This is a genomic window from Poseidonibacter antarcticus, assembly GCF_003667345.1.
Lineage (GTDB): Bacteria > Campylobacterota > Campylobacteria > Campylobacterales > Arcobacteraceae > Poseidonibacter > Poseidonibacter antarcticus.
Map to the genome: position 1 here is coordinate 230686 of NZ_RCWF01000001.1, position 57671 is coordinate 288356.

Genomic DNA, 57671 nt, shown 5'->3' on the forward strand with positions numbered 1-57671 from the left:
AAGAATCTTCAATTGTATTTGAAAATACTGAAGAAGGTATTGTAATAACAGATGCTAAACAAAATATCTTATTAGTAAATCAAGCCTTCCAAAAAATATCAGGATATACAAAAGAAGAATTATTAGGCAATAAACCATCATTATTAAAATCATTCAAACATGATAGATTCTTCTACAAAAAAATGTGGCATAATATAAAAGAAAAAGGTTATTGGAAAGGTAAAATTTATGATCAAGCCAAAGATGGAACCATAATTCCAACATGGTTAAATATTACAGCTGTAAAAGATAAAAATAATAAAATTGTAAAATATATTTCAATTCATACAAATTTACAAGATATTATAGATAATCAAGAAAAAGCAGATTATTTAGCATATCATGATAGTCTAACAAACTTACCTAATAGAATAAAACTTGAAGAACATTTAGCTCATGTTCTTTCAGTTGCAAAAAGAAATCACCTTGAAATGTCTATTTTATTCTTAGATCTTGATAGATTCAAAATTATCAATGACACCTTGGGACATCAAGTAGGAGATATACTCTTACAAAATGTAGCAAAAAGAATTAAAAAAGTATTAAGAGATGTTGATATGGTTGCTAGAATGGGTGGAGACGAATTTATTATTGTATTAGAAACAGCAAGAGATAAAAAATCAGCTGCTTATGTTTGTCAAAAAATACTTGATACAATAAGAGAACCTATTAAAATTGCTGAACATACTTTAAATATAAGTGCAAGTATTGGTATTGCAATGTTCCCTTCAAGTGGTAATAATATTACTACATTGATTAAAAATGCTGATACAGCTATGTATCATGCGAAGAAACTAGGTAAAAATAATTACCAATACTATAATAATGAATTATCAATAAATGTACATGATCAATTAAAAATTGAACAAGCTTTAAAACTTGCACTTCTTAATAATGAATTATATTTAAATTATCAACCTCAATACACTTTAAAAAATAGAAAAATAATATCATTTGAAGCTTTAGTTAGATGGAATAGTAAAAAAATCGGATCTATTTCTCCAAATGTATTTATTCCTGTTGCAGAAGATACAGGAATGATTATAGAAATTGGTGAGTATATTTTCGAACAAGCTTGTAGAGATTTCATTGAATTTAAAAAAGTAAATAAACAACTTCAATATATTGCAATTAATATATCTAGTATTCAATTTAGAGACAAAGATTTTATATCTAAAATAAAAAATATACTAAAGAAAACAAATATATTATCTTCTCAAATAGAAATAGAAATTACTGAAAGATATATTATGGAATTTAATAAACTAAATATAACTATATTAGAAGAATTAAAAACATTAGGATTTAGAATGTCAATTGATGATTTTGGGACAGGTTATTCATCTATGAATTATCTAAGTAAATTACCTATTGATACTATTAAAGTAGATAAATCTTTTGTTGATGATATTCCAATAGATAATAATAATATGCAAATTTCTAAAGCGATTATTGCCTTATCAAAAAGTTTAGGATATAAAACTGTTGCAGAAGGTATAGAAAAAAAAGAACAAGAAGACTATTTATTAAGCTTAGATTGTAATATTGGGCAAGGATATTTATTCTCAAAACCTCTTGATTTTGGAAATGCTATAAAATTTTTAAAACAAAAATAAAAAATATGTAATTTTACATATTTCTTTTAAGTTTATTTGTAGCAATTGCTTTATAAGGATTTTCGGGCCAATAATGTTTTTTATATTTCCCTCTTAACTCTTTTCTAACCTCAACATAAGAGTTTTTCCAAAAGCTTTCTAAATCATATGTTATTTGAATAGGTCTTTGTGCTGGACTTAAAAGATGTATTTGTAAAGCCAAAGTATTATTTAAAATTTTAGGTGTTTGTTTTAATCCAAATATTTCTTGAATTTTCACTTTTAAAATAGGTATTTTAATATCAGAATAATCAATTTTTATATTTGAACCACTTGGAACTTTTATACTATTTGGAAGTAGTTTTTCTATAGTTTGCAAGTCATTCCAAGGTATTAAAGATGTTAAATAAGAGTAAGTATCTACATTTTTTAGCTGTTTTACTGAAGTTATATTTTGTAAAAAAGGTTCAATATTTTTAATATCTTTTAATAAACCATTTTGTGTAAAATCAGGTAGTTTTATATCTACAGTATTCTTTTGTTCTTCATTTTTAATATGATAATTTATAAAACATACTTTTGATATTAAATCTTGCGCTTTTTTACTCCAAGATAATAGTTCTAATCCCTCTTTTTTAATCAAATCTATCAATAATAATGGATATTTCTCTTTTTTTATTTTTAAATTTGGATTTGAATATAGTTCAAGTTTGAAAAAATAAGTAGCAGTTTTTATATCTAAGCTATTTCTTTCTTTTTTATAAGTTACCAAATCAATTTGTCTTAAATATGAAGAGAAATACTTTTTTATATACTCTAAAGAAATAGAACAAGCGTGAATTATATGAGAGTTTAACTCTTTTGCATTTATTCTTGGAACTACTAAATATTCACTATTAAAAAGCATATCTTTATTATTTAGTAGTGCACCTTTTTCATTACTTAGTTTATATTTATTATCATTTTTCTCACGAAGTTTTGCCAATCTATTTGGATATGCATATAATAAAAGTACGCCTAACATTTCTTTTTCTAATTTTATATTATTTTTCGCAATTTTAGTAATGTCTATTGTTCTTTCAAGTTTATTATAAAGATATGTACTTTGGTCTAATACTTGTTTTGCTCTATATTTATTAATAAACTCATTATTAAAACTTTTTTCTTTTAAGATTAAATATCTTTCATATAAATCACAAGAAGAAAAGCTATTTTTAAAAATGTCATTTTCAAGTAACAAAGAAGCTAATAAACAAGCATCTTTTGCAAAACCCAAATCATTTGCTTTAAATATCATATTTGCAAATCGTGGATGAATTCCCAAGGATAAAGATTGCTTTCCATATCTTGTAATATTTCCTTTTGCATCTAACATATCAATATCTTTTAAAAGTTGTTTAGAAGAATCAATTATTTCATCACTTGGAATATCTAATAATTTTAATTCACTTAAATCTTCAACTCCCCAAAGTGTAACATCAAGTAAAAATGAAGATAAATCAGCTCTTAAAATCTCAGGTTTTGAAGACTCTTTTAATATTCTATTTTTATGCCATAACTTATAACACTTTCCACTACTTAATCTTCCAGCTCGCCCTGCTCTTTGTATTGCCGATTGCTTTGAGATAAATGTGTATTCTAAATGATTCATATCATTTGAAGGATTAAATCTTATTTGTTTTTCTAAGCCAGAATCAATTACAACTTTTATACCTTCAATAGTAAGTGAAGTTTGGGCAATATTCGTTGAAAGAATTACTTTTCTATTTATAGACTTATTTATAGCTTTGTCTTGTTCTTCTTTTGTTAGATTTGAATGTAAAGGTAATATTTCGATATTAGTATTTGATAATTTATAATTTAATTTTTCGCTTATATTCCTGATTTCTTTCATTCCAGCTAAAAAAACTAAAATATCACCCTCATCTTCCTTTATTGATTTTAAAATTAGACTTAATAATATATCATTTAATGCTTCTTGTGTTGGATGTTTAATATCTTCTTTTAAATAAATATCTTCAATATCAAACATTCTTCCTTTACTTTTTATAACTTCAACATCTCCAAGTAAAGATGCAATTTTTGAGGAGTTTAGTGTTGCAGACATTAAAAGAATTTTCAAATCATCTCTTAGTAACTCTTGAGATTGTAAAGATAAAGCAAGAGATAAATCAGTATGAATACTTCTTTCATGAAATTCATCAAATATAATCATTGCAACATTTTCTAAGGCTTGATCACTTTGTAATTTTCTTGTTAGTATTCCCTCTGTCACTACTAATATTTTTGTATCTTTTGAGAAACAAGAATCCATTTTTACTTGATAACCAACTGTTTGCCCAATTTTTTGACCTAGAAGTTTTGCCATTTGAAAAGCTACAGCTCTTGCTGCTACTCTTCTTGGTTCTAGCATTATGATTATTTTATCTTTTAACCATAATTCATCTAATAAAGAGATTGGAACCATTGTACTTTTACCAGCACCAGCTGGGGCTTCTAAAATTAATTTATTAGTATTTTTAAGTGTTTCTTGAATTTTAGGAATTACATCATTTATTGGTAATTTTTTCATATATCTTAAAAGTCAACTTTTTTAGAAAGTTTTTTAAGAACTTTTAATTTCTTATTGAATTTATTTATTTCCAAATCATTATCTGATTTTTTAATATTTGACTTAGTTTTTTTTATTTTTATGGATATAATTCTTTTTAATTTAGCTCTTTTCTCTTTATCTTCGCTACTTTTATCAATAGACTTTTCACAAAACTTTTCTATTTTCTCAAACAGTTTCCCAATTTTCATAACTCTTCTCCTAATTCTTGTATTTGCTTATCTTCAATCCATAATATTTTTGCTACTTCTATAAGTTTTTTTGAAATATTATGTGCATATGCAGAATCATTTATTAAAGATGTTGCCATTGTTGTACTTATTTTATTTTCTCTAATAAAAGTATCTATCCTATTATTACGTAAATCATCCAATTTCTTTATGTCTTCTTTTAAAACTTCCAAATTTGATAAAACTTCTACATCATCTTTATTATTTCTTAAATCATTAATTATATTAATAGTTTTTGCAATATTAATTCTTAAATTGTTATACTCATCTTTTATATATATATTTTCTGATTTTAAATATATTGAAATATTCTTATGTAAGTCCCTAATATCTTTAATTGCTTCTACAATATCTTTTGAAGCTAGTTTATAAGAATAAATTTTATTTTTATAATTTTCATCCATATTCTCTTGAGCTAAAATTGAAAAATGTATTATATCTCCGTATAAAGATTTTATTTTATTAGTGTAAAAATCATTAATATCAATATGTATCTGAGTATTTGAGTTTTTTACTACAGAAGAAATATCATGACTACCTAAATAATTGTGTCTATGAAGATATAATGCATGAGAAATCACTTCAACCGAATTATCATATAAATGTATTGTTTCATTTTTAATAGCCTCTAGAGCAGCATCTGGCATTGTAATTACAACATCATCTAGATATAAAGGTTTTAGTATAGATGTTTTTTCATCTTTAAAAAGTGTTTGTAAAAATGTTTCTAGTTTATAAGTAAAAGGAGCAACAACTAAAACCCCAATAACATTAAATACTGTATGAAATAGTGCTAATTTCATTGCATAATTATCTTCTGATATTGCAATTTTACTTGCTAAAAAATCAACCATATTAGCTAGTTGATATAAGAAAACAATTGCAATTATTGCGGTTATAATATTAAATATAAAATGTGCAACAGCTAGCCTTTTACCATTTGCATTTGAAGAAATTGCAGCAACAACGGCGGTTACAGTAGTACCAATATTTGCACCAATTGCAAGCTCCAATGCATTTATATATAAAATTTGATTTGTCATTAAAGCTGTTATAATAAGTGCCATTGTTGCAGCACTAGATTGAATAACAACAGTAGCAATAATTCCAATTAAAATATAAACTAATATTCCTAAGCTACCCTTCATTGCAAATTGTGATAAATCAATACCATCTTTTAAAGTATCAAAACCATCTTTCATATAAGAAATTCCTAAAAAAACAAAACCTAAACCTAAAAGTACATTACCCAAACCTTTATAAACTTTATTTTCTGAAAATTTAAAAATCACTCCAAATATAATCATAGGAAAAGCAAAAGCTGCTATTTTTATTTCCATTCCAAAACTTGATACAATCCAAGCAGTTGTAGTAGATCCAATATTTGAGCCAAAAATAACTCCAATTGCACCACTTAAAGAAATAAGTCCAGCACTTAAAAAAGATATTATTATTACCGAAATTAAAGAAGAACTTTGAATAATTGAAGTTGAAAGAAAACCTGTAAATATTGCTTTTGGAATATTATTCGTAGCTTTAGATAATATTTTTTCCAATATTCCACCACTAAAAAGTTTAAAACCATCTTCCATAAATATCATTCCAATTAGAAAAATAGCAATTCCTGTTATTATAACTTTAGCATCATTATTTATATAAAGTATGTAAGCTAATATACATAAGATCAAGGGGTATAAGATTTTTCTTAACATAAAAAAATACCTTTTCTGCAATAATAGCAAATATTTAGATATAATCGCAATAATATATAAAATAAAAAGGAATTGTTATCGAAACATTTACTTCTATGAACTTAAATTCTCTATTAATCGACGCATTAAAAGATTTAGAGTATGAAAAAGCAACGGAAATACAACAAAAGTCTATACCTATAGCACTTAAGAAAAAAGACATATTAGCAGCTGCACAAAGTGGTACAGGTAAAACTGCTGCATTTTTATTACCAATTTTAAATGAGATTCACGAGAATCAAGAAGGTTTAAAAGCAAAGACATTAAGAGCTTTAATTATTGTACCAACAAGAGAATTAGCAAATCAAATATCAAAAGTTATTGAAGATTTTTCAAAATATATTTTGATTGAAAAAGCTGTTGTTTATGGTGGAGTTTCATCTACAACACAAGCTAAAAAAATAGCACGTGGTTTGGATATCTTAGTAGCAACACCGGGAAGATTACAAGAGCATATTAGAAATAAAACTGTTGATTTATCTTCTGTTACAACTTTGGTTGTTGATGAAGTTGATACTATGCTTGATATGGGATTCTTAGCAGATATTGAAGCAATATTTTTAGAAGCTAATCAAAGCAGACAAATTTTAATGTATTCAGCAACTATGAATCAAAATGTTAAAAAACTTGCAAAAGAGTTTTTAAAAAATCCAGTTGTTATTGAAACTTCATCTCAGCGATCAAGTGTTAAAAAAATTGTTCAAAGAATAATAGAAGTTGATCCAGATCAAAAAGCTGCATTATTATCTTATATTATTGGTTCAGAAAACTACTCACAAGTTTTAGTTTTTGTAAATACTAAAAAAGAAGCAGATGGTTTAGTTGAACACTTAAATCTTGATGGTTTACCAGCTTCATGTATTCATGGTGATATTAGACAAACTGCACGTGCAAAAGCTTTAAGAAAGTTTAGATCAGGTGATAACAGAGTATTAGTAGCAACAGATATTGCAGCACGTGGTATTGATATTCAAATGCTTCCACTTGTTGTAAATTTTGAACTACCTGAAACTGTTAATGATTATACTCATAGAATTGGAAGAACAGGTCGAGCTGGACAATCTGGTTTAGCTATTACTCTTTTAAGTGTAAAAGATTATAAAGCTATGAAAGCTATTGAAAAAGAGTTAATCCTTGATTTAGGAAGAGAAGAAGTAGAAGGCTTTGAACCAAGTGAGAAAAAACCTAGAATCTTTGTTCATAAAAGAAGACCTCTTTCACAAAAAAAAGGTTTAAAAGATAAAAATGGTAAACCAAAACAAACTAGTAAAACTACTAGAAAACCTAATCAAAAAGTCTCTAAAAAAACTACAAAAAGAGATGCAAATAGAAACTTTAGAAAATAAGATATTTCAAGACAAATAAGATTTCTTATTTGTCTTTTTTAAATAACCTTCATACATTTTAATATTTCATAAGTTTTAGAAACATCATAAGTAGCACTATGATATTGCACATCATCAAAATCAATATTATAAAAAATACAAGTTTCATCTAATTTAGGATTTTTAATATTCCCATTTTTATTTATAGCTTTTACAATATTTTTGTTTTCTTTCATTGTACAAAAATGATTTTGAAATTTAACCATTCTATCTAGGTGTCTTAATTCAAAAGAGATATTATGAGCAACTAAAGTATCACTATCTTCACAAAACTGTACAAAATCTAAATCTTCTGTAAAATATGAAGAATAAGTTTTATCTTTTCTATGTGCTAAAATTAACTCAGGTGTTAATTTATGAACTTCATAAGAATAAGGGTTTACACTGTATCTTGAAAGATAATATCTATGAAATTTATCTACAAGTTCATATTTATCTTTTATTTTTTTTAGTTTAACAGCTGCTACTTCTATTACATCACCAATATTTTGTGAATTTGTTTCAAAATCTAAAATTATCATATTTTTATATTTTCTCTTTTTGTATAAATTAATTTTTGTATTTTTTTGTACTCTATTTTATTTTGTGAATTTATTTCTTCTATTAAATTTTCATATTTCTTAAAAATTTGCCATATTTTCTTTGCATGCTCATATCTTTGCATTTTTATTAACTCTAAGAAAGCAATCGCATTTACAAAGGCTTTTAATATAAAAGATTCTTCTCTTGTATTTTTATCATTTTTATATATACGCCATAAATCTTCACATTTATCATGTGCATTTATAAAATTGTTTTCTTCTAATAAAAGGAAAAGTTCTAATAATTCATCTTTTATATTCATATGTAACCTATATTATTTAGTTTTATAATTATATCTAAGTAAATTTAAAGTAGATTCCGACTTAATACTACTTTGATATTATAAGCTATATAGTTTGTTATAGTCTAGAAAAGCAACTCGTTATAAACAGAGAACAACTCTCGACAAATTATTAGAGGATTATTAAGTTAAAAACTTATTGTTTCAGTAATTTTAATTCTATTTTTTCTATGATTAGAAAATTTATAATATTCTCTATTTTTATAAATAAAATAATTTTTATAACCTACTAAAACTTTCTGTCTTCTATTTTTATGTTGTTTTCTATATCTATTATTCTCATAATTCCTTGAATAATTTGCATTAGAATAAGTATCATTGTATCTTGAATTATTAGCAACAGAAGCACCAAGTAATCCTCCTACAATTTTAGCAGCAGTTTTACCATTACCTTTACCAATTTGATTTCCAATAATAACTCCTATAGTTCCACCTACAATTGTATCAAGACCTATATCATTATTATTAGAATAATTATTTGAATAGCCATCATTGTAATCGCTTCTATAATGATTATTTTCATAAGAATCATTTTCTTGTCTATATTCATAAACTGGTTCAGAATGTGTTACATAAGCTTTTACATAAGTTGTATGTTGTTTAGCAATAGCAAAAGTAGAGCATAGTAAAATAGTTAATAATATTTTATTCATTTTCAACTCCTTTTAAATTATATAAAAGAAGTATATTTTTAAATAGTGTACTTATTGTGAAGATCTATTATTTTAGTTTACCAAATATTTTATATTTTTCCCAATATATATCTAAAGCTTTATACAACTTTTTGTCACTAAGTGTAGTTTTTTTCTTAATACCAAATCTTTTTATAAAAGCTTCAGGCATTATTGTCATATCTTTACTTGGCTTTTTCAAATATCTAAACATAGATTCTTTTACTCTATCTTCACTGCTATATTTCAATAAATATCTATAAAAATATTTATCAATTGAAACAGGAAGTTTTCTATGGCATTTTATACAATTATTCTCATATACAGTTTTTTTAGTTTTTGCAGCATTTAAAAAAGAGACCAAAAGAACTAATGTTAATATTAATTTCACCATTTCACCTCTATTTTAGTTCCTTTATCAATTTCTGATTTTACATCAATTTCTAAGTTATACTCTTTTGCTATCAAAGATACAATATTAAGTCCTATACCAAAGCCTCCTACACTATTGTCAAAGCGTGAGTATCTTTCAAATAAGTTTGATAAGTTTTCTTTGTTCATTCCTTTTCCTGTATCTTCTATACTAAAATTATTCTCATTTAAACAAATGGTTATACTCCCAGCTATCTTATTATATTTAATTGCATTTGAAATTAAATTATCTATTAATTTTGATATTTTCTTAGCATCACAATTTAAATATATATTATTTTCTAAGTTAAGAATAAAATTTATCTTTTTGATGGTTGCTAAACTTTTAAAATATTCTACCCTTTGCTTTAAAATATTTGTCAAATTTAATTCTTCATTTTGTGAAATTATTTTATTATCCAAAGTAAGAAATGTTAAATCTTCATAAATATTAGAAATTGTTTTAGCTCCAATATCAATACGATTAATCTTTCTAGCCAACTTCTCATCTAATGTATCTTTATCAATCATTTCTATATTTGTAATAATTGCAGAAATTGGTGTATTTAATTCATGAGTAGTATCTTTTATAAATCTATCTAATAAATGAAGTGCATCACGCATTGGTTTTAAAAATAATTTTGAGATAAAATAACCAATCATAAACATAAAACTAAAGGCAATTAAAGAATAAGTAATAATATCTTTTTTAACTTTTATAAACCATACATTATCATCTGGAACTTCAATAATTACATATTTTGATCCTAAATAATAAGATTCTGGCTCTTTAATAAAATGAATCATTTCATTTGAAATATAAGCAACTTTTTCAAAATTTACTGCTTTAGATTTTAAAGTAGAAAATATTAATTTTTTATCGCTATCAAAAATAGCAGAATTGAACTTTTCATCTCTAGGATAATATTTATATTTATCAAAATTTACATGTAAATCTTTTAATTTAAAAATTAAATCATTTGAATACTCTTGAAGTGCATCTCGTTTTTCTTGTAGCATTAAATCTTTTTGGAATTGATAATAAGTAAAAGAAATACCACCAATTATTACAAGAACTAGAAAAGAATATAAAAGACTAAATCCGAGAAGAGTTCTAGCCTCGCTCTTGGTTAAATCGATATCCAAGCTTTTTAAGACTAACAATTTTTTCTTTTCCTAATACTTTTCTAAGATTTTTAATATATGTTCTTAATGAATTGTCACTATACTCTTCATCATATTCCCAAACATAATCATAAATTCTATCATGAACTAAAAGTTCATTTGGATTTTGTAAAAAAAACTTTAAAAGTTTCAACTCTTTAAAATTGAGTTTAACAACTTCACCATTACAAAGTAGTTCATTTGATTTAGAATCAAAAGTAATATTTTTATCAATTACTATTAGTTTATTTTTTACAGAAAATTCTCTTTTGATTATTGTTTGGACTCTAATTAAAAGTTCTTTTAATGCAAAAGGTTTTCTAATATAATCATCACAACCGCTTTCAAACCCTTTTTCTAAAGAATCCATTGAGTTTAATGATGTAATATAAATAGCAGGAGTTGTGTTACCTTCATTTCTAATAGTTTTTAAAACTTCAAAACCATTTATTTTAGGAACATTTACATCTAAAAGCAATAAATCAAAACTATTTTCATAAATAGCAGAAAGAGCATCTTCTCCATCATAAACTGAAACTACTTCATAACCTTCATCTTCAAAATATTCAACAACAGTTTCATTTAAAGTAAGATCATCTTCTAGTAATAATAATTTTGTTTTCATTATTTATTTAACTTTTGTAAATTGTTTTCATAAGTAGTTTTCTCTTTCTCACTCATTGTTGATGTCCTAGAATTCAACTCTTGAACAAACTGTTTTTTATTTTCATCTTTTACATAGCCCATTATTGCAATTAATTCTTGTGTACTCATTTCTGAATAATCCACTTTTGCAAAAGCGAAACTAATCATAAGAAAAAATAATATAAAAATCTTTTTCATTACCCGCACTTTTTTTATTTTATTATTATTATAACATAATAACTGTGGAATAATTGTTTAATCCCAAGTGTAGCAAAAATAGCATTTTTTTAACAAAAAAATAGCGTTCTCATAGCATTACAATAATATAGAATTTTTTTTACTGTTTTTTACTGTTTTTTTCACTTCTTTAATGAAATAGTAAATAAAAAACCTTAGCTATTATGTATAATATATGTAACAAAGCTAGCAGAAAGTTGGAATTATTTATGACACAATTAGGAAAAGTATTCAATAAAATACCATATTTAGTAAGAGATATAGATAACCCTTATAAAGATATAACATATATTGAAAATATTATAAACATCTTATTCGAACAATATAATATAAACATAGAAAATTTAGTAAATATTTTTTCAAATAATAGAGACAATTTATTACATTTTCATATAGTAATAAAAACAAATATGTCTAAAGAAAATCTTTCCTTTAAATATAAAAAAGAAGATATAGAATTTACTTTTGAAGAATACAAAGAATCAAAAACAAAAACAAAATATATTAACTCTTTTATGTTTATTGAAACATTCAAACATTTGAATGAAAATAGTTTAGTTACTGTATTTGATGAAATGATTGGATGTAATGGTAAAAAACTATTTATTTCAGTTCCCAAGGAAAATTTAAAACTATTTCAACCAAGTTCAAAACACTATTATTATAGAAATATTTTAATTCTTAAAAAAGATGTAATCTGTGATATAGCAGATTCATTTAATATAAATACAAATGAATTATATGATAATTTGCACCCAAATATAATAAAACAAGTTTGTAAAGATTTACATCTTACCTATAAAAAATTATCTTTTGAGTTAGGTTACAAACCTGATACTATCAATAAAGCAGCATCAACAGGAAAAATAAGTGAACAATTAAATAAGGCAATTGAACTTTATTTAGAGAATTTAAGATTAAAAGAAGAACTCAAAGATTTTGATCTTATAAAACAAGCACTTCAGAATGTTGTAGTTTAAGGTTTTATAAATATAATTTTACTACAATCAAACAAAAAAAAAGAGTTTGAATGTTTAAAAACCTACTACTATTAACAACTGCTGCTGTACTTTTTACAGGATGTTTTGGTGATCCAAAAGAAGAAAAATGGAATTCTTTTATCTATCCAGATAAAAATAATAATAAAAGAAGTCTTAAAAGTCCAATGACTTTCAAAAGCCTACAAGAATGTCAACAAGAATCAGAAAAACAACTACAAAAATTAAATATCGTAGATGTTGGAACTTATAAATGTGGTCTTAATTGTAGCTTTCATGAAGGCATGAAACTTGAAGTTTGTGAAAAAATGTTAGCAGCTCCAATAAAATAGATTTTGTAAGTATAAAAAATAATTTAAATAGTTTTTTATTTATTTTATGTTATAAATCTATTCAATATAAAAATAGGAATATACATGAAAGAATTAAAGTACTTAAATATATTATATATATCAAATAATTTCACACAAGATATTGCTATAAACTACTTGAATATGAGTGCTAAAGAGTTTTATATTTCATATAATTTAGATGAAGCGTCAGATATTTTAAATGATAAAAAAATTGATATTATATTTTCAGAATATAATATCACTGAATATTTTAAAGACATTAGAAATAAAAATAAAAAAGTTCAAATTATTATTGCTACGGATTTAATAGAAGATTCACATTTAATTAATGGAATACATTTAGAACTTGTTAAGTATTTGCAAATACCTATAACAAGGGAAGATTTAATTTTCTCATTAAAAGATTGTGTGCATTTACATGATTCAAATAAATCAAATATATTAGATTTAAAAAATAATTATGTTTACGATTATTATAATCAGGTTTTATTAAAAGATGAAAAAATTGTTTTATTATCAAAAAAAGAAAATGACTTTTTTAAACTTATGATAAAAAAAATGAACAATACAGTTTCATATGAAGAAATTGATAAAAGCATTTGGGAAGGTTCAATGACTCAAGATGCATTAAGATCTGTCGTAAAAGAACTAAGAAAAAAAACATATAAAGAATTAATAAAAAATATCTCAGGTATTGGCTATAGATTTAATTTAATTTAAGTTATTTATAGTAAAACTTAACTTATTAAATTAAGAAAGACAACTATGAACAATCACATATCATTTAAATATATTTTTAAACTTCTACTAGACAATAAAAAACACTTAATTATTGGTCAAATAATTACATTTATTGCTATTTTAATAAGTATTCCAATACCTTTAATGTTACCTATTTTAGTGGATGAAGTATTACTAAAAAAACCTGCTTTTTTTGTAAATACCATAAATGACACTTTTGGTGTAGGAAATGCATTTTATTATATTGCTATTGTAACTCTTGTCGTAATTTTTTTACGATTAATGCATTTCATTTTTACAGTTGCTATTACAAAAATCTTCACTTATATTTCAAAATATGTTACTTATAAATTAAGGGTAAAAATATTAACTCACTTAAAATTAGTAAATATGAATGAATATGAAAGCCTAGGATCTGGTGCTATTTCATCAAATCTTGTAACAGATATAAATACGCTTGATACTTTTATCATTTCAATAGCAAGTAAATTTGTTGCTTCTGTGTTAACACTAATTGCAGTTGCAATTGTAATAATTGCAATTGACCCAATATTAGGAATGATGATTTTATTTATTCAACCTATTATAATGGTTCTTTCAAAAAAAATATCTAAAAAAACTGGTAATTTGAAGAAACAAGAAAACCAAGCAATTGAAGAATTTCAAGATAATGTAGGAGAAACATTAGATTTATTTGGGCAAATAAAAGCTAGTAACAAAGAAGAATATTTTTTTAATAAAGCAATTAAAAAAGCAAAAAATATTCAAATAACATCAAATGAATATAACTATAAAAGTGTTGCTTATGAAAGATTCTCCTTTACAATATTCTTAATTGCTTTTGAAATATTTAGATCATCTGGACTTATTTTAGTTGAGTATAATAGTTTATCAATTGGTATGATGTTTGCAATGTTTGGTTATATTTGGTTTATTATGACACCTGTTCAAGATATATTATCAATACAATACTCATACGCAAGTGCAAATGCCGCAATTAATAGAATAAATAAAATTCTAGATTTAGATATAGAGAAAAATGGAAAAGAAATACTTTGTGTAAAAGAAAAAAAGGTAAATATTTCAATAAAAGATTTAACATTTTCATACAATGGAGAAAAAAATATATTAAAAAATATCTCATTAGATATAAAAAGTGGTGATAAAGTAGCACTAATTGGAGCAAGTGGTAGTGGGAAAACAACTTTAGCTCAAATAATATCAGCTTTTTATTCAAAAAATAGTGGTGATATTTTATATAACAATATAAGTATTGATAAATTAAATAGACAAAGTCTAAGAGAAAATATCTTTTTAGTACTTCAAATGCCAATACTTTTTAATAATACACTAAGATTTAATATCACAATGGGAAATGAAAATATAGATGATAAACAAATATTTGATGCACTAAAAATTGCTCAATTAGATGATGTTGTATTAAAAATGACTCAAGGACTAGACACAATAGTAGGACGCCATGGAATTAGATTAAGTGGAGGTCAAAGACAAAGACTATCAATTGCTCGAATGATTATAGCCAACCCAAGTGTTGTTATCTTTGATGAATCAACATCTGCACTTGACGTACATACAGAAGCAAAACTCTTTATAGCTTTAGAAAAGTTTCTAAAAAACAAAACTGTAATAACAATAGCACACAGATTAAGTACAGTTAAAAATGCTAATATGATTTATGTTTTAGAAGAAGGTACAATTGTACAAAGAGGTAATCATAAAGAATTAGAAGAAAAAGAAGGGCATTATTTAGAGTTTGTTAGAAATCAATTGATTTAAATCATTAATTATTGCAAAATCAAATATTTTTAATATACTTTAAAAGAAAATGCTAATATCATACAAATTTAAAATCGGAGTATTAAATGTTTAAACATCTTAACAATGAAATAAATCTTATATGTCCTAGATGCGAGAGTACTAATATTTATATTGGACAAAATATGGAAATTGATCCTAAAAAAACAGTGCGATGTAACGATTGTCATTATTCAGATTTATCTTATAAATTCACTAATGAATATAAAATAGATAATAGTAAAGATAAAAAAAGTAATAAGCACACTTACGTAGAATAAAACTAATATTTAATTTAGACACTATAAAATAAACAATGCAAATCCACCAATTGTATATTTTTCCATAATTTCACTGAAAAATATACAAAGGTGAAGTGGCAAATTTACATTTATTTATTTTTAAAAATTGCTTTTCTTTTTTCAATAAAAGCATTCATACCTTCATTTTTATCTTCTAGAGAAAAAGTTGAATAAAAAGATTTCCTTTCACTTTTTAAACCTACTTGTAAACTTGATTCATAAGAGTTATCTATTGATTCTTTTATAAGTTTTACAATAGGTTGGCTCATTAAAGCGATATTTGTAGCAATTTGGATTGCATCATCAATTACATTGCCTTCTTCACTTATTTTTGCAACAAGTCCATAATCTCTAGCTTCTTGTGCATCTATCATTTCTCCTGTCAAACACATAAGCATAGCTTTTGATTTTCCAACTGCTCTTGTTAATCTCTGTGTTCCACCAATACCTGGCATTGTTCCAATTTTAACTTCAGGTTGACCAAACTTTGCAGTTTCATCACAAATAACAATATCACATAAAAGAGATAGTTCACATCCTCCACCAAGTGCAACACCGCAAACTGCTGCAATTATTGGTTTTGAATGATTTTCTAATCCTTTCCATTCTTTTGTAATAAATTCATTGTTATAAGCACTTGCAAAATCCAATGTAACTAGTTCTTTAATATCTGCACCAGCTGCAAATACTTTATTTCCACCTGTTAAAACAATTGCACCAATTTTTTTATCTTCTTCAAACTTTTTAATTGCATTAGAAACTTCAATTATCAAAGAAGATGATAAAGCATTCCATTCTTTAGGTCTATTTAAAGTAATTACTCCAACACAATTATTTTTTTCTTCTACTAAAATATATTTGTACTCCATTGTCTTCTCCTATAATTTAAAAATATATTACCATTTTGTATGTGTTAAATCACATTGAATCATTTCACCTCTATTTGCAGGAGTTCCTGGTTTATTAGCTGATTCACATAGTAATGTTGTTCCATAGTCGTTTCTTTTGTCATGAGCATTACTTCTTGCCCAAACTGATACAATCGCTCTTTCTTCAGGTTTTGCTTCACAATTACCATCTATTTCAAATGCATGTATAGTATTTTCATGAAAGTACATTAATGGATCTTTTACATATGTACTATCATTCCACATTTTATCTTCATTTTTTTGTGATGAGTCAAATTGTACTCTTCTCATTTTTGATGTTTCTTTAACTGTTTTTAATAAATGGGAATCTTCTTTTATTGCAAAACTTTTGAATTGTTTTGTACAAGCAGGAACTCTCATATTATAATATATTTCAGAAATAGCATGATTATGATATGGATAAAAAGTATCAACTGACTGTACTGTCATACCAACTTCTGCACCAACTTTTTCACCATTAATCTCATCAACTCGTAATAATCCCCAATGTCCAAATATTTCAGCATATGCATATCCTCCACGAATATTAGTAAAGTTTTTATCATTACGTTTACTCTCTTGTGCATACATTGGATACCATCCAGCAGCTGCCCATAAGTTTGGTAATGCATTTGCACTTATATCATAGGGAAATACTAATGGCATTTTTACTTCATCTCCTGTTACCATTTTATAAAAATTATCAGAGAATGTTTGTCCTAATTTTTTTACTTCTACATTTGTAACATCTTTATCAAAGAATTCTTTAAATGTTTTTCTTTTTAACCATTGAGCAACAGGTGATTTTTCTTCAATCTCTTTTCCTGGACTATAAATCCAATCAACATCTTCTCTTGCACTAAAACACACTTTAGCTTTATCTGGATTGTTTATTACTTGATAAATATTTTTTACCATATTTTTCATATCTCGTCTATCCATGATACACATTTTTTTAACACCATTTGTAGAATCAATCATTGCTTCATCTGAATTTAAACAATCGCTTTGAGTAGGATTTGTTAATGCCTTAGCATAAGCATTTAAATAAGAAAGCGTTTCATCCCATAATATATCCACATATTTTTGCTCATTAGCCGTATATTTAGCTGCTTTTGTTAAACATTTAAATTCCGCATTTTGAATATCATTTTTATCCAAAAAATTTGGTAGTTCACTAGCTTGAACATTTAGCATTAAAGATAAGCCTAACAATACTGATACACCTTTTATATATTTATTTCTTAAAACTTTTTTTTTCATCATCTCTCCTTGATTAAATTTGAATTAACAAAACTTTAGCTTATTCATAATATAAAAACAAGAACTTACTTAAAAGAAAGGTAGTACCTAAAAAGATACTATAGATGACTTATCTAAAGGTTTAAAGAATACAAATTTAATCAAAAGAAGAGTCAAAAATATTGGGAAAACTTATATTAAAAGAGATTTAAAACTAATTTTGGATACCTTCCAAAAGAAGCAAAATCTTCTTATGAAAAGTATAATTAATATATAGTATTACATAGTTAAAGTTTTAGTACTCCTTTAACTCTATTTACAGTGTCTTTTTTAGATAAAGTAAGGCGTACTATTGAGTCAGCATTTGCTTTTAAATCATGTTTTACATTTGCTTCTAAAACTACAATATCACCTTTTATTAGATTATAAATATTACCATCAACACCAAAATCAATTTCACCTTCAAATATTTCTACACTAATAGGATATCCAGCTTTGTGCTCTTTCATTATTTGGTCTTTTTTAAAAACTATTCTTATCTCTTTTGATATTTCTGTTTCCATTAAAGGTGTAATTAATACTTTATTTTCATTGTATTCTAAATTTTCTAATATATTTGTTTTTTTCATATTATTTCCTTTTTGTATTTATTTAAATAATAGCAAAGTAACTTTAATTCTACCTTTAAGTAGAATATAAAATATAGAAAACATTATTATTATATTTATTATAAAACTTATATTCATTTAGTTGTTAAATATCCATTAACTTAGATACAATTGTATATATATAATAAAAATTATTTTAATAATTTAAGGAAACATAAAATATGAAAAACATAAAAATACAAGTAAAACTTGCAATTGGTTTTGGAACACTAATTGCTATTATTATGGTATTTGGAGTCTATTCCATAATTGAATTACAAACATTATCAAATTTAACACAAAAAATGTATAAACATCCATTTACAGTAAGTGTTGCAGTTAGAGATGTAAATCTTCAAATTGTATCAATAAACAATTCTATGAAAGATATCGCTTTAGCTAAAAATCAGGCAGAAATACAAAATGCAATTACTAAAATAAATAGTTATGAAAAAGAAACATTTAAATATTTTGATATTTTAGAAAAAAGATTTCTCGGTAATAAAGAAAAAGTTAATGAAGCAAGAAATACCTTTACATCATGGAAAACTATTCGTGATGAAATAATTAGTTCTATTAAGAAAGGTGATAAAAAATATGCTACAAAAATTTCAAAAGAAAAAGATATAGCTCATATAAATTTATTAAATAAAAAAGTTGATTATCTTAAAGATTTTGCAAACACTAAGGGTTCAAGTTTTAATGCTATGGCTCAAGCAGAAGGCAAAAGAGCTCTTATTACAACAATTATAATACTATTTATTGCAATTTCATTTTCACTAATCATAGGGTTAGTCATAGCCAACTGTTTAACAAGTTCTATAAAAATATTTAAAGAAGGATTATTAGATTTCTTTGCTTATTTAAATAAAGAAACTTCTTCTGTAAAAAGTATAGCCTTAAATTCAAAAGATGAAATAGGACAAATGTCAAAAGTTGTTAATAAGAATATTGAAAGTATTAAAAAAGGAATCGATGAAGATAATAATCTAATAGAAAAAGCTAAATTAACAATATCTAGAGTAGAAAAAGGTTGGTATAGTGAAACTATTGAAGCAACAACATCCAATTCATCATTAGAAGATTTTAAAAATAGAGTAAACTCTATGATTAGAGCAACTAAACAGCATTTTATAGAAGTAAATACTGTATTAGAAGAATATTCAAATTATGATTATAGAAATGAATTAAAATTGAACAATATTGAAAAAGGTGGAGTTCTTGAACTCTTAGTTACTGATATAAATAAGCTAAAAGATGCTATTACTACAATGTTAATAGAGAATAAATCAAACGGTTTAACCCTAGATGAAAGTTCTAATATATTATTAGTAAACGTAGATGTACTAAATACAAACTCAAATCTAGCTGCAACTGCCCTAGAAGAAACTGCTGCTGCTTTAGAAGAAATTACATCTAATGTAGAAAGTACTACAAATAATGTAATTAATATGGCATCACATGGTAATGAAGTAAAAAATTTCGTAACTAATGGTCAAAATCTATCAAATCAAACAACAAAAGCAATGAATGAAATAAATACAGAAGTAAGCGCAATAAGTGATGCAATTAGTATAATTGATAAAATTGCATTCCAAACAAATATACTTTCACTTAATGCAGCAGTTGAAGCAGCTACTGCAGGTGAGGCAGGAAAAGGTTTTGCAGTTGTTGCACAAGAAGTTAGAAACTTAGCTGGGAGATCAGCTGAAGCAGCAAATGAAATCAAAATATTAGTTGAAAAAGCAAATGAAAAAGCAAATAATGGTAAAAAAATATCCGATGAAATGATAAATGGGTATACACAATTAAATGACTCTATTTCTAAAACACTTGAGTTAATTTCAAATGTGGAAATAGCTTCTAAAGAACAACAAAAAGGAATATTCCAAATCAACGATGCTATTACATCTTTAGATCAACAAACACAAGAAAATGCTAATATCGCATTTGCTACTGATGAAGTAGCTAAACAGACAAATCTAATTGCTAAACTTATTCTTACAAATGCAAATGAAAAAGAATTTATTGGAAAAGATAATTTAAATAGAAATAATTAATATGGGAATTTTCAGTAAAACAAAGAGATAAAACTTATGTTAATATCTCTTTGAATTTGTATTCTATAATAAAGAATTTATTTTATCAGCAATTGCTTGTTTAGGTGAAGCACCTATTAGTTGATCTACAATTTTACCATCTTTCATAAAAAGCATAGTTGGTAATGATCTTACACCATATTTTGTAGCTAAATCTGTTTGTTCATCAGAGTTTACTTTACAAATTTTTGCTTTACCATCAAAATCTTCTGCTAATTGTTCAATTACAGGAGCTAGCATTCTACAAGGTCCACACCATGGAGCCCAAAAGTCTACAAGTGCAACACCCTCGTTTACATTTTCATCAAAATTTTCGTTTGTTAATTCAATATATTTACTCATTTTATTTCCTTTTAATTTCTTTATTATTTATAATATATCTTAACGATATATTATAAATCACCCTCGTGTTTACCTAAGTATTCAGCAACACCTTCAGTTGAAGCTTTCATACCTTCATCACCTTTAGCCCATCCTGCAGGACAAACTTCACCATGTTCATTTGTAAATAACATTGTATCTACCATTCTAATCATTTCATCAATATTTCTACCTAATGGTAAATCATTAATAGTTGAGTGTCTTACAGTTCCATCTGCATCAATTAAGAAAGAACCTCTTAATGCTACTGATTCATTTAATAATACATCATAATCTTTTGCAATTTGTTTATTTAAATCTGCAACCATTGGGAACTTAACTCTTCCAATTCCACCAGCTTCAACTGCTGTTTCTCTCCATGCAAAGTGAGAAAATTGAGAATCAATTGAACAACCAATTACTTGAATTCCACGCTCAGCGAAGTCTTCAACTCTTTTTGAGAATGCAATGATTTCTGATGGACAAACAAATGTAAAATCTAATGGCCAGAAAAATAATACTGCACCTTTTTCACCAATGTTTTCGTATAAATTAAAATCTGATACTATTTGACCATCTGCAAGTACAGCTGTTGCTGTGAAATCTGGAGCTTTTTTTGTTACTAACATATAATAAATCCTTTTTTATTTTGTTTAATTTTTTTATGTTGGAAGTATAGTAGAATATCTTTAAAGTAATCTTAATAAAATATATCAAAAGATAAAAATTATCGTTTATCCAAAATTATCTTCTCATCTTTCTTTATTAATTCAATTAATTTACAAATAGGTTCTGGTACTTCTAAATAAAAACCTTGTGCAAAATCACATCCATTATCTTTTAGAAAATTAAATTGTTCTTTTGTTTCTATACCTTCTCCAATTATTTCAAGCTTTAATGCTTTTGCTATTGATATAGTCGCTTTAATAATTTCTTCTGATTTTATATCAATTCCTATTTTAGATATAAAGGTTCTATCTATTTTTAATGCATTAAAAGGTTTATCAATTAAATAACCTAAATTAGAATAACCAGTACCAAAATCATCCATAGAAAATGAAATTCCTAATTTTCTATAACGAGATAAATTTTCTTGGTTTGCAAGATTATCTACAATTAATTCTCTTTCTGTAATCTCAATAATTAGATTTTCTCCTTTTATATTGAACTTCTGCATATACTTTTTAAAAAGATGAAAAAGAGAATCATTCTTTAAATCTTTAAGCGAAAAATTTATAGATATTTTGGATTTACAATTATTATCATTTAGTAAATCATGTATACTCTTCATTACCTCAAATATAACATGTTTTGTAATTTCAGTAATAAGCTCTGATTCTTCAGCCATTGGAATAAATTTACTAGGTAATACTAAACCCAATTGAGGATGATTCCATCTAATCAATGCTTCAAGATATTCAATTTTCATTGTTTTGAAACTAAATATAGGTTGATAAAAAACTTCAAATTCACCTTTATCTAAACCCTCCTTGACTGCATTTTCCATCATTGATTTTTCTAAAGCATTAGATGATAGTTCTTCTGTTGTAAAACGATAAGTATTTCTACCATTATTTTTTGCTTCATACATTGCAATATCTGCTTGACGTAATAATTCTTCTGCAGTTAAACCATCATTTGGATAAATACTAATACCAATACTTGATCCAATTTGAATAGAGTGTTCATTTATATTCATAATTTTAGAACTACAATCAATAAGATTTTGAGCAATTTTACCAGCAGATAAAGGAGAATCTAAATCTTCAACTATTACTACAAACTCATCTCCACCTAATCTAGCTACCGTATCTTGATTTCTTAAAATATTTTTAAATCTTTTTGAGACTTTTATAAGAACTTCATCTCCTACTTGATGCCCCAACCCATCATTTACAACTTTAAACCTATCTAAATCTATAAATAAAAGAGCTACGTGTTTTTTTGAACGACGTGCTTGTGCTAATGAATGTTTTAATCTATCATTAAAAAGTGTTCTATTTGGTAATTCAGTTAAAGTATCATGATTAGCTAAATAATGTACTTTATCTTGTGATTGTTTAATTAAAGAAATATCTGTAAGAACTCCAATATATTGAATAATATTGTTGTACTTATCTAAGACTGTATTTATATTAAGATAAGCAGGATAAGTTTCACCATCTTTGTTACGATTGATAACTTCTCCTGACCAAAATCCTGTTTTCTTTAATGTTTTAAACATTTCATCATAAAACTTATCAGAATGTCTTCCCGATTTTAAAATATTTGTATACTTACCAATTATATTATCCCTAGAATAACCACTCATAGCTATAAAAGCAGGATTAATATTGATTATCTTTGTTGTAGAATCAGCAATAACTATTGCTTCTTGAGTCGCATTAAAAACAATTTCTGATTGTGCATTTATTTGCTCTGCTTGTTTTTGTGCAGAAATATCTTCAATAACAGATATAAAATATAAAGGATTTTTATCTTTATCTCGTACAATAGAAACTGATAACATTGCCCAAATAATTGAACCATCTTTTTTATAATAACGTTTTTCTAATTTATAATTTTCTTTTTCACCATTAAGTAAACTTTTTACTAAAAGTAAATCTATATTAAGATCTTCTATGCATGTAATTTTCTGAAAAGTTAAAGATAATAATTTCTTTTCACTATAACCTAAAATTTCACATAAAGATTCATTAACCCTAATCCATTTCCCAGATAAACTAACATGTGCAATTCCTATATTTGCTCGTTCAAAGGTATTTTTATATTTTTGTTCACTTAATGATAATTTAGATAAAACAGATTTCTCTTTTGAAATATCTGAAGCAAAAGACCATATTTGAATATTACCTTCATCATCTTTGCTCATATAATCTGATATTTTAAGAAAAGTAACCTCTTTGCCAGTTATATATAGTTCAAGAACATAAGGACCAAATTTACCATTAAATGTAAGTTCAAACTGACGTTTTTTAAAAAGTTCATTATTTTCTTCACCAAAAAAGTCTGACCAATTTTTAGCAAGTAATCGTTCTTTACTAAGTCCTGTATATCTTTGCATAGCAGTATTAGTACGAATAAATATACCTTGTGCATTTGAAATAATAACAGCATCATTAATATTTTCAAGAACTGATTCATATCGTCTATTTAATGAACTTAAATCATTTCTAATATCAGTATTATTTTGATACATTTCTTTAAGTTCAGCATAAGCTGTTTGAAGCTCTTCATTTGTTGACTGAAGTTCTTCATTTGTAGATTGTAATTCTTCATTAGAACTTTGAAGTTCTTCATTTGAAGTTTCTAATTCTTCAATAAGTGTTTGCATATGTTCTTTAGTACGATGTAACTCTAATTCTAACATTTTATCTGAAGAGTTAATAGTATTAGATATATTAAAATTAAGTTCTGGAATATCTGTATCTGATATTTCATTAAAATAAAAAATAAACATTCTTGAACGATTATTTATAATAGGTACAAGATATACTTTTATAAGTCGAACTTTTCCATTTGAATTTAATGGTACATAAGAACTTGAGCTTACCTCACCATTCTTTTTTGCATTATTTACTAAACTTCTAAGATTAATAGTAAATTGTGGATCAATAATTTTATAAAGATTATATGAAACATATCCTTCAGGGATATTAATATAATCAAGGTCACCTTTTTTATAAACAACTTCAAGTTGTTCATTCGTAACTATAATATTTGGCATAAGAAGCTTCGATGCTTCTAAAATTACTGTCTCTTGCAATGGTGTATTAAACTTTTTTTCTGATAATTTTTGTAATGTACTTTTTGTATAACTAGGAGCTTTTATTGTTATACTATTATAATCTTTACTTGAAGTAGGAACACTTTTAAATATTTTATTTTGCTTATCAATAGGCATAAAAAAGTGTTCAAAATTTGTTGCATTTTCTGATTTACCTAAAAATAATAATCCATTATTACAAAGTGCATAATGAAATGTTGGCATAATATATTTTTGGGCTTCAAGATTAAAATAAATTAATAGATTACGGCATACAATAAGGTTTAAATTTTTAAAAGGTGGATCAGCTAAAAGATTATGAAATGAGAAAACAATATTTTCACGTAAACTTTTCTTAACTTCAAATTCATTATTTTTAATTACAAAATACTTATTAATATATTCTTCACTGATTTGATTCATTGACGTTTGACTATAAATACCTTTTCTAGCTATTTTTAAAGCATCATCATCTATATCTGTAGCAAAAATCTTTATAGATAAATTCTGCTGTCTTCTTAATAACAATTCTTTTATCGTTATAGCAATTGAATATGCTTCCTCACCAGTAGATGACCCAGGCATCCACATTCTAAGTTCTGATATATCAGGATTCTCATCTAAATAATTATCAAGAAGATTTCTAAAAGATTCAAAAGCTTCTTTATCTCGAAAAAAAACTGTTACACCAATTAATATATCTTTGTATAATAATTCAACTTCTTTTTCATTTTTTTTGATAATTTCTACATAATCACTTAGTGTAGTAACTTTTAATGCAACCATACGACGTTCAATCCTTCGTCCTATAGTTGTTTTTTTATAAACAGAAAAATCGACTTTTTTATACCGATATAAAAAATCAAATATTGTAGTAATCTCATCATTAGGCTGTGTGAGTTGATGTTTTTTAAGTACTTTTTGTCTAGGGAAATTAGCTAAGGCTACTAATTCTTCACCAATTAAACCAGATTCAATAACAATATCTACACTACATCCATTTAATGCTGCCATTGGCATACCATCATATTTGGCACTAGTTGGTTCTTGAACAATTGTAATTCCACCTTCAGCATTTATAGCACGCATCCCTTGTGCTCCATCTGAGCCTGTTCCTGAAAGTATTATACCAACTGCTTTATCTTTTTTCTGTTCAGCAATAGAAATAAAAAGTTGATTAACTGAAGGTTTTGGTAAAAATGAATGTTTTTCTGGAGCAGAAAGTATTATTTCATTATTTTCATTAATTTCTATATTATTATTGGGAGGAGTAATATAAAAGATATCACTAGAAAGCACTTCTTTATTTTCTGCATCTTTAATATGAAGAGTAGTCTCACGAGAAAGTAAATCAACTAACATAGTTTTATGTGTTGGGCTTAAATGTTGGGCAAGAACATAAGCAGTGTTATTGTCTTTAGGTAATCCTGCAACAAGAGAAGATAAAGCTTCTAATCCTCCAGCACTAGCACCTATACCTACAACCATTAAATCATGTTCACTGCTATGATGCATATTTTCACTATTATCTTCTATTAATTTTTTTTCATCAATATTAACTTTACTTTTTTTCTTTGATAAAATTGTATCAATTAAAAAAGATAGCTTTTTATAATCTACAGGTTTTAATATATGGCCACTAATCATATCATTAAATGATTCTGTTAGAAATGGTTCATTAGCATATTCACTAAGTATAATAATAGGAGTTACTTTATCAGTATTTCTGATATTATGGATTAATTCCGGAGCATTCATATCAAGCATATTTATATCAGTGATAATTAAATCAGGATTATGTGTTATAAACTTTGAAAGTCCTTCTTTCCCACTAATAGCTGAAAGTACTATTGTAAAATGTTTTTTTAAGAAATTTAAATAATCCTCACTAACTTCTTTATCTATATACAATACTGTTGCTTTATTTTTCATCTTGTAACCCTATATTTAATATAAGTACATGATGGCTAAATATTATAAAAAGTTATACTTAATTTATTGAAAATGATGCTTCTTTTACTTAATTATTTTTAAAATTATATTACTCTTTTTAAATATTTTTTTATAAAAAAAGTAGATATATAGAGCTATATAAAGACTAAAATTTTTACTAGTCTTTATATTATTTTATTATTTTAATTTTTCTGCAACTAATTTATTCACTACTTTTGGATTTGCTTTTCCACCTGTAGTTTTTAAAACTTGTCCTACAAAGAAACCTAATAGTTTTGTATTTCCTGCTTTGAACTTTGCTACATTATCAGGATTTTTTGCAATTACCTCATCAATAATAGGTGAAATAACTTCAGGATCACTTATTTGAATAAGTCCTTTTTCTTCTACTATTTGTTTTGGACTTTTTCCATTTTTTGCAAGTTCTTCAAATACTTCTTTTGCAATTTTACTTGAAATTATTCCATCATCTATTAGTTTTACAAGTTCTACTATATCATTTGCTGTAAATTTTAATTGAGCTATTTCTTTTTCTTTTAGTTCTCTAGCTACTTCGTTTACAACCATATTTGCAAGAGAAATTGGACTTTTTAATAAATTTAAACAATCTTGATAAAAAGAGCTTAAAGCTTCATCTCTTGCTAAAATATTAGATACTTCAGTATTTAGCCCAAGTTCCTTTGTATAAGTATCAAATAACTCTTTTTGCTCATTATTCATAGCTTCTTCTGTACCAATTACTTGAGTTTTAGCAGTCTGTTTTTTCGTTTCTTTTGTTTCTTTTGCTTGAGGTTTAACTGTTTTAGTTTTTTTAGCCCAAGAATCTTTTAATCCTACAATTCTATTAAATACTGGATTTTCTTCACTTGAATCAACTGGATCTACATAAAAATATCCTTGTCGTTCAAACTGAAATCTTTCATCGATTTTATCATCAATAACTGCAGGTTCTACTAATGCATTTTTTATTATCTTTAAAGAATCAGGATTTATATCTTCTAACCCTTGAGGAGCTTCTGATTTAAATAATCTATCATAAAGTCTTATTTCAACTTTTTTAGCTTCTTTTGCACTAAGCCATTGAATAGCACTTTTAACTTTTATACCGCTTGTATCTGAACCACTTTTTGAATTTGGATAATATTCTGCTTTTATTTCTAAAATATTTCCATTTTCATCTTTTATAACTTCTTTACATGAAATAATAAATCCGTGTCTAAGACGTACTGGTTGATTTGGTGTAAGACGGAAGTAACCTTTTGGAGGATTTTCCATAAAATCTTCTCTTTCAATATAAATCTCTTTTGAAAAAGGTATTTTTCTTGAACCCTCTTTTGGTACATCATGAGGATAATATGAAGCGTCAATTTCTTCACTTCCTTCATAATTTTCAATTGTTACTTTAAGTGGATCGAGTACACACATAACACGAGGTACTTTTTTGTTTAAATCATCTCTAATACAAAATTCTAATTGAGAAACATCAACCATTGAGTTTGCTTTAGCAATTCCAATTTGCTCACAAAAGTTTAAAATAGACTCTTTTGTGTACCCTCTTCTTTTATATCCTGCAATTGTTGGCATTCTAGGATCATCCCAACCGCTTACTTTTTCTTCTTGAACTAATTCTAAAAGTTTTCGCTTACTCATTACAGTATAGTTTATACCTAAACGTGCGAATTCACTTTGGTAAGGTCTTGGCAATTTAAGTTCAAGTTCATCTAAAACCCAATCATAAATATCACGATTATTTTCAAATTCTAATGTACAAATAGAGTGAGAAACACCTTCAATATAATCAGATAAACAATGAGCAAAATCATACATTGGATAAATACACCAATCATCACCTGTTCTAAAATGATGTGCATGTCTAATACGATATAAAAGAGGATCTCTCATTTTCATATTTGCTGCACTCATATCAATTTTTGCTCTTAGTACGTGTTCACCGTCTTTGAACTCACCATTTTTCATTCGCTCTAAAAGGTCTAAGTTTTCTTCAATAGTACGATTAGCATATTCACTTCTTTTTCCAGCTTCTTTTACAGTCCCTCTATATTCACGGATTTGCTCTTCTGTTAAACTATCAACATAGGCTTTACCCATTTTAATAAGCTGTACTGCATAATCATATATTTTAGGAAAATAATCAGAAGTAAAATGTATATTATCACCCCAATCATATCCAAGCCATAAAACTGCATCTTTTAGGGCTTCTACATATTTTGTATCTTCTTTAGTTGGATTTGTATCATCCATTCTTAAATTACAATGACCATTATAATCACGTGCAATACCAAAATTTATAAAAATAGACTTTGCATGTCCTATATGTGGAAAGCCATTTGGCTCAGGAGGAAATCTTGTAATTATCTCTTTGTATTTACCTGATTTTAAATCTTCTTCAACTTTGATACGTAAAAAATCTTTGCTTTGACTCATTATTATTAAACCTTTGATTTTGAAACTCTTATTAGATAGATATTTTATCAAATTTGTGCTTATAGCATCTAAGTGTTGGTATTATCATAATCTAAATTTATGTTTCTAACTAATAAGATTAAATTTTAAAATACATACTTAGAATCATCTATCTTATATTTTACTTGTTCCTCTAGCAAAGAAATATTTTTATATTAATGTAATTTACTTTTTAGAAAAGAAGAAATTACGAAAGAAAATAATGATTATATAAAACTTCACTTCTTTTGTTCCATAATCCCTTTAGGTTTGTGGAAATTTACAGTATTTACTTTTTGAATACTTTATCGAACACGCAAAACTAATATGAGTGCTTCGTACTCCAAATATAAGAGATTGTAGTAGCGTCTCATATCACTTTCCAAGTGCATGTGATTGTTAGCTTCGTAAGACAAGCCACAACATTTAACTACTTATCAATTAAAATCCAGAGTTAATACCAAACGCTTTTCATTCGCTGGTACTACTGGTGAACGGTGGACTAAGCCCGCATTTTCATTATCTTCCCAAAGCGTACCTTTGAGCAATGCAACATCACCACAACCTAGTTGCTGGATATCACTTTCACTTTGGTAAAGGCCAGATTCACTGTCAGGCAACCCGTTACTACCCCACCCTAGCTTTGTGTAATCAAGCACCTCATGTGGCAGCCATTCTGAGGCTATACTCTGATAAGTCGTCACAAGGCGGCAAGGCACTCTATCAACATGAAATTTAGGGCACATCGCTCCATCTAAAACTTTCAAGCGTATGGCTGCTTGTTTAAGTCCAAATAAATAACAAAACATATCCACAAGCTCAGCAATATCTTCGCTTACTTCGGCCATATTGTTATTAAAAGATTTGCTAACACGCGAAAGCGCGTCTTTTGGATTTAAAATCATTCTTGTTTGAAATGTAGGATTTAATTCCAAAAACGTTTTCACTGAATTTTGCAAAGCAGCAGGTAACTTACGCTGCCAAATGGCTATATTGATTTCTGATTGATAGATATCACTAAAAACCGTTGGATGATTATCCTGCACCCTATGTCGATAGGTTACAGGCATTGTCGCAAAAGGTTTGGGGCTCCATTCACTAGCAAGATTGAAATTCTTTTCATTTAGCATCATTCTTTCCTTTCACACTCATTGAAATATAATAGGCAAATAATAGTGTATTAATGCAAATTATTTTTCTTTTATGCAACTTTATCGCATTTGATTTTTGAATTATAATATAAGTTGTTTAAATGCAACTTAGTCGCAGTACTATGAGCCAATCAAAGGAGTAGATTATGGCAGAGGGAAAATGTAAAATTCATTAAGATCATTATGATGAGCATAGTTTAGAAGTTAATGAAACTAACACAAATAAGTGTAATCCATTTAATAAACTATAAATTAAAGAATTAGAACTTATCTTATTTGTTTGTAAACTTAAATACATTACTAATATTAGTAATACTTCTATATTTCATAGGAAATCAAAAAAATTATATTTTACTTTGAAAGTTCTTCTAAAGCTTCAATTGCTGAGTAAGCTTTTTCTTTTTGTACAAAAATATGATCATGGTAATAACCAGCAACAACATCTGCAGATATTCCATATGAAGTCAATTTATTTGAAAAAGCAGCAGTAAGTCCAACTACATCTAAACTTGAATGAATTTCAAGTGTAATTTTGCTAAATATTGATTCATAAGAAAGCCCACTTTCATCAACTCTATTTTTCGATATGAAATGTATTGTATATTTTTTTGCTTAAACTGTAGGTTTTGGAACTTTCACTAAATTATTAAACTATAATATCTATTAATGCTTATCATAGTTACTGAAACAAAACTCTAACCGGTCTCAAAAAACTAGAGATTAAATCTCTAGTTTAATTTATAATTGTTTTCCAATACCCTTAGTAAGATTTAACATAAATGCTAAACCTTTTCTTGTATCTTCATCTTTCATTAATTTTAATAATGTAAATACTGATGGTATTTCATTTTTTTCTGTTTCTCTTTTGGCATATCTAACTGCATTTTCTGTTACAAAACCTGCTGTTGTCATATTATCAATTGAATTTACCATTTTTTCAACCATTGGAGTTGTTGTCATTTCTATTTGGTCAGATAAAACAGCTAATAAATCTATTAGATTATCTATTCTTCCCGTTTGAACTAACATAGTCATTTTATCTTCTATTTTTTGCATTTCTGCTGATTTTTTTATTTTAATTTCTTCACTCATAAATTACTCCTATAACATTCCTCGAGCTGCTGCCCAATATAAACCTTTATTAAAACCTAATCTAACAAAACTACCTAACTTACTACAAGGTGTTGGTTTAACATCTTCTTCATAGTCATACCATAAAGGCATACCACAACTAAGCCCCATTTGTGCAACTGCTATTACTTTTCCATCATAAGATTCTGTTGGATACCCATATCTTAATTCTGCAGCAATATTATCAACAACTACATCAGTTTGATTATGAATAGTCCCTCCAGCTTTTGATACAGATAAATCTACTGCATCACCTAAAGTATATACATTATCTAAACCTTCAACTTTTAATGTTTTTTTATCTGTAGGTAACCAACCCTCTCCATCTAATGCTTTAGTAGCTAATTTTGAATCTCTTACTACTTTTGCAGCTATAAAAGGAGGTGTTGACATTAAAATATCAAAAGGTATTTCTTCACCTTCTTCTGAATATGCTATTTTCTTTTCTGCATCTACTTTATTTAATGTAAAACTTGATTTATGTTTTATATTCATTTCATCAAACATTGAAGGTAAAACTTTTGAAGTTGTTTCTTGTAAAAATAGACCATCAATTATTGTTTGTGCAACTTTTGGATAAGTATAAACAATTTCAACATCATCTCTAACGCCTTTTTCTATTAAATAATCATTTAGCATTATTGTTGTTTCAAGTGGAGCAATACCACATTGGTGTGGAATATCTGGAGTTTTAGGGAAACTAACAGTAATTAGTACTCTACCTTTTTTTATTTTTTCAAATTTTTCGGCTAATTTTTTAGCACCTTCATAAGAATAAAACCAATCTCCACCCTCTTCTAAACCAGGGATTCTATTGGCTGCTATTTCACATCCTGTAGCAATTACAAGATAATCATAATTATATTTTTTACCACTTTGTGCTTTTACATAGTTTTCTTTTGTATTAAATTCAATAGCTTCATCAATAAAAAAATCTATTTCAGGCATTAAAAGTGATTTTTGTTCTCTTACAAATTCATCTCCAGCTGATTTATGAAAAGCTACATACATAGCCCCTGGTTTATATACATGTTTTGAAGAATTTGAAATCAATGTGATTTGTAATTCATCTCTATCAATTTCAGGCATAAGTTTTTTCGCTAAGTTATTAGCTGTCATAGTACCAGCAGTTCCACCACCGACAATAAGAATTTTCTTCATATATATCTCCTTGTAAAATTTTATACAAATATTGTAACAAAGCAAGACAAGAAAAGTATAAGAGAACTATAAGGTTTTTATAAGATTTTAAGGAAGAATTATCATATAACCTAGACCTTTTAGGTTTTCAAGAAATTTACTATAAAGTTTTTTACGCAAGCCAACTATTACCATACGAATAGCATCGGGAGTTGTATTTTCTTCCCAAATATTTTGCTCAATAAATTCTAAAGAAATATATGTATTTTTATTTTTTAAAAATAATTCTAATAATAATAACTCTTTTTTAGTAAGCTTTATAAGTTTATCTTGTTTATACAACATTTTATTAGAACTATCAAAGAAAAATCCTTCCCCTAAATCAACTCTTTCTAAATTCTTTTGAGAGATTTTAAGGTGAGAAGATATACCAACAAGCAATTCATCAATATCTATTGGTTTCTTTAAATAAAAATCTACCCCGCTTTGAACTGCACGATTTATATAAATAGTGTTATTGAAAGCTGTCATTACTATTCTTATAGTTTTATCATTTATTTTAGTGATTTTATCTAAAAATGCTAAACCATCCATATCAGGCATTTGAATATCTGCTAAAACGACATCTGTGTTATTATTTTTAAATAATTCTATAGCTTTTATAGCATTTGGAGCTGTGTAAACTTCTTTAAAATAAATTTGCAATACTCTTGATAACCATTTTAAGGTACTTGAATCATCTTCTACTATTAAAATACTACTATTTTGTAAACGCTTATGGATAATACTCACTTCAAACTTCCTACTTTTTTAAATAGATACAAAACATTGTCCCTTCTTTATAATTTTTGACAGCTAAAGAACCTTTCATATGATGTTCAATTATCATTTTGGACATATAAAGTCCAATTCCACTACCTTTTTCTTTTGTTGTGAAGTATGGATCGAATATTTTAGGAAGATTTTTTTCTTCTATTCCTCCGCCATTATCAAAGATTTCTATTTTAAGTTTATTATCTAAAGATTCTATATTAATTTTTACAAAACCATTTTTGATTTTATTATCTACTATTGCCATCATTGAATTTGATAACATATTCATAATAACTTGTCTAAATTCATTTGAGAAACCTAATATATTTAAGTCTTCATTTTCTTTTACATTTATAGAAACAGTTATTTTATTTATATTTAATTGAGCATCAATTAATCTTATAGCATCTTTAATATTACTTAAAACATCAAATATCTCTTTTTTCTTAGTAATACGGAAAAAATCACTAAAATCATCAATTGTGTGAGTCATATATGATACTTTTTCCATCATTTCTTCTTCAAATTCAAGTAAAAATTCTTTTTGTATCTTTTGTTCATTTGATATATGTCTTAAACCTTGAATCATCAGACCTAAACCATTTAAAGGTTGTCTCCATTGATGGGCAATTGAATCAATCATTTCTCCCATAGCAGCAAGTCTTGATTGATGACACATAATTTCATATTGTTGAGTTCTTTTTGATACTTCTAACTCAACTTGCTTTTTTAATTCTTCTTGATATTTTATATCATCTGTAATATCTGAAGTAATCATTACTATTGTATCTGTCATTTCTAAATAACTTAAAGACATACTAGCGTTCATATATTCACCAGATTTTGAGATACAAATCTTACGAAAATTTACAACACTACCTTCTTTTATAGCTTTTTTTATTGCCCTTTTAGAAGATGTTTTATATTCATTGGAAGATAAAGAGATACAAGATTCTTTATATAATTCTTCCATTGTATATCCCATCATTTTTTGAAAGAAATTATTTGCATATAAAAACATTCCTCTCTTATCTAAAATAGAAATTCCATTAGCAGCTAAGTCAAATACAGCTTGTAATTCTTGTTCTTTTGAATATTTTATATTAAAATATTTTGTTATATCAAAAAAAAATAAAGCTTTTAGATTGTCTTTTTCAAGTTTACTAATAGATATTTCAAATTTATATTCTTTCCAATCAATTATAATCTCTTTTTTTTTATTTTCTAATAACTTTTTTATTTCTAAATAAGAAGTTTTTGGAAATATATCTTTTAATTGTTTATTATTTACAGAAGGAAATTTCTTAGAGTACTTACCTAAAGTTTCTACAACTTTTTCTTCTGAATTAAAAATTAAGACTATTGTTTTTGGAATTGATTTTAGATAGGCTAAATTAGAATTTTTTAATAACAAATAAGACTCCATTTTAAGAAAATTTAAAAAACTATATCATAATTTACTTTTTTCTCTAAGATAATTAAAAATATTTATTCATTTAGATACAATTCCTAAATGGAAAATATCAAAAAACTCACAATACTTACTTTACTTTTAATAGCAATGACAACATCCATGTCAAATGTTGCAATTGTAACGGCTTTACCTCATCTAAAAGAATACTTTACAGATATTGCAAATATAGAATTTTACTCACGGCTTATGCTTACACTACCTTCACTTGCTATTGCACTTCTTGCACCTTTTTTGGGACATTTGATTTTTAAGTTTGGAAAAAAACGTGCTGTTATTATTGCTCTTATTTCTTTTTCTTTAACAGGAAGTGCTGGTTTATATCTTGATAGTATACAAATGCTTTTATTTTCAAGAGCTTTATTTGGTGTATGTGTAGCAACTTTAATGATTGTTTCTACTTCACTTATTGGTGATTATTTTAAAGAGCAAAATAGACACAAGTTTATGGGTTATCAAAGTGCTTTTATGGCTTTGGGTGGTGTTGTATTTGTATTAGGTGGTGGAGTTTTATCTGATATTTCTTGGCGTTATTCTTTTGGTATTTATTTGATTGGCTTTTTATTAGTGCCTTTGGCTATAACGCAACTTAAAGAAGTGATTGTAAAAGATGAAACGCAAATTGATATTGAAATAAATTCTAGAATGTATTATATATATTTTCTTGCATTTTTTTATATGTTAATATTTTTTATATTACCTACTCAAATTCCATTTTTGATAATCGAAACATTTAAAGCTAGTGGTAGTTTTGCTGGGACTATAATCGCCTTGGCTTTTTTATCAAATGCTTTAGGAGCTATAAGTTTCCCAAAACTAAAAGCAAGATTTTCTTATTCTAGTATTTATATTATTGGTTTAACAATCATAGCTATTGGTTTTTCAGGTGTTGGATTTATAAATCATATATACTTTTTCTTTCTAACAAGTCCCTTACTTGGCTTTGGTGGTGGTTTGATGATGACAAATATGACTGCATGGATGTTAAGTAAGACTAGTGCTAAAAAAAGAGTTAAAACATCAGGGTATTTTACAAGTGCTTTATTTTTGGGACAGTTTAGCTCACCTATAGTATTTCATCCACTTGTGAATTCTTTAGGAGTTCAAAGTTTTTTCTTTACTATAGGTATTTCTTTATTAGCTATTATAGGATCTATTTTAGTCTATATAAAAAATAAATATTAAGAAAATATATTATTATACTTCATCTGGTACATATATTAAGATATCATTTTTAACATTTTCCATCATATATAAAGCAATTGAACCATAAAGAAATGAATCTGCATTATTTACACCATTTGAACCAAGGACTACAAGGTCTTTATTTTCTTCTTCTGTTTTAGATAATAATACTTCACTTATAGCATTATATACTTCAATAAGTTCACTATTTGTAATTTTATTCACTTTTTTAAACTCTTCAAATCTCTCTTTGGCTCTTTGAGTTATATCTTCTTGAATTTCTTTTTTATGCTCAAGTGAGTCATGAAAAGTCAATGTGAAGTCATTTACTTGTTTATATGCATGGATTACTTTTAAATTACTATTTTCAAAAAATTCTTTTGTAAAATTTATACTTTTTAGTGAAATTGGTGATAAATCTGTAAATGCTAAAATATCTTTATAATCTTTTTCACAATTATTTTTTACAATTAATACAGGTAATTTTGTATTTTGTATGATTTTAACAGATGTAGAACCAAAAACTTTTGTTTTAAAATTATCAATACTATTTACACCAACCACAATAAGTGAAGGATTTATTTCTTTTGCCATATCAATAATTAAACTTGTTGGAGTAGAAATCTGTACTACAATAGAATATTCAATATTTTTCTCTTGAAGGTTTGTTATTATTTTTTCAATATTTTCTTTTGCTTTTGTTATTAATTCTTCATCATTAGAACGAGAAAAGTACTTATCAAATAATCCTTTATCTATTGCATGAACAATAGTTAATTTTGCACCTATTGATTTTACTAAGTTAAATGCTCTTTTTAAAACTTCAATACTAGATTTTGAAAAATCAATTCCTACTAAAATATTTCTTTTGATACTCATTACTTTCTCCAATGTTAATATTATAATACATTATATTATATAAGTTGTAATATTAACACAATCATAGTTAGTAACTGTTTATTTATATTATTATATTTCTTCTCTTTTATCTTTAGAAATACGTCTATTTGAATTTTTCTTTTTTGATCTTAATCTTTGTTTTAGTTCTTTAAATTTTTGTTTATCTTCTTGACGTACATTTGCTGATGAGTGATCCATATCTTCACCCATAGAAATATCAAGCATTTCACTTTTTTTCATTTTAAGTATTTGTGATGGGAATACACTTCTATGTCCTGTAATTAAAAAAGTGATCACAACAGATACAGCAGCATAAGGAGCTATTTCTAAACCAAATAACTCAACTGCCATAATAATAGATGCAATAGGAGCATTTGTTGCACCTGCTAATAAACTAACAAATCCAATAGCAGCAAAAAAAGCAATATGATCACCAATTAATGTACCAAATAAATGCCCACTTGTAGCACCTACGAAAAACAATGGAGTTAAAACTCCACCACTTCCACCTGTTGATAATGTAATTGAAGTAAAAATAGTTTTTAAAATAAAAGCATACCAAGGTATATCAGTTTCAATACTTGTATCTGAGAAAAAAGTACTATTAACTGTATCTAATCCTAAACCAAAATACTCATCTCCAAAGAAATAAGCTAAGATAATAAGAATAGTCCCACCAAAAAAGGCTTTTAAATAAGCATTTACTTTTATTGAATTTATAGCTTTTTCAGAAGATTTTAGAAATGTGATAAAAAAATCTGCAATAATTCCAAAAAATAAACCAGCTAGTACAACTTTCCCAATTAGCGGAAGTTCAAGCGGTATTGCTTGTGAAAATCTCATATCAAAATATGTATAGTTCAATCCTAAAAATTGTGCTGTTGTAAAAGCAGCAAATCCTGCTATTAAAGAAGGAAGTAAAACATCATACATAATAATTCCAACAATTAAAACTTCAACACCAAAAATCGCACCTGAAATAGGTGTTCCAAAAACAGCCGCAAAACCTGCACTAATCCCACAAATTACGATTTTTTTCCTATGCTCTTGCGTAAATCTAAAGGTATCAGCAAGAAAAGAAGCTACACCCGCACCAATTTGTGCTGCTGGTCCTTCTTTACCCGCTGATCCACCTGCAAAAATAGTAATAACTGTAGCTACTAGCTTTACAGGTATTACCAAAATATCAATCTTTCCATTTTTTTTATGAATTGCTTCAATAACTTTTTCTGTTCCATGACCCTTTGCATTTGGTGCAAATGTTTTAGTAAGCCATACTGTAAAGACTAAAGCAAAAGGTAATAAATAATAATACTTAAATCCTAGAGAATCTCTAGAATCTTCTGCATATTGTAATATATCAACGAAAAAGGTAACAACTCCACCTATTACAATACCAATAATTGTTGAAATAATAAGCCATTTACTAACGGAAAAGAAGATAATTGATTGTTCTAAGAAGTGTTTTTTCATAATGAGACTTTTGATTCTATATTTAAAAGTATTATAACATTTCTATAGTAGATTATACTTAAGTTAAGCTAAGTTTTATAACTTTCAAATATCTATAAGTTTTATAAGATATAATTATGTAAATTCAAGTATTATTATAAGGATAAGTTATGAATATTTATGAAAAAATTAGAAAAACATGTCGACCAATTAGAATAGTAGTAGGCTTAGTATTAATTGCTATAGGGTACTTTACAGCTAATCCATGGTTTTATTTAGGTGTTATACCTTTACTTGCAGGATTAACAAATTTTTGTCCAGCTTGTATTATTTCGAAAAAATGTGATTTAAAGAAAAAAGAAGATTAATTTCTTTTAGAAAAAATAAGTTTTAATTATATCGGCTAGTATATATACAACTAATAATGTAAAAATGATTTTGTTTGTATTCATATATAAACTCTTTTCTTACAATTGTATATATATTGCCCCAAGTATTTAATTAATCATTAACTATTTTTTCATATAATCAATTTTTAATTAAAAGGATTCGTATGTTAAAAACAGCATTTGAAAGATTTAGAATTATATCTATAATTGAGGGTCTTTCATTTTTATTATTAGTATTTGTAGCAATGCCTATTAAATATTTAGGAGACAATCCTGAACCTGTTAGATTCGCAGGAATGGGTCACGGAGTATTATTTATACTATTTTGTATGGCACTTTTTCATGTAATGATTAAATGTAAATGGAATAAAGGTAGTGGTTTCCAATTATTTGTATATTCATTAATTCCATTTGGTTTTATCATGATTGAAAATAAACTAAAAAAACTAGAAAGAGATTAGTCTTTATGCTCTTTGATTCTGGTTTTTTAAGAACCAGTGCACCTTTTTATATGGATTTTGTAACCATTTATTTTTTATTTTTTCCTGTGTTAATGGCTTTTACAATATATTTAGCAGTTAAAAAAAAATATAAAGAACATTTTATTTCACAAGGTGTATTGTTAATAATAACAATAACTATAATTCTAGTTTTTGAAATAGGACTTAGAATATCTGGTGGTTTTATAGAGTATTCAAAAGAAAGTAGTTTTTCATATACTTTTATGCTAATATTTTTAATTATTCATATTCTAATAGCAATTATTGCTTTAATAGCTTGGGTATATTTATTTATTACATCACTTAAATTATATAGAAAGAACCAATTAAAAGAAATTAAAAATTCAAATCATAAAAAAATGGGTAAGTTGATATTTTTAGGTTTAACTATCAGTTCATTAATGGGAGTATGTATTTATATATTCTTATTTGTATTTTAAAATGTTAAGTGTAATTTATTTTATAAATTACACTTCATATAAGAGTTATGGTCTATAAACTCTTATATTTGTAAAGTTCTCTGCATCTCTTAGATATTGAGCGTGTAGTTGGCTTAAAATACCTTTATCACAATAAAATAAGTATTGTTTATCTTGTGGTAATTTTTTGAATTCGCTTTTTAATTTAAAAAATGGGATTTTAAGAGTTTCAACTGAAGTTTCTATACAATCATCACTTTGTCTAATATCAATAACTGTAAAATCTTCACTACTTAAATCACTTATTATTTCCATTTGTCCAATATCTGAAATATCATTTACAATTTCATGAACTTTTATACTAACAGCATTTTCAACTGCTTTATCTAAAACTGTATAATCAAATTTTCGTGATTCTTCTTCCATTCTTTTATATGAACCGTGTGTAATAGGATTTTTTGAGATTACACCACAATATTCAGGCATAGTTTCTGCAAATCTTCTTGTACCAATTTCATCTGCAATACCCATAATTTCAGGTTTATTCATAGTAGATAATGGTCTTAAGATAAGTTTATTTGTAAATTGGTCTATTAAAGCTAAATTTCGTAAAGTTTGGCTTGATACTTGTGCAACACTTTCACCTGTTAAAAGTGCATCAATTCCCATTTCATCAGCTATTTTCTCAGAAGCTTTTAGCATCAATCTTTTTAAAGTTACACCCATATAAGATTCAGCAGTTGATCTAAATATTTCAGTAACTACATCATCAAATGGTACTGATATAAAAGATACTTCATGTGAAGCTCCGAATTTACTCCATAAATATAAAGCAACTTGTTTTACACCAATTTCATGAGCAATTCCACCTAAATTAAAGAAAATAAAGTGTGTTTTAATTCCTCTTTTCATAGTAAGATATGAGGCAACTGTAGAATCAAATCCACCTGACATTAAAGATAAAATATCACCTTGTGTTCCTAGAGGAAAACCGCCAAGAGCTTTATATCTTGATGTAATAATATTTAATTGATTATCAACAAGTTCAATTTTGATTGTAACTTCTGCTGTTCTTAAATCTACACCTTTAGTATTATTATGTGCTAGCATATATCCACCAACAGTTTGTTCTATTTGAGTAGATTTAAAATCATGAGTTCCTGAACGCTTTGCACGAACTACAAAAGTTTTACCTTCTATTTCTTGGTGCATTGCTTCATTTACTGTTACTTTTATTTGATCTAAAGTAGTTATTTTATCAAACTGTAAAGCTTCAAGAATTTGTTCAACTCCTGGTGTTTCTAGTAGTTTGATTCTAACTTCTGTAACTAAATCAATAGGACATACTACTTCAATTTTATCAAAAAATTTTCGTAGGTTAATCTCCTCATTGATTTGTTTTAAAAGTTTAGTAAGATTATTAAAAAGTTGGTTAATCATTTGCTTTTTAGCAGATGATCCTTTTATCATAATCTCTGGGAAAAATTTAATTATAAATTTTTGTGTTTTAACTTGCGGTTTATCCATTTTGTAAAGACCTTATGTATTAATTATTCGCGATTATATCATAAGCCTTTTAAAAAATAGCATTATTAAAAAATACCTAAGTTGCTTTCTTTTGTGTTTGAAAAGTCTTTAGAACTTTTTTGTATTTTCTATCACTATTACATTGAATTAATAACATATCATTTTTCTCTAAAAGAGTTGAACCTGTTGGTTTAATATAATCATTTTCTCTTTTTATTAAAAGAATTAAAAAATCAGCTGGTAAATCAAGCTCAACAATACTTAAACCAATAACTTTAGATTCTTCTTCAATATAAAACTGCTTTAATGTATGATAAAAAAGTGGTGATGCAATAACATTTTCAGCTTTAAAGTTTTTACTTTTTGATTCAACTTTTAACCATTTTGCTACTATAGGAAGTGTTGCACCTTGAATTAATATTGAAAACAAAACAATAAAAAATACAATATTAAAAATCAAATTTGATTTTTCAAATCCTTGTAAATATGGATATGTTGCTAAAATAATTGGAACAGCACCTCTTAATCCAACCCACGAAATAAATGTTTTTTCCTTAATAGTAAATGATGAAAACATTGTACTTAAAAAAACTCCAGCAGGTCTTGCTACAAACATTAACCATAAAGCAATAGCTAAACCAGATATTGCAACATCAGGAAGTTCAGAAGGAAAAACTAAAAGTCCAAGGGCTAGGAAAACTGCAATTTGCATAATCCAAGATAAACCATCGTGAAAACCAGTTAAATTCTTTTTATGAACAAACTCTCTTGTGTTTGCTACAATTCCCGCCATATAAACAGCTAAGAAACCATTTCCTTCTAGTAATGAAGTTGAAGAGAATAAAAGTAAAATCCATCCAATTGTAAAAACAGGATAAAGACCATAAAAACTTAAGTGAATTCTATTTAAAATAATTGGTAATAAATACCCAAATAAATATCCTAAAATTCCACCAATAAAAAATTGTAAGAAAAATTTGAAAATCCACTCAGAAGCACTTGATGTTTCAGGTAGCATTATAATTTGTAAAATAGCAACTGTTAAAAAAATTGCCATAGGGTCATTACTTCCTGATTCAAGTTCTAGAAGAGGAGAAAGTCTCTTTTTTAAAGATATTCCTTTTGCTCTTAAAATTGCAAAAACTGCTGCTGCATCTGTTGAAGAAATAATTGCACCAAGTAATAATGACTCTAAAAATGTAAAATCTAATAAATAATAAACACATAAAGCTACAAAAAATGCAGTAAACAACACTCCAAAAGTTGCAAGCATTAAACCATTTTTTAAAACAGGTTTAATAGATTTCCAAACAGTATCTAATCCACCACCAAAAAGTATAAAAATTAATGCTAGTGTTCCAATATTTTGAGCTAATTCAACATTGTCAAACTCAATACCCAAAATTCCATCAGAACCAGCTAGCATACCAAGTCCTAAAAATATAAATAATGATGGTATTCCAAATGTAGTAGATAATTTACTAGCAACTACACTAAGCAACATTAAAAAAGCGGTAATTAATAAATATAATTCAATTGTTGCCATTTACATCCTTTTAAAATACAAAAGCAATATCAGCAATAGAAATATTATACATATTTACTTTTACACCATGACTATCAAGTACAGAATATGAAATAGTTAAATCATTTGGATTTTCTATAGTTTTATTTTTTTCTACAAATTCTACATATTTTTCATAATCAATAACACTATAAATAAATTTAGCTTTTTCTTTAAAACTAATATTATCAATATATTTTTCATAAACTTCTTTATACATATTTTTATCATATTTATCATAAAAATTTTTCTTATACATCAACTCACAATATGAATCTTTTTTAAACTCATTTGAAGAATATGTAAAATAATCATCTGCGATAATTGTTTCTAAATTTTTATGTATTTCAAAAAGATTATATTTTTTATATCCATTTTCATCTGATATTTCATGAGTTGTTTTTATCATATTTTATTCCTAATTTTTCGCTGATAATATCATATACTTATTTATAAGCTTATGATTTAAATTATTTCTTAGACTAGCTACCCTATAATTAGAACAAATGTTCTAAACTTTATATCTAAAAAGGAGAACGATGAAAAAGTTAATAATTTCACTGTTTCTAATGAGTTTTTTTCTACTAACACTTGAAGCTTCTGTTAATATTGCAGTTTTAAGTGATAGCAAAAGTCAATTCAAAAAAGAGACAGCTCTAAAACTTAAACAAGAACTACAAGACCTAACAAATGGTGAATTTAAAATAAGCTTTCCAAGATCAAAGCAATTCTATGGAGATTTTTCTACTGTTGATTTGAAAAAGCACCTAAAAGATTTACAAGAAGATTCTAAAGTAGATATGATTATTACTATTGGTTTACGTGCAAGCCAAATAGCTCGTAAAAGCAAACTACAAAACAAAGCAGTTTTTGCTCCTTTTATTTTTCAAACTATTACACCTAAAAAAGATGAAAGTGGAATAAAAAACTTTAATTATTTAAGAGTTGATATATCATTTAAAGATGAACTTGAAAGATTTTTAGAAGTTACAAATTTTTCAAACTTATCTATTATGATAGATGAAGATCTTTATCAAAGTTTTCCAAAAGCAATAAAACATATTAAAACTATTGCAAATGAAAAAAGAATTAATCTTAATTTTATTCGTCAAAAAAATCCAAATGATAACTTGATAGATAAAATTCCTACAAACAGTGATGCAATTATGATTGCAGCTCTTCCACAAATAACTAAAAAGGCAAAAGAAGAACTAATAAATGGATTGATTTTGAAAAAACTCCCTTCTTATAGTTTAACACCTGAAATTAATGTTGAAGAAGGGATTTTAGCTTCATCTATAAATCAAGATAAATTTAAAAGACGTTTAAGAAAACTTAGTTTAAATATCCAAGCGGTACTTCGTGGAGAAAAAGCTAGTAAACAAGATATTTTATTTAAAGAAAAGCATAATCTTACAATTAATATGCAAACAGCTAGAAGTATTGATGTTTATCCAAATTTTAAACTATTAAGAGATATTAAACTTTTAAATGAAGAACAAAAGAATATTAAAGCTTTAACATTAGAACAAATAGCAAAAGAAGCAGTTCAAAATAATTTATCTATCATAAGTGGAAAATTAGGTGTTAAAGCAAGTGAACAAACAATTGAAGAGGTAAAATCTGTATTTTATCCACAAATTACAGCTAGCTTGGATTATTCACAATTAAATGATGATAATATCTATGTTGAAACTGGTTTTTATGCGCAAAAAACTTCAGAAGCTTCTATTAGCTTACAACAAATACTCTTTTCTGAAAAAGCCCTAGCAAACTTAGAAATACAAAAAGAGTTACAAATATCAAAAGAAGCACAGCAAGAAGCACTAGAATTGGAAGTAATAAAACAAGCTACAACACTTTATTTAAAAGTATTAGTAAGTAAAACTTATACAAAAATTGCAAGTGATAATTTAGCTCTAACACAAAGAAATCTTAAACTTGCAAAAAGTCGTGTTTCATCAGGTGCATCAGATCGTTCGGATCTTTATTATTGGGAAAGTAAAATAAGTAGTACAAAACAAAATCTTTTAGATGCAAAAGCAAATGTTTCAAAAGTTAAAGACCTTTTAAAACGTATTTTACATCGTCCTTTAGAAGAAAATATTTCTATTGCTTCAATCAGTCTTGAACAATTACATAAATTAATAGGAAATCAACGACTTATAAAAGAAGTGGCAAATGAAAAAAGCTATAAACAAATGGCAAACTTTTTTATTAAACACGCACTAAAAAATGCACCTGAATTAAAAAGTCTAAATGCTAATTTATCAGCTCAAAGAAGACAACTTTTATCACAAGAACGTGATTATTATACACCTAGTGTGATTTTAGCTGGTGAAGTAAATCATGTTTTTGATGAACAAAGAACAATAGATAGCTTTTCTCTTGAAAATGATACAAACTGGCAAGCTGTTGTTAAACTTTCATTACCACTTTATGAAGGTGGTGCAAAAAATGCTAGAAAACAACGAACGCAATTACAATTACAACAGCTTCAATCAAAATATTTAGACCAAATAGAGGGCATAAAAAGAAATATCTGGGAAGATATGCACGCTATAAAAGCTAGTTATCCTTCTATTGAATTATCAAAACAAGCCGCACAATCTGCACAAAAAAGTTTTGAACTTATAAGTGCAAACTATGCAAAAGGAACACGAGCTATGACTGACCTTTTGATTTCACAAAATGCAAAACTAGCAGCAGATAGTGCATCAGCAAATGCGGTATATCAATTTTTAATTGATTTTACAAAACTACAACGAGATATTGCTTCTTTTGATTTTTTCCTTAACCGTAAGGGATATAATACATTAGCTCATACTTTAGAAACAACACTTAAAACAAATAAGGAGTAAGTCTTTTATGAAAAAAATTATCTATCTTATACTTATAGTAATAGTTGCCATTGGTGCTAAATTTGCTTATGATTATATGAATAAACCTTCAGCTTTAGAGGGATTTGCCTTTGGTAATGGAAGAATAGAGACAACGCAAGTTGATATTTCTACTAAACTTCCAGGAAGACTAGAATCTGTTTTAGTTAAAGAAGGTGATATGGTAAAAAAAGGTGATGTTCTTGCACGACTTGATAGTAATGAACTAAATGCAAAATTATCACAAGCAAAAGCTCAAGTTGAACAAACAAAACAACAAAAAAACTATGCACTTGCACTTGTACGTGAAAGTCAAAGTACATTAAATTATAGTAAAAAAAATCTAGCACGTGCAAAAGCACTTTATATAGATGATAATATTCCTTTAGCTAACTTACAAGAAAGTCAAACAGCAGTAGAACGTGCTAAAGCAGCCTTAGAAGCTGCAAAAGTACAAGTAATAAGTGCTGATGCTAGTATTAAAGCAGCACAAGCACAAGTTAAAACTATTCAAGTAAATATAGATGATAGTACACTTTATTCACCTATTAACGGAAGAGTACTTTATCGTTTAGTAGAAGAAGGTGAAGTTGTAGGAAGTGGTGGAAAAATTCTTTCAGTTTTAGAACTTACTGATACTTTTATGACTATATTTTTACCTACATCTCAAGCTGGTTTAGTTGATATTGGTTCAAAAGCACGTATAGTATTAGATGCTTTACCTAATCTTGCAATTCCTGCAACAGTTAGTTTTATCTCTCCTCAAGCACAATTTACACCAAAAGAGATTGAAACACAAAGTGAGCGAGAAAAATTAATGTTTCGTGTAAAAGTTAAAATAAACCCTCTTTTACTTTCACAACATCTTAAAAAAATAAAAACAGGTCTTCCAGGAATTGCATATATTCGTTTAGATGAAACTAAACCTTGGCCACAAATGCTTAGTAATGTAGCGAAAATCAAATAATTATGAACACTGTAGCCAAACTAAGCCATGTAACACACCGTTATGGTAAAGATATAGCTATTGATGATATTAGCTTAGATATTCCATCTGGTTGTATGCTTGGATTAATTGGACCAGATGGTGTTGGTAAATCTTCAGTCTTAGCTCTTATTTCAGGAGTTAGAAAACTACAAAGTGGAAATATTCAAGTATTAGATGTTGATATTAATAATAAAAAACAAAGAAATAATATTTGTCCAAGAATTGCATATATGCCACAAGGACTTGGTAAAAACCTTTATATGTCACTTTCTGTTTATGAAAATATTGAGTTTTTTGCACGTCTTTTTGAACAAGATAAAAAACAAAGAACTGCCAGAATTGAAATGCTACTTGAAAGTACAGGTCTTTTAAACTTCAAAAATAGACCAGCAGGAAAACTTTCAGGTGGAATGAAACAAAAGCTAGGACTTTGTTGCGCACTTATTCATGACCCTGATTTACTAATACTAGATGAACCAACTACAGGAGTTGACCCACTTTCACGTAGACAATTTTGGACACTTATAGATAAAATACGTAGCAATAGAAAAGATATGAGTGTTTTAGTTGCTACTGCTTATATGGAAGAAGCCCAACAGTTTGATTATCTTATTGCAATGGATGATGGAAAAGTGCTTTATACAGGTAGCCCAAAAACATTAAAAGAACAAACAAAAAGTGATGATCTTGATGCTGCTTTTATAGCCCTACTTCCAGAGGAAAAACGCTCAAATCATAAAAAGCTTGTAGTTCCTCCTTATAAAGATAATCAATCTGACTATGCTATAGTTGCTGAAAATTTAACTATGAAATTTGGTGATTTTACAGCAGTTGACCATGTTAATTTCAAAATTAGAAAAGGTGAAATATTTGGATTTTTAGGCTCAAATGGTTGTGGAAAAACTACTACAATGAAAATGCTTACAGGACTTATTGCACCAAGTGAAGGGAAAGCATGGTTATTTGGAAAAGCTGCTAATAGTCGGGATTTAGAAATTCGTAAAAATGTTGGATTTATGACACAAGCTTTTTCTCTTTACTCTGAATTAACTGTTTATCAAAATCTTCTTTTACATGCACAACTTTTTCATATAGAAAAGGAAAAAATAGAGCCTAGAATAGAAGAAATGTTAGTACGTTTTGATTTAGAAGAATATAAAAAAAGTTTTGCTTCTAGTTTACCACTTGGTATTAGACAGCGTTTATCTTTGGCTGTTGCAGTAATTCATAAACCGCAAATGCTTATTCTTGATGAACCAACTTCAGGAGTTGACCCAATTTCACGTGATAACTTTTGGGAATTATTAATTGATTTAGCAAGAAATGATGGTGTTACTATTTTTATTTCAACACACTTTATGAATGAAGGTGAGCGTTGTGATCGAATATCATTGATGCACCAAGGTAAAGTTCTTGATAGTGATACACCAAAAGCACTTACTTTAAAAAGAGGGAAAGATAAGCTTGAAGATGCATTTATTGAATATCTTGAAGAAGCTAGTCAAGAGAAAATAACAAATACCGAAGTTAAAATCTCACAAACAAGTCAAAGTAAACAAACTAAAAGAAAATATTTTAGTTTTGATAGACTCTTTGGATATAGCTATAGAGAATCTTTAGAACTAATTCGTGATCCAATACGTTTGACGTTTGCACTTGTAGGAATGATATTTTTACTCTTTATTATGGGTTATGGTATTACTATGGATGTAGAGGACTTACATTTTTCAGCACTTGATAATGATAAAAGTCCACAAAGTAGAGACTATATTCAAAATATTTCTGGTTCGCGTTATTTTATTGAACAAAAAGAGTTATCTTCACAATCTGAACTTGATTTACGTATGAAAAGTGGAGAATTAGCTGTTGCTATTGTTATCCCTCCAGGATTTGGTAAAAAACTACTCCGTGGAGAATCTGTAGAAGTTTCAGCTTGGGTGGATGGTGCGATGCCTTTTAGAGCCGAGACAATTAGCGGTTATTTATTAGGAATGCATTATGATTATATTCAAAAATTAGTTATGCAAACTTATGGAATAACACCAGCACTTAGTTCGGCAAATATTGAAATGAGATATTGGTATAATCCTGATTTTAAAAGTATTTTTGCAATGGTTCCTGCTGTTATTCCTATTTTACTTATTTTTGTACCTGCTATTTTAATGGCACTTAGTGTTGTACGAGAAAAAGAAATGGGTTCTATTACAAACTTTTATGCAACTCCTGTTACAAAACTAGAATTTTTAATTGGTAAACAATTACCATATATATTAGTAAGTATGATAGGATTCTTTGGCTTGCTCTGTCTTGCTGTTTGGGTTTTTGCTGTGCCTATTAAAGGAAGTTTAATAACCTTTAGTTTTGCAGCATTACTTTATATTATTACAACTACAGGATTGGGTTTACTTATTTCTTCTTTTGCTAAAACGCAAATTGCAGCATTAGCAGGAACGGCGATATTAACACTTATTCCTACTATTAACTTTTCAGGACTAAAAGATCCTGTTAGTTCACTTGAAGGAATTGGTGCAATTATTGGTGCAATATTTCCTGTAACATATTTTATTAATATTAGTAGAGGACTTTTTAGTAAAGCTGTTGAAATATCTGCACTTTATCATGATTTATTAGCCTTATTTATTGCAATAATTATAATTACTCTTAGTAGTATTTTATTACTAAAAAAACAGGAGTTATAATGATAAAGCATTTAAAAAATATTTTTCGTCTTGGAATTAAAGAGTTTCAAACATTATGGCGTGATAAAGTAATGGTAATTTTAATTGCTTATATTTTCTCTTTTGCTATTTATATTGATGCTACCTCAACATCTGTAGAAATTCATAATGCCTCTATTGTTTTTGTTGACCAAGATCATTCATCTCTTTCTGTACGCATTGTAGATGCATTTTATCCTCCACGTTTTAAAAAAGAAGGTATTGTTTCACAAAAAGAAGCAGATAATGGAATGGATGAAGGGACATATACCTTTGCTGTTATAATTCCTTCTGGTTTTGAGAAAAAGATAATTAATGGTAAAATAGCCAATTTACAACTAAATATTGATGCAACACGTATGACGCAAGCTGGTATTGGTGCTGGATATATTCAACAAATAATTTCAAAAGAAGTAAATGTATTTTTACAAAAACCTACAACAGTTTTACCTATTAATCTAATAACAAGAATGAAATATAATCCAAATTTACAAAGTACTTGGTTTGGTAGTGTAATGGCAATTATCAATTATATTTCAATGCTTTCAATTATGCTAGCAGGTGCTGCACTTATTAGAGAAAGAGAACACGGAACACTTGAACATCTTATGGTTTTACCTATTAATGCTACTGAAATTATGCTTGCTAAAGTATGGTCAATGGGACTTGTAGTACTTGTAGCTGTTATTTTCGCATTACAATTTATTGTTCAAGGAGTATTAGATGTACCAATAGCTGGTTCTATTCCTCTATTTTTATTAGGAACTACCTTAATTTTATTTGCTACTACATCTATGGGGATTTTTATGGGAACGGTTGCACGAACAATGCCTCAATTTGGTTTGATATTTATTATGACAATTATTCCTATTATGATTCTTTCAGGAACATTAACACCATTTGAAAGTATGCCCAAGGCTTTACAATATTTAATGCACCTAGTTCCAACGAGTCATTTTGTTGATTTTGCACAGGCGGTACTTTATAGAGGTGCTGGTTTTAATGTAGTATGGATAGATATGTTATGGATTTTATTAATTGGTATAGTATTTTTTCTTTTAACATTGATGATATTTAGAAAAAGTTTGGAGTCTGAATGAAAAATAAAAAAACATATAAAAAAGAGCTTTATGATTTACAAGTTGAGTTAGTAAAGTATCAAAGTTATGTAATTAAAAAACAACTAAAAGTTTGCTTACTTTTTGAAGGTAGAGATACAGCAGGAAAAGATGGAACTATAAAACGTTTTACTGAACATTTAAGTCCTAGAGAAGCTAGAGTTGTTGCACTAAATAAACCTTCAAATAGAGATACAAAATCTTGGTATTTTCAACGATATGTTCCGCATTTACCAGAAGATGGTGAAATAGTTTTTTTTAATCGTAGTTGGTATAATCGTGCTGGAGTTGAAAAAGTTATGGGTTTTTGTACTCAAGAGCAGTATGTAAGATTTATGCAAGAAGTTGGTAGCTTTGAACATTTATTAACACATTCTCAAATTCATTTTTTCAAGTACTATCTTGATATTTCCAAAAATGCACAAAAACAACGACTTGCCTCAAGAAGAAAAGACCCACTAAAACAATGGAAAATAAGCCCAATTGATAATAAAGCACAAAGTATGTGGAATGATTATTCAAAAGCTAGAGATGCAATGTTTAGTAAAACAAGTTTCATCTATGCACCTTGGTATATTGTTCATACTGATTGTAAGAAAAAAGCTCGTATCAATGTTATTAAACACTTTTTAAGTCATGTAGAATATCCAAATAAAGATGAGGAAAAACTCATTTATGATACTAATATAGTTTTTAAATTCAATGTCAAATATTATGAACAAGATTTAATAACAAAATAGAAAGAACATATATGTCAAAACGAAAAAATAATATTATTGAAACATCTATTAGTCTTTTTAATAAAAAAGGTTATATGAATACTTCTACACGACATATTGCTCAGAGTATGAATATTAGTGTAGGAAATCTTTACTATTATTTTAAAAATAAAGAAGATATTTTAATTGAGATTTTCAATCATTTTATTGATGAAATTCTTTATGAAGTAAAAAAGATAAATTTCCAAGAAGATACTATGTTTCTTTTTGAAAATCTTTTGATTAATAATTATCAAATAGAACGTAAGTATGCTTTTTTAACTATAGAGATTAATACAATTATTATGAGTAATCCAAACTTTAGAAAAATACGTCAAGAATCTCTTTTTTTAGAAATTGATTTATTTAAAAAGCTTATTAAACACCAAATCAAATTTGGTTATTTTATAAAGCTAGCTGAAGAAGAAATTAACTTTCTTATTTCAAATGTCTGGACTATTGCTGTTAATAGTTATACTTTTTGGTCTCTTTTAGACAAAAATATTGAAGAGAATTTAAAAAACTCAATACGCAATATTTATTACTTTTTAAAACCATATTTTACTCAAAAAAGATTGGCATTAAAAGAACCTATTAAAAGTCAAGAAGAGTTAGAGTTTAAACTTGATGATATATCTGCCCTACACTAATTCCACCATCATTTAAAGGAATTTTTTTACTATAATAAAACTCTCTATCTTCTTTTTCTAATTTGTCAATTAATATTTCTAATAATGTTTTATTTTGAAAAACTCCTCCACTTAAAACAAGAGGTAAATCTTTATAATTATTTGCAATATCTAAAATTATATTTACTAATGTATTTATAAATTTTGAACAAATTATTTTAGGATTTGATTCAAGTACTATCTCTTTAATCATTTTTTTAATATCAATTTGATTATCAGTTATTTCATAAGTAAAAGCTTCATTTATTTTTTCATCATAATTTTTCTCACATTGAAGTCCTGTTTGCCCTTCATAACTTTGAGTATGTAAGATATTAGCAAAAGATGCAATAGCATCAAATAAACGCCCTATTGAGCTTGTAAGTGGTGAGTTTAATCCTTTTTGCCACATTGTATAAAGCATTTTAATTTCATTTGTTTTAAAAGCTTTTACACAAGGAATTTCTAAAGATAACACTTCTTCTAAACTAAAGCTATCAAATAAAAGTGAAAGTGCCACTCTTTTTGGTTCTTTTACAGCTTTTTCTCCACCTAATAGTTTAAAATATTTTAAATGATTTACTCTTTTATAATTTTTTCTATTTGCTAAAAAAACCTCTCCACCCCAAATATTTCCATCATCTCCATAACCTGTTCCATCAAAGGCAATTGCTAATACTTCTTTTTCGAGATTATATTCAGCCATAGTTGAAAGAATATGAGCATAATGATGTTGTACTTGGATTAAACCTAATGAAGGGTTTTCTTGTTTTAATTTTAAAGCATATTTTGTAGACTCATAATTTGGATGCTTATCACAAACTATAGTGTCAGGTTCAAAATCGTAAAAATCTTTAAATGTTTGTATTGTTCGCTTTAAATACTCTATAGAGTCTATAGAGTTTAAATCACCAATATAAGGTGATAAAATTATATTATCTTCAAAAGCTAAACTAATAGTAGATTTTTGATTTGCACCTAAGGCTAATATCTTTTTTGATGTTTTTTTTTGATGTTTTAAAGCTGTTGGTGTATAAGCTCTTGCATTTCTTAATTTACTAATATCATTTTTGACAATTTGTATAACAGAATCATCACAGGCATTTATAATATCTCTATTAAAATCTAATACATAATCAACTGTATTGGCTAATTTTTCCAAGATTTCATCTTTGAATCTTATAATTGGTTCATCTTTTAAATTTGCACTAGTTGCTACAATTGGATTATCTAAATATCTAAATAATAAATGATGAACAGCAGTATAAGCTATAAAACAACCTAAATGATTAATATTAGGGGCTAGGCATTCACAAAGTATTGTATTTTGTTTTTTCTTTACTAAAACTATTGGTTTTTCTTTTGAGTTTAAAACCTCTTCTTCTTTTATAGATATATTTGCATTATTTTTAATACTATTAATATCTTTAAACATTACAGCAAATGGTTTATTTGGTCTATTTTTACGATTTCTTAATTCATTTATAGCTTTTTCATTTGTCGCATCACAAATAATATGAAAACCACCTAATCCTTTAATAGCAACTATACTTCCTTTATTTACTAAGTGTGCTATTTGTTTTATTGCATCTATATCTTGACTTATTAATTCATTATAATTATTATATAAACTTACATTTGGACCACAAAAAGAACAAGAAACTGGTTGTGCATGGTATCTTCTATTTGTAGGGTCTTTATACTCTTTTGCACATTTATCACATAAGTCAAATTCACTCATTGAGGTGTTTTTTCTATCATAAGGAATTGTTTTGATAATTGAATATCTAGGTCCACAATTTGTACAGTTTGTTAAAGCATAGTTATATCTAAAATTATTTTTATCATTAATATCTGCAATACAATCATCACAAATAGCCATATCAGGCAAAATCATTGTAGATTTATTATTTGAGTTTGTACTTTGGATTATCTCAAAAGATTTATATTCTTTTTGTGAACTTATTATTTCATATTTTATATCATCTATTTTAGCTAATTTTAAAGAATTATTTTCAAGTTCAAAAATAAAATCCTTAAAGCTTTTATCATCACAATAAAGAAGAATATTTACACCTTTGTCATCATTATTTACCCAACCGTTTATATTATATTTTAAAGCTAAATTATAAACAAAAGGACGAAAACCTACACCTTGTACAATTCCTTTTACTTGAATACTATATGAATTCATAAGCTAATTATATCTCTATTCCAAAGTAATATTTCACAATATAACCTATTAAAAATGAAATTATAGCTACTCCAAAAGTAATCATTGACATTTGTAAAACTCTTGTAGTAAAGTTTAAATCTTTTGCAACACTAATATAAAAATTATATGAAATAATGGCTAAAAATGCACAAATAAACATCATTATCAAAGAATAAGCCATTGTTTCAAAAATAAAAAATGGAGCAACTAAAATAGCTGTTGTTAAAATATATGAAACTCCTGTATAAAGAGAGTATATAATAGGTTTAATAATTTGAGATGGATTTTCTTTTGCTTCAAAATATGCTGAACCAGCCATTGATAAAGATGCTGCTATTCCCATAATCAAACCTGTAAATCCAACAACTATACTTTTATCAAAAGCTAAGGCAATTCCACTTAATGTTCCTGTTAATTCTACTAAAGCATCGTTCATACCCAAAACTATAGCCCCGGCATATACAAGCTTCTTATCCTTTAACATTTCTATTAGTTCAAGTTCATGCTCTGATTCTTGTTTGTATATTTCTCTTGATTCTGGATATATTTCAAAAAGCTCTTTATAAAATTCTTCTGCACCCTCTTCTCTTTTTTCTAAAGATTTTAATGCAAAAGAAGTTCCTAAAACTTTAACAAGAAGAATAAACCACCAAACAACAAGCTTCTGAGCTTGTATTTCTTGTTCTGTAATTTTTAACCAAAAATTATAATGTACTTTTTCTTCTTTAGCAATTTTTTCAAAAACTATTTTATTATTCTGATCATCTTGATAAGAAGCTAAAGTCATATATATAGTATAATCATTTATTTCATTTTGTTGTTGAATTAAAGCTTTTCTTAAATTCACTTTTTCTGATGTTTTGTTCATAATATTTTCCTAATCCATTTCTATTATTGGAATAATTTTTAAAACTATTTTTTTATCAACTGTTTTTTCTAACTTTTTTTTTATTATCTTATATTTATCTAAAGACAATTGATTATTAGAAATAACTTCTATATTAATAAAAATTTTATTTTCTTTATTTTCTATTGTATGAATATTTAATTCTATTTTTTCATTATTTAAAACCATAGATTTAATACTATTCAATTTATTGAAATAATCATTTTTTTCAACAACTTGCATAAATGAAAAGTATAAAGGTATTGTAATAAGTAGCATTAAAATAGATGTATAAAAAATTCCTTTTTTGGCTCTTTTTACAGGTGCAAAACCTAAAACTATAAAAGTTAAAGCAGCACTAAGAGTAATTCCTACTAGGTTTGTAATAAAAAGTAAAAAAGAACCATAAATTACTTCAATATTTCCAAGACCTATACCAATTCCTGTAACACTTAAAGGTGGAACTAATGCAACTGCAATTGCAACACCAGCTAAAGATTTGGCAACTTCTTCTTTTGAAGTAGCATAAGCACCTGCAATTCCTGAAAAAACTGCAACCATCAAATCTAATAAATTAGGATTTAATCTTCCTTGCATTTGGGATGTTATTTGCTCTAGTGGTATAAAAAAAGTATATAAACTAGAAAATAATAAAGCCATAAAAACACCAAAAACTAATGTTCTTGCACTGTTTGCTAACAAAAATGTATCAGCACGAACAACTCCCATTGATAAAGAAATAATAGGAGCCATTAAAGGTGCTAATATCATAGCCCCTATAATTACAGGTGAAGAGTTTGCAAAAAGTCCTGTAGTTGCAAGAAGTGTACTTAAAATCATTAAAATCAAATATGTATAAGAAAAATTAGCTGAATCTCTTAAACTTCCTAATAATTCTTTAAAATCATCATCACTTGCTTTTTTGAATAAAGGTAATTTACCTCCAATTAAAATACTACTTACTTCAGACTTTGGTAATGAATTTACTTTTATTACATCTTTTTCTTCTATTTGATTTCCATCATTTTTTACAATTTTTAGTAAGTTTCTACCTAAATGAATATTTAAAGAGTCTTGTAAAACTTCAACTTTAATATTTGATGATTGATATACATCCATATCATCAATCTTATAATCTAATATTTCTTTTGAAGAAATTGTAAGACTTGAAGCTTTTATAAAACCCAAACTCTTGGGTAAAGAAATTAATGAAATTTTTTGATAAAAAAAGATTGCTAATAAGTACACAACATAAGAAATCAATGAAGTAGGAGCAAGAATATAAGCATTTAACTTTCCATCATGAATAGATAATTCATCTCGTATTGCTGATTCTTGATTTGTAATGGAAGAATGTTCAAGTATCGTAATTCCAGAAGCTGCTGTTTGTATTGAGTTTTCTTTTGAAGTAGTTAGAGTATAACTTTTAAATCTAATATTTCTAAGATTATTAAAAAATATTCTGATTTTTTCAAGTCTACTATTTTCATTATAATTAAATCTATTCATTCCATGCATATCACCAATAGAAATACGATTTAAAGCAATATAATCATTACATTTTAATAAATCAATTTTACTTAAAAGCTCTAAATTAAAAGCATCTTCAATAGCTTCATTTAAATCTTTTGAAATAGCATAATTTTTTATACTATTTGAACAATTTTCATTTGGTAAGATTGCAATTGAAATATTTGTATTTAGATGATTTTGGAAAAAAGTTTTAATATTTTTATCATCTAAATATAAAAGAAAAAGAGTATCTTTTATTTTTACAGTATTTGTAAATATCTCATTAGGTGAAAATACTAATATTTCACCTTTATATTTTTCTTTTATATTCTCATAAATTTCATTAAGAATATTTTCATCTTTTTCATTTGTAATAAAATAAATATCTTTATACATTTAATTTAATCCTTTAGGATTCATATTATAGTATAAGCAATTTTAATAATCTAGTGGATACTCTTTTGGAATTAATAAATTATAATTTTTTGAAAGTGTTTTATTAACTTTTGTTAATAAAATAGAATTTCCTATCATATCTCCACAAAGTACAACATCTTTTGCTTTTGTCTCTTTTCCTATTTCATTTGCGTAATTACAAATAAATTCACTTAAACTTTCATAAAAAGAGTAACATAATGTTCCCGTATCTACATCTGCCATTTTATATGACATTATAGATTGAATTATTTTTCTATGATCTAAATAATTAACATCATCAATACTAACTAATTTCATATCAATTTGGATTCCACTTTTTACATTTACACTTAAAGCTTTATCTTCAAACTCTTTTGCATTATTAAGACCTAGAACTTTTGCACACATATTTAAAATTGATTCAAAACCATTTGTATCATCTGAAACATCTTCTTTTAAATAACTTGCAAATTTTTTTGTATAGTTTGTAATCAATCGTTCACAATGCTCATCAATTTCTGAAATCTCTTCCATACAATGTTTTACGTTATTATGCATATTTGGAATTAAAATAACATCACGAACACCTTTTCCTGGCATAT

The 57671-nt window shown here is 26.5% G+C and carries 51 protein-coding genes (2 of these 51 only partly in view); 18 read left to right on the forward strand and 33 right to left on the reverse strand.

All coding sequences use genetic code 11. The features are described 5' to 3' along the window. Positions 1–1655: the 3' portion of an EAL domain-containing protein gene (locus D9T19_RS01150; protein ID WP_121626361.1), read on the forward strand. It extends 1192 nt beyond the left edge of the window; the window shows 1655 of its 2847 coding nt (coding positions 1193–2847); its start codon lies off the left edge, out of view; the stop codon is at positions 1653–1655. Positions 1656–1668: 13 nt separating this feature from the next. On the opposite strand, the gene hrpB is transcribed toward D9T19_RS01150, so the two are convergent. Genes hrpB through D9T19_RS01165 form a run of 3 tightly spaced genes read right to left on the reverse strand, consistent with a single transcriptional unit; the run spans position 1669 to position 6187 of the window. Next, the gene (hrpB, locus tag D9T19_RS01155; RefSeq protein WP_121626362.1) at positions 1669–4206 is read right to left on the reverse strand and encodes an ATP-dependent helicase HrpB; all 2538 of its coding nucleotides are present in this window, start codon (positions 4204–4206) and stop codon (positions 1669–1671) included. Positions 4207–4211: 5 nt separating this feature from the next. Beyond that, positions 4212–4436, reverse strand: coding sequence for a hypothetical protein (locus tag D9T19_RS01160; RefSeq protein ID WP_121626363.1), 225 nt, complete (start codon positions 4434–4436; stop codon positions 4212–4214). Beyond that, a complete protein-coding gene (locus tag D9T19_RS01165) occupies positions 4433–6187 on the reverse strand; it encodes a Na/Pi cotransporter family protein (protein ID WP_121626364.1) in 1755 nt (584 codons plus the stop codon). Before D9T19_RS01165 ends, D9T19_RS01160 begins: the two co-directional genes overlap by 4 nt. Positions 6188–6282: 95 nt before the next feature. Here D9T19_RS01165 and D9T19_RS01170 point away from each other — a divergent pair, with 95 nt between their 5' ends. Further along, a complete protein-coding gene (locus tag D9T19_RS01170; protein ID WP_121626365.1) occupies positions 6283–7572 on the forward strand; it encodes a DEAD/DEAH box helicase in 1290 nt (429 codons plus the stop codon). Between the two features lie 38 nt (positions 7573–7610). Here D9T19_RS01170 and D9T19_RS01175 read toward each other — a convergent pair whose 3' ends face one another. The 7 genes from D9T19_RS01175 to D9T19_RS01205 all read right to left on the reverse strand — a co-directional run bounded on the left by D9T19_RS01175 (position 7611) and on the right by D9T19_RS01205 (position 11583). Continuing rightward, complete coding sequence (locus D9T19_RS01175; RefSeq protein WP_121626366.1) at positions 7611–8132, reverse strand: 3'-5' exonuclease; 522 nt, start codon at positions 8130–8132, stop codon at positions 7611–7613. Then, positions 8129–8455: a hypothetical protein gene (locus D9T19_RS01180; RefSeq protein WP_121626367.1), complete on the reverse strand. Its 327-nt coding sequence runs from the start codon at positions 8453–8455 to the stop codon at positions 8129–8131. The genes D9T19_RS01175 and D9T19_RS01180 overlap by 4 nt, the downstream gene beginning before the upstream one ends. A 167-nt stretch (positions 8456–8622) precedes the next feature. Beyond that, positions 8623–9147, reverse strand: coding sequence for a glycine zipper 2TM domain-containing protein (locus D9T19_RS01185; RefSeq protein ID WP_121626368.1), 525 nt, complete (start codon positions 9145–9147; stop codon positions 8623–8625). A gap of 67 nt (positions 9148–9214) precedes the next feature. Next, positions 9215–9559 carry a hypothetical protein gene (locus D9T19_RS01190; protein WP_121626369.1) on the reverse strand — a complete coding sequence of 115 codons (345 nt, stop codon included), beginning with the start codon at positions 9557–9559 and terminating at the stop codon, positions 9215–9217. Beyond that, positions 9553–10596: a sensor histidine kinase gene (locus D9T19_RS01195; RefSeq protein WP_322900256.1), complete on the reverse strand. Its 1044-nt coding sequence runs from the start codon at positions 10594–10596 to the stop codon at positions 9553–9555. The genes D9T19_RS01190 and D9T19_RS01195 overlap by 7 nt, the downstream gene beginning before the upstream one ends. Positions 10597–10690: 94 nt before the next feature. Beyond that, positions 10691–11365 carry a response regulator transcription factor gene (locus D9T19_RS01200; RefSeq protein WP_121626371.1) on the reverse strand — a complete coding sequence of 225 codons (675 nt, stop codon included), beginning with the start codon at positions 11363–11365 and terminating at the stop codon, positions 10691–10693. Then, a complete protein-coding gene (locus tag D9T19_RS01205; RefSeq protein WP_121626372.1) occupies positions 11365–11583 on the reverse strand; it encodes a DUF1104 domain-containing protein in 219 nt (72 codons plus the stop codon). Before D9T19_RS01205 ends, D9T19_RS01200 begins: the two co-directional genes overlap by 1 nt. A gap of 248 nt (positions 11584–11831) precedes the next feature. Here D9T19_RS01205 and D9T19_RS14640 point away from each other — a divergent pair, with 248 nt between their 5' ends. From D9T19_RS14640 to D9T19_RS01230, 5 genes are all read left to right on the forward strand, one after another. Then, positions 11832–12602 (forward strand): hypothetical protein, encoded by a 771-nt coding sequence (locus D9T19_RS14640; protein WP_228197937.1) that lies wholly within the window; start codon positions 11832–11834, stop codon positions 12600–12602. 50 nt (positions 12603–12652) lie between these two features. Next, entirely contained in the window at positions 12653–12952 is a 300-nt protein-coding gene (locus tag D9T19_RS01215) for a hypothetical protein (RefSeq protein ID WP_121626373.1), read from the forward strand. 84 nt (positions 12953–13036) lie between these two features. Beyond that, positions 13037–13693: a winged helix-turn-helix domain-containing protein gene (locus D9T19_RS01220; protein ID WP_121626374.1), complete on the forward strand. Its 657-nt coding sequence runs from the start codon at positions 13037–13039 to the stop codon at positions 13691–13693. Positions 13694–13738: 45 nt separating this feature from the next. Then, the gene (locus tag D9T19_RS01225; protein ID WP_121626375.1) at positions 13739–15511 is read left to right on the forward strand and encodes an ABC transporter ATP-binding protein; all 1773 of its coding nucleotides are present in this window, start codon (positions 13739–13741) and stop codon (positions 15509–15511) included. Between the two features lie 86 nt (positions 15512–15597). Continuing rightward, positions 15598–15810 carry a hypothetical protein gene (locus D9T19_RS01230; protein WP_121626376.1) on the forward strand — a complete coding sequence of 71 codons (213 nt, stop codon included), beginning with the start codon at positions 15598–15600 and terminating at the stop codon, positions 15808–15810. 110 nt (positions 15811–15920) lie between these two features. Here the strand turns inward: D9T19_RS01230 and D9T19_RS01235 are convergent, their stop codons facing one another. From D9T19_RS01235 to D9T19_RS01245, 3 genes are all read right to left on the reverse strand, one after another. Further along, complete coding sequence (locus D9T19_RS01235; RefSeq protein WP_121626377.1) at positions 15921–16700, reverse strand: enoyl-CoA hydratase-related protein; 780 nt, start codon at positions 16698–16700, stop codon at positions 15921–15923. Between the two features lie 27 nt (positions 16701–16727). Then, positions 16728–18002: a dimethylsulfoniopropionate lyase DddY gene (dddY, locus tag D9T19_RS01240; protein ID WP_228197938.1), complete on the reverse strand. Its 1275-nt coding sequence runs from the start codon at positions 18000–18002 to the stop codon at positions 16728–16730. A gap of 266 nt (positions 18003–18268) precedes the next feature. Continuing rightward, on the reverse strand, positions 18269–18610 hold the full coding sequence (locus D9T19_RS01245; RefSeq protein ID WP_121626378.1) for a cupin domain-containing protein: 342 nt from the start codon (positions 18608–18610) through the stop codon (positions 18269–18271). A 200-nt stretch (positions 18611–18810) separates the two neighbouring features. On the opposite strand from D9T19_RS01245, the gene D9T19_RS01250 reads away from it, so the two are divergent. Continuing rightward, entirely contained in the window at positions 18811–20688 is a 1878-nt protein-coding gene (locus D9T19_RS01250; protein ID WP_121626379.1) for a methyl-accepting chemotaxis protein, read from the forward strand. A 63-nt stretch (positions 20689–20751) separates the two neighbouring features. Here the strand turns inward: D9T19_RS01250 and trxA are convergent, their stop codons facing one another. From trxA to D9T19_RS01300, 11 genes are all read right to left on the reverse strand, one after another. After that, positions 20752–21069 carry a thioredoxin gene (gene trxA, locus D9T19_RS01255; protein WP_121626380.1) on the reverse strand — a complete coding sequence of 106 codons (318 nt, stop codon included), beginning with the start codon at positions 21067–21069 and terminating at the stop codon, positions 20752–20754. Between the two features lie 50 nt (positions 21070–21119). Beyond that, on the reverse strand, positions 21120–21716 hold the full coding sequence (locus D9T19_RS01260) for a peroxiredoxin (protein ID WP_121626381.1): 597 nt from the start codon (positions 21714–21716) through the stop codon (positions 21120–21122). A gap of 98 nt (positions 21717–21814) precedes the next feature. Beyond that, positions 21815–26785 carry an EAL domain-containing protein gene (locus D9T19_RS01265; protein WP_121626382.1) on the reverse strand — a complete coding sequence of 1657 codons (4971 nt, stop codon included), beginning with the start codon at positions 26783–26785 and terminating at the stop codon, positions 21815–21817. Positions 26786–26983: 198 nt separating this feature from the next. Further along, on the reverse strand, positions 26984–29251 hold the full coding sequence (locus tag D9T19_RS01270; RefSeq protein WP_121626383.1) for a glutamine--tRNA ligase/YqeY domain fusion protein: 2268 nt from the start codon (positions 29249–29251) through the stop codon (positions 26984–26986). Between the two features lie 455 nt (positions 29252–29706). Continuing rightward, positions 29707–30399, reverse strand: coding sequence for a DUF1826 domain-containing protein (locus D9T19_RS01275; RefSeq protein ID WP_121626384.1), 693 nt, complete (start codon positions 30397–30399; stop codon positions 29707–29709). Positions 30400–30601: 202 nt separating this feature from the next. Then, a complete protein-coding gene (locus tag D9T19_RS14900) occupies positions 30602–30742 on the reverse strand; it encodes a CBU_0592 family membrane protein (RefSeq protein ID WP_438942771.1) in 141 nt (46 codons plus the stop codon). A 29-nt stretch (positions 30743–30771) separates the two neighbouring features. Beyond that, complete coding sequence (locus D9T19_RS01280) at positions 30772–31017, reverse strand: ACT domain-containing protein (RefSeq protein ID WP_121626385.1); 246 nt, start codon at positions 31015–31017, stop codon at positions 30772–30774. A gap of 141 nt (positions 31018–31158) precedes the next feature. Then, positions 31159–31512 (reverse strand): DUF1641 domain-containing protein, encoded by a 354-nt coding sequence (locus tag D9T19_RS01285; protein WP_121626386.1) that lies wholly within the window; start codon positions 31510–31512, stop codon positions 31159–31161. A gap of 9 nt (positions 31513–31521) precedes the next feature. After that, entirely contained in the window at positions 31522–32712 is a 1191-nt protein-coding gene (locus D9T19_RS01290; RefSeq protein ID WP_121626387.1) for an NAD(P)/FAD-dependent oxidoreductase, read from the reverse strand. 87 nt (positions 32713–32799) lie between these two features. Further along, the gene (locus tag D9T19_RS01295) at positions 32800–33483 is read right to left on the reverse strand and encodes a response regulator transcription factor (protein ID WP_121626388.1); all 684 of its coding nucleotides are present in this window, start codon (positions 33481–33483) and stop codon (positions 32800–32802) included. Between the two features lie 10 nt (positions 33484–33493). Continuing rightward, positions 33494–34918 (reverse strand): PAS domain-containing sensor histidine kinase, encoded by a 1425-nt coding sequence (locus D9T19_RS01300; RefSeq protein WP_228197939.1) that lies wholly within the window; start codon positions 34916–34918, stop codon positions 33494–33496. A gap of 99 nt (positions 34919–35017) precedes the next feature. On the opposite strand from D9T19_RS01300, the gene D9T19_RS01305 reads away from it, so the two are divergent. Next, positions 35018–36160 (forward strand): MFS transporter, encoded by a 1143-nt coding sequence (locus D9T19_RS01305; RefSeq protein ID WP_121626390.1) that lies wholly within the window; start codon positions 35018–35020, stop codon positions 36158–36160. Positions 36161–36172: 12 nt separating this feature from the next. Here D9T19_RS01305 and D9T19_RS01310 read toward each other — a convergent pair whose 3' ends face one another. Further along, positions 36173–37039, reverse strand: coding sequence for a universal stress protein (locus D9T19_RS01310; protein WP_121626391.1), 867 nt, complete (start codon positions 37037–37039; stop codon positions 36173–36175). A gap of 90 nt (positions 37040–37129) precedes the next feature. Further along, complete coding sequence (locus D9T19_RS01315) at positions 37130–38533, reverse strand: chloride channel protein (protein WP_121626392.1); 1404 nt, start codon at positions 38531–38533, stop codon at positions 37130–37132. A gap of 149 nt (positions 38534–38682) precedes the next feature. On the opposite strand from D9T19_RS01315, the gene D9T19_RS01320 reads away from it, so the two are divergent. The 3 genes from D9T19_RS01320 to D9T19_RS01330 all read left to right on the forward strand — a co-directional run bounded on the left by D9T19_RS01320 (position 38683) and on the right by D9T19_RS01330 (position 39841). Beyond that, on the forward strand, positions 38683–38880 hold the full coding sequence (locus D9T19_RS01320; RefSeq protein WP_121626393.1) for a YgaP family membrane protein: 198 nt from the start codon (positions 38683–38685) through the stop codon (positions 38878–38880). 185 nt (positions 38881–39065) lie between these two features. Beyond that, positions 39066–39362, forward strand: a complete 297-nt coding sequence (locus D9T19_RS01325; RefSeq protein ID WP_121626394.1) for a DUF3817 domain-containing protein — start codon at positions 39066–39068, stop codon at positions 39360–39362. Positions 39363–39367: 5 nt separating this feature from the next. Beyond that, positions 39368–39841 carry a DUF420 domain-containing protein gene (locus tag D9T19_RS01330; RefSeq protein ID WP_121626395.1) on the forward strand — a complete coding sequence of 158 codons (474 nt, stop codon included), beginning with the start codon at positions 39368–39370 and terminating at the stop codon, positions 39839–39841. 45 nt (positions 39842–39886) lie between these two features. Here the strand turns inward: D9T19_RS01330 and thiI are convergent, their stop codons facing one another. From thiI to D9T19_RS01345, 3 genes are all read right to left on the reverse strand, one after another. Further along, positions 39887–41347 carry a tRNA uracil 4-sulfurtransferase ThiI gene (gene thiI, locus D9T19_RS01335; protein ID WP_121626396.1) on the reverse strand — a complete coding sequence of 487 codons (1461 nt, stop codon included), beginning with the start codon at positions 41345–41347 and terminating at the stop codon, positions 39887–39889. Between the two features lie 76 nt (positions 41348–41423). Then, positions 41424–42893 carry a potassium/proton antiporter gene (locus tag D9T19_RS01340; RefSeq protein ID WP_121626397.1) on the reverse strand — a complete coding sequence of 490 codons (1470 nt, stop codon included), beginning with the start codon at positions 42891–42893 and terminating at the stop codon, positions 41424–41426. A gap of 10 nt (positions 42894–42903) precedes the next feature. Next, positions 42904–43320 (reverse strand): hypothetical protein, encoded by a 417-nt coding sequence (locus D9T19_RS01345; protein WP_121626398.1) that lies wholly within the window; start codon positions 43318–43320, stop codon positions 42904–42906. A gap of 130 nt (positions 43321–43450) precedes the next feature. Here D9T19_RS01345 and D9T19_RS01350 point away from each other — a divergent pair, with 130 nt between their 5' ends. The 6 genes from D9T19_RS01350 to D9T19_RS01375 are packed head-to-tail and all read left to right on the forward strand — an operon-like array spanning position 43451 to position 52021. Next, on the forward strand, positions 43451–45772 hold the full coding sequence (locus tag D9T19_RS01350) for a TolC family protein (RefSeq protein WP_121626399.1): 2322 nt from the start codon (positions 43451–43453) through the stop codon (positions 45770–45772). Positions 45773–45779: 7 nt separating this feature from the next. Beyond that, positions 45780–46757, forward strand: coding sequence for an HlyD family secretion protein (locus D9T19_RS01355; protein ID WP_121626400.1), 978 nt, complete (start codon positions 45780–45782; stop codon positions 46755–46757). Between the two features lie 2 nt (positions 46758–46759). Further along, positions 46760–49477, forward strand: coding sequence for a ribosome-associated ATPase/putative transporter RbbA (rbbA, locus tag D9T19_RS01360; protein ID WP_121626401.1), 2718 nt, complete (start codon positions 46760–46762; stop codon positions 49475–49477). Then, entirely contained in the window at positions 49477–50595 is a 1119-nt protein-coding gene (locus tag D9T19_RS01365) for an ABC transporter permease (protein WP_121626402.1), read from the forward strand. The genes rbbA and D9T19_RS01365 overlap by 1 nt, the downstream gene beginning before the upstream one ends. Beyond that, complete coding sequence (gene ppk2 / locus D9T19_RS01370) at positions 50592–51353, forward strand: polyphosphate kinase 2 (RefSeq protein ID WP_121626403.1); 762 nt, start codon at positions 50592–50594, stop codon at positions 51351–51353. The genes D9T19_RS01365 and ppk2 overlap by 4 nt, the downstream gene beginning before the upstream one ends. 11 nt (positions 51354–51364) lie before the next feature. Further along, positions 51365–52021, forward strand: a complete 657-nt coding sequence (locus tag D9T19_RS01375) for a TetR/AcrR family transcriptional regulator (RefSeq protein WP_121626404.1) — start codon at positions 51365–51367, stop codon at positions 52019–52021. On the opposite strand, the gene hypF is transcribed toward D9T19_RS01375, so the two are convergent. The 4 genes in view from hypF to D9T19_RS01395 are tightly spaced (at most 42 nt apart) and all read right to left on the reverse strand, a layout consistent with a single transcriptional unit that may run on beyond the window. After that, on the reverse strand, positions 51990–54233 hold the full coding sequence (gene hypF, locus D9T19_RS01380; protein WP_121626405.1) for a carbamoyltransferase HypF: 2244 nt from the start codon (positions 54231–54233) through the stop codon (positions 51990–51992). The two genes, D9T19_RS01375 and hypF, sit on opposite strands and share 32 nt — an antisense overlap. Positions 54234–54240: 7 nt before the next feature. Then, positions 54241–55122: a VIT1/CCC1 transporter family protein gene (locus D9T19_RS01385; protein ID WP_121626406.1), complete on the reverse strand. Its 882-nt coding sequence runs from the start codon at positions 55120–55122 to the stop codon at positions 54241–54243. 9 nt (positions 55123–55131) lie between these two features. Further along, entirely contained in the window at positions 55132–57048 is a 1917-nt protein-coding gene (locus tag D9T19_RS01390) for a TIGR00341 family protein (RefSeq protein ID WP_121626407.1), read from the reverse strand. Positions 57049–57090: 42 nt separating this feature from the next. Beyond that, positions 57091–57671 carry the 3' end of a Kae1-like domain-containing protein gene (locus D9T19_RS01395; protein ID WP_228197940.1) on the reverse strand. Its footprint extends 970 nt past the window's final position, so only the last 581 of its 1551 coding nucleotides appear in the window; its start codon lies beyond the right edge, outside the window; it ends in the stop codon at positions 57091–57093.

Bases quoted from the DNA above. Each gene is read 5' to 3' on its own strand.
- hrpB (WP_121626362.1), bottom strand. From the start codon at position 4,206: ATGAAAAAATTACCAATAAATGATGTAATTCCTAAAATTCAAGAAACA.
- D9T19_RS01160 (WP_121626363.1), bottom strand. From the start codon at position 4,436: ATGAAAATTGGGAAACTGTTTGAGAAAATAGAAAAGTTTTGTGAAAAG.
- D9T19_RS01165 (WP_121626364.1), bottom strand. From the start codon at position 6,187: ATGTTAAGAAAAATCTTATACCCCTTGATCTTATGTATATTAGCTTAC.
- D9T19_RS01170 (WP_121626365.1), top strand. From the start codon at position 6,283: ATGAACTTAAATTCTCTATTAATCGACGCATTAAAAGATTTAGAGTAT.
- D9T19_RS01175 (WP_121626366.1), bottom strand. From the start codon at position 8,132: ATGATAATTTTAGATTTTGAAACAAATTCACAAAATATTGGTGATGTA.
- D9T19_RS01180 (WP_121626367.1), bottom strand. From the start codon at position 8,455: ATGAATATAAAAGATGAATTATTAGAACTTTTCCTTTTATTAGAAGAA.
- D9T19_RS01185 (WP_121626368.1), bottom strand. From the start codon at position 9,147: ATGAATAAAATATTATTAACTATTTTACTATGCTCTACTTTTGCTATT.
- D9T19_RS01190 (WP_121626369.1), bottom strand. From the start codon at position 9,559: ATGGTGAAATTAATATTAACATTAGTTCTTTTGGTCTCTTTTTTAAAT.
- D9T19_RS01195 (WP_322900256.1), bottom strand. From the start codon at position 10,596: ATGCTACAAGAAAAACGAGATGCACTTCAAGAGTATTCAAATGATTTA.
- D9T19_RS01200 (WP_121626371.1), bottom strand. From the start codon at position 11,365: ATGAAAACAAAATTATTATTACTAGAAGATGATCTTACTTTAAATGAA.
- D9T19_RS01205 (WP_121626372.1), bottom strand. From the start codon at position 11,583: ATGAAAAAGATTTTTATATTATTTTTTCTTATGATTAGTTTCGCTTTT.
- D9T19_RS14640 (WP_228197937.1), top strand. From the start codon at position 11,832: ATGACACAATTAGGAAAAGTATTCAATAAAATACCATATTTAGTAAGA.
- D9T19_RS01215 (WP_121626373.1), top strand. From the start codon at position 12,653: ATGTTTAAAAACCTACTACTATTAACAACTGCTGCTGTACTTTTTACA.
- D9T19_RS01220 (WP_121626374.1), top strand. From the start codon at position 13,037: ATGAAAGAATTAAAGTACTTAAATATATTATATATATCAAATAATTTC.
- D9T19_RS01225 (WP_121626375.1), top strand. From the start codon at position 13,739: ATGAACAATCACATATCATTTAAATATATTTTTAAACTTCTACTAGAC.
- D9T19_RS01230 (WP_121626376.1), top strand. From the start codon at position 15,598: ATGTTTAAACATCTTAACAATGAAATAAATCTTATATGTCCTAGATGC.
- D9T19_RS01235 (WP_121626377.1), bottom strand. From the start codon at position 16,700: ATGGAGTACAAATATATTTTAGTAGAAGAAAAAAATAATTGTGTTGGA.
- dddY (WP_228197938.1), bottom strand. From the start codon at position 18,002: ATGAAAAAAAAAGTTTTAAGAAATAAATATATAAAAGGTGTATCAGTA.
- D9T19_RS01245 (WP_121626378.1), bottom strand. From the start codon at position 18,610: ATGAAAAAAACAAATATATTAGAAAATTTAGAATACAATGAAAATAAA.
- D9T19_RS01250 (WP_121626379.1), top strand. From the start codon at position 18,811: ATGAAAAACATAAAAATACAAGTAAAACTTGCAATTGGTTTTGGAACA.
- trxA (WP_121626380.1), bottom strand. From the start codon at position 21,069: ATGAGTAAATATATTGAATTAACAAACGAAAATTTTGATGAAAATGTA.
- D9T19_RS01260 (WP_121626381.1), bottom strand. From the start codon at position 21,716: ATGTTAGTAACAAAAAAAGCTCCAGATTTCACAGCAACAGCTGTACTT.
- D9T19_RS01265 (WP_121626382.1), bottom strand. From the start codon at position 26,785: ATGAAAAATAAAGCAACAGTATTGTATATAGATAAAGAAGTTAGTGAG.
- D9T19_RS01270 (WP_121626383.1), bottom strand. From the start codon at position 29,251: ATGAGTCAAAGCAAAGATTTTTTACGTATCAAAGTTGAAGAAGATTTA.
- D9T19_RS01275 (WP_121626384.1), bottom strand. From the start codon at position 30,399: ATGCTAAATGAAAAGAATTTCAATCTTGCTAGTGAATGGAGCCCCAAA.
- D9T19_RS01285 (WP_121626386.1), bottom strand. From the start codon at position 31,512: ATGAGTGAAGAAATTAAAATAAAAAAATCAGCAGAAATGCAAAAAATA.
- D9T19_RS01290 (WP_121626387.1), bottom strand. From the start codon at position 32,712: ATGAAGAAAATTCTTATTGTCGGTGGTGGAACTGCTGGTACTATGACA.
- D9T19_RS01305 (WP_121626390.1), top strand. From the start codon at position 35,018: ATGGAAAATATCAAAAAACTCACAATACTTACTTTACTTTTAATAGCA.
- D9T19_RS01310 (WP_121626391.1), bottom strand. From the start codon at position 37,039: ATGAGTATCAAAAGAAATATTTTAGTAGGAATTGATTTTTCAAAATCT.
- D9T19_RS01315 (WP_121626392.1), bottom strand. From the start codon at position 38,533: ATGAAAAAACACTTCTTAGAACAATCAATTATCTTCTTTTCCGTTAGT.
- D9T19_RS01320 (WP_121626393.1), top strand. From the start codon at position 38,683: ATGAATATTTATGAAAAAATTAGAAAAACATGTCGACCAATTAGAATA.
- D9T19_RS01325 (WP_121626394.1), top strand. From the start codon at position 39,066: ATGTTAAAAACAGCATTTGAAAGATTTAGAATTATATCTATAATTGAG.
- D9T19_RS01330 (WP_121626395.1), top strand. From the start codon at position 39,368: ATGCTCTTTGATTCTGGTTTTTTAAGAACCAGTGCACCTTTTTATATG.
- thiI (WP_121626396.1), bottom strand. From the start codon at position 41,347: ATGGATAAACCGCAAGTTAAAACACAAAAATTTATAATTAAATTTTTC.
- D9T19_RS01340 (WP_121626397.1), bottom strand. From the start codon at position 42,893: ATGGCAACAATTGAATTATATTTATTAATTACCGCTTTTTTAATGTTG.
- D9T19_RS01345 (WP_121626398.1), bottom strand. From the start codon at position 43,320: ATGATAAAAACAACTCATGAAATATCAGATGAAAATGGATATAAAAAA.
- D9T19_RS01350 (WP_121626399.1), top strand. From the start codon at position 43,451: ATGAAAAAGTTAATAATTTCACTGTTTCTAATGAGTTTTTTTCTACTA.
- D9T19_RS01355 (WP_121626400.1), top strand. From the start codon at position 45,780: ATGAAAAAAATTATCTATCTTATACTTATAGTAATAGTTGCCATTGGT.
- rbbA (WP_121626401.1), top strand. From the start codon at position 46,760: ATGAACACTGTAGCCAAACTAAGCCATGTAACACACCGTTATGGTAAA.
- D9T19_RS01365 (WP_121626402.1), top strand. From the start codon at position 49,477: ATGATAAAGCATTTAAAAAATATTTTTCGTCTTGGAATTAAAGAGTTT.
- ppk2 (WP_121626403.1), top strand. From the start codon at position 50,592: ATGAAAAATAAAAAAACATATAAAAAAGAGCTTTATGATTTACAAGTT.
- D9T19_RS01375 (WP_121626404.1), top strand. From the start codon at position 51,365: ATGTCAAAACGAAAAAATAATATTATTGAAACATCTATTAGTCTTTTT.
- hypF (WP_121626405.1), bottom strand. From the start codon at position 54,233: ATGAATTCATATAGTATTCAAGTAAAAGGAATTGTACAAGGTGTAGGT.
- D9T19_RS01385 (WP_121626406.1), bottom strand. From the start codon at position 55,122: ATGAACAAAACATCAGAAAAAGTGAATTTAAGAAAAGCTTTAATTCAA.
- D9T19_RS01390 (WP_121626407.1), bottom strand. From the start codon at position 57,048: ATGTATAAAGATATTTATTTTATTACAAATGAAAAAGATGAAAATATT.